Below are 47,051 nucleotides of genomic sequence, written 5' to 3' on the forward strand. Positions count from 1 at the left end.
GGTGCTCTTTGCCGTCAATGCCTACAGACAATTATCGAGAAAAGTTTATCTGCAGTAACTCGTTGCCCGACCTGCCGCTCACCGAAAGTACTCAAGCATCCTGAGTTATTTGAGCTTTCTCTCGCCCATGTGGATTGCGATGCTTTTTATGCGGCGGTTGAAAAACGAGATAACCCGGACCTCAATGCGCATCCCCTAATTATTGCCTATGATGGTGCCCGCAGTGTTGTATCAACCTGTTGTTATATCGCCCGCATGTCTGGTGTCCGGTCTGCCATGCCGCTATTCAAAGCAAAGAAATTGTGCCCAACTGCAAATATTGTTGCGCCACAAATGCAAAAATATGCGGCAGCGAGCAAGGAGATTCATGCATTATTCCAACGGCTAACCCCGGATATCGAGCCCCTTTCGCTGGATGAAGCCTTTTTGGACCTCTCCGGCACAGAAAGCCTGCATCATCGCTCAGCTGCCCAATCCATGGCGTGGCTAGCCCGGGAAATCGAAAAAACGATCGGCATCACTGTTTCCGTTGGTCTCAGTTACAATAAATACCTCGCCAAACTGGCTTCTGATCTCGACAAACCAAACGGATTTGCGGTAATTGGTCGACAGGAAGCGCTTGAATTCTTGAGCAGCCGTCCTGTCAGTGATATTTGGGGTGTCGGTAAGGCCCTCAATCGAAAGCTGGCATCTGCCGGTATAACCAGCATAGGCCAACTACAGCATCGAGAGGAAACCGACCTGGTAGTACGTTATGGCGTAATGGGCAGCCGCCTCTATCATCTTTCCCGGGGCCAAGACAGCCGGATTGTCAAGGCTGGACAGCGGGCCAAAAGTATCTCAGCCGAAACAACTTTCAGTACAGACATCTCTGATCCAGCAACGTTACTTGTACGCCTCTGGCCCTTATGTGAAAAAGTATCAAAACGCCTAAAAGCCTCAAACAAGGCAGGCAAAACCATAACGTTGAAATTAAAAACCGGAGATTTCAAGACGCTGACGCGAAGCCACACTCTTCCCCACCCGACGCAATTAGCGGAAACCTTGTACCGTGAAATCAAACCGCTGCTTGAAAAATCAATTCCCGGAAGAAATTTTCGGCTTATAGGTGTTGGTATCAGCAGCTTCGGCGCAATAGATGACGCGGACAAACCGGATCTCTTGACCTCTCAAAACAATGATCGGGACAAAAAAGTTGAAGCCGCAATCGACAAAGTGCGTGCCAAATTCGGAGATACGGTTATTGGGAAAGGCCGTGGGGTAAAGTCAAAAAAGGAGTAATTTCCTCTATCTACTGGCACATTTTTCGCACGTGATCCCATGCTTCTTGACGCATTGCAGCACCCCCAGTCTCGCCTGCAGCCTTTATCAAAGCTAGACGCTCTTCTATTCCGGGGTGCGTCTCAAAAAATGCAAAACCATAGCCTTCACTTTTATTGCTTTCGTGAATCTTCTTAAGAAACCCAGTCATCGGCGAAACATCAAACCCGGACGATTGCATAAGCAAAACAGCCATTTCATCCGCTTCTGTTTCCAAATCTCGGCTATAAGTCGAACTCACAGCCATTTGACCAAGGGTTGCCAACGCAACGCCGCCAGACACATCTCCCACCATCAAGCTGAAAATTGTCGCAACGCCTGTGCTTAAAACAAAGCTTTTCATTGGATGGCGAAATTTGGCATGCGCTAATTCATGGGCCAAAACTCCGGAGAAACCGTTCGCATCATCGGCCAGATCAAGCAAACCGGAGAAAACCAAAATCTTGCCGCCAGGAAGTGCGAACGCGTTTGCCATAGGAGATTTAAGCACTGTTACTTGCAAATTTTGAACTTCTTCCCCGGAACTAGCGTTCAGCGTTTGCAGAACTTTAACAATCTCACGTTCGCCCCGTGGGTCGCGGCAAATGATAGCTTCTGCGGTGCTGTTCTGCTTACTGGCGATAGTATCAATTAAAAAGTTCTTCGTCTGTTCACCAATATCTTCGCGCAGCTGATCTGGAATAATCCAGGCAATCTGTGTGGTAAGAACGGGCAATACAACCGTAAAGATAAGAATTATCGACGCGATCGCCCCTCCGCCCCAAAAAAGATATGGTTTCCACCAGCCGGCCATCGGTGGGCGGGATTTGTGAAGTCGAGAACATCTTGCTTTTATTTCGCGGATAAAATCGAGATTAACGACAATCAAACGTGCAGCATCGTTGCCAGAGACAGATAGTCGAAGCTCTCCTGATGACGGGCCCGCGTTTTCATCGCGCAACGAAGCCAAGTTCCAATTACCTAAAGGCGCCCCTGTGTCTGAGACTATTCTCAGTGCATCATTCACAATTTCAACTGAAACCAATTGAGCTTTGGCTGTTTTGCCGTCAAAAAGGTGAGCTAGTATAGTTGTCATTTAGAAAGCACCCACATCCAATGCGTCGGCGAACCCTTCCCCGTATTTTGGAGACTTTCTAGCAGATGCTGCCGCGTGCTCAAAGGCTTCAATATTTGAAATTTCGATGGATTTGCATACGGCTTCTACCAGAGGGACAATCAAGAATAGCATTTTTATAATATCATACGCGATATATGCGATCAAGAATCCAATCATCAAGATGAAGATCCCAGCATCACTTGCGAGGATCAATAAGTAATAAATTGCAGCCGCAAATCCGAAATACCCAACGAACCCAAGCACCAGCAGTAACAAGAATATGGATAATATTGATCGTATGGTGAGGGTCGATGAAAACCGGGCCGTTGCAAAATTTGTCTTTTCAACGAGATACCTGAATTCCCATACCCGAACCGCGAATGCTAGGACACTCAATGTCAGAAAAACCACCAACCCACCGATTCCCATAATCCAACCCGCATATGGGTCACTTGAGAAGACATCTTCATTCAATATCGGTGTTGCTTCTGCAGAAAGCCCGAAGGCATCCACCGAATACAAATAAAACCCAAATATACCGAGAACGATCTGGGTGACCAGAATTGCCGGCCAGTATATTTGAAAAAGCCCTTTTGCCGTTCCTTGATAGGTAAACCAGGTATCACCGAATTGTGTGTTATTCAGTTGATAATTCAATCTGAATGCCTGCTGCCAGGGATATGCCCATCCGAGTGTTACCACCGTTGCGATGGTCCAAAGCAGGACATAGGACGCATACTTAAAACCACTACCGGTCAGGAAAAATCGAATGCCGCGCCATGACGTTCGGGACAGCCGGTAACGCCATAAGCGATATCGCGCAAACTGCCAAAAAAAGTACAAAAAGACGAAGTTCATAACTTGCCCTACCACAAGAGGATCGGGACCAGCTACTGCCAGTAAGTCTGTAATCAATCCTGCAGCCAGCATAATTGGCATCAGAATAATCATGGCAATTAGGAAACCGATAAACAATTCCTTGGCGCGCCCAATATATTCCAGGCGGTCATTTTGAATACTCACACCGTGCCACAAGATTCGCCTGACGTGCGTCTTCGCCCAAAATCGATATATTCCTAAGGTCAATAAGCTGAATATCTTGTTCTTGATCAAGCGTATCAATAGCTGCTTGCGGGATATGGAAAAATGTATCTCTGAGTTTTCCTGCCCGCCATCACTGCGGGTGAAATCAAGCTCTGCCGTCGATGCCATATTTATGTCCGTTAATGCTGTCGATTATTCAATCAGTTTGACTGCTGGCGCAGCCATCCAATCTTATGAACATTTTTCGGGTTCTAGAAAGGAGAAGTCCGACATTTTTCCACTCAAGGAAAAATCCTGATATTTCAAGCGAAGATCTGTTGCGACACCATTTTCGAACATTTTCATACCGACTTCATAATCCGGTTCATTCATTTGTTCCCGTAAATCAAAAAACGACAATTGCAACGGCCAATATGTTTGATCTTTCAATTCCGTAAGAACTTCAGAAGGGTTAGTAAATGATTTGCGTTTTCCGATAACAGCCAAAGTATCAGAAAGACCTTCAGCGCCATTACCATCAAAAACTTTGGCCGATAAAAGATTTTGGCCCGATAAGGCCGCTTCGATAATTGTCCGGGTATGTTCCGCCGGGAATACAACGGTCACCGGTAGTTCCATGTCGTCTTGCTCGGGGTCAGAAAACGTTACTGAAGCTTTGCCCTGATGTCGCTGAGCTACGCCACTATATTTATCAATTTGCTGTCCGTTCAGCCGGTTGGACATATCAAATCTCATGATATTGCCCTCCTTATCTTCCCAAGTAGAAAGATTATAATCGGAAACAATCGTACCGCCTTCTATATTGACCATTTCAAGCACCATACGCTGATTCATAATCATGCCTTCACATTGCTGCTCAAGTCTTAAGACTATGCGACCTCGTACAGCTTCAATAACGCTATTGGCTGATAATTCTTCTAATTTCAAATCATAAACCGCTTGATGCGAGGCCAACTGTAAAGGTGCTGCTGTAAGTGGTGCTATCCACGCAAGTAAATTTGCAATGCCAGCCAGCAGGAGAATTTTTGGTTTTGTTATTTTGATCATGGCGCCAATCTCATAAAACTATGACGAACTATTCCCCATAAAAGCTCTACAACCTTCAGTACTAACTTCCCGGCGGAATATCTGTGAAGATATAATGGCAGAAATAAAGTTAAAACAAAGTGCCCCGGTACGTTTATTCCCTATTTTCGGCAAATAATTCCTCTTCAGTTTTGGAAGAGCATTAGGCATATCAACCGGCCGAACCATTAATACATTGTATATAAACGGGTTTTAGAGATTTCCAAAAAAAATCGAAATCATGGCATAAAAATTGCTTGAGTAAGCGTAACAACAGTAAAAATTGATCTTTCGGTGCGGGAATAAAAACGCCCCGCCTGTAGGATGAGGAGAAATAAATGTCTGCAAATATGTCTGCTTTACCTGCTTCAAGTCCTGGCCTAACGTTTGGTGTCGAACAAGATGTATCTTTTCACCTGGAAGACTTGGCCACAAAAATAAAGAATACGCCGCAAAATAATTCCAATCCACAGTATTGGCAGACGATCAACCGGGTCATAGCGTACGCGGCAAGTGCAGAACAACATATCTCAGAGCAACAAGCTCGCATTCGCGAATTGGAAGAACTTTCCTCGACTGACGAACTAACCGGTCTACCTAATCGTCGGGGTCTGCACGAGTTTATGGGCCGCATGCTCTCAATTTCCCGGCGGCACGACGAACAAGGCGTTCTTGCATTCCTCGATTTGGACGACTTCAAGACCATAAATGATCACTATGGTCATGATACCGGAGACCGACTTTTGAATGTGTTTGCCAAGGCCCTGAAATCTAGTTTGCGTGATTCTGATTTCGTCGCCCGCATTGGCGGCGATGAATTCGTCTTTGTCCTCGTGCGCAGTTCTGAGCAGGACGGGATTAGTCGGGCACGAGCCATTCAGCAGCAAATTGGATCCAGCTTCATAACAGCACAGGGCAAAGAACTTACATTAAAGGCAAGTCTGGGCATCACTGCTTTTAATGGCGAATCTACCCTCGCCCAGCTTTTAAGATCTGCAGATCTAGACATGTATAAAGATAAACGCGCCCGCAAAATTTAGCCTAACTGAAGCGTTGGCCGTCGGAGTAAAACTTGCCCAATTACCCGAGTAAAAACAACTCAATCGGTTCGCGCACACCACGAAGCGCGTGGAAACCACAGGACTTAAACTCCTGCTTGCACCCCACTGCAGCTTTCACAAATTCACCAGAAGCCAAAAAGTCAGTCTCCAGCGTGTCACAAAGGACCTCGATACGGCTGACCTCATTTACCGCTGGTCCAATTACCGTAAAATCTAGCCGGGTTTCTGACCCGACATTTCCATACATGACATCGCCAATATGAACGGCGATATCGAGCGCCATGGTCGGCTCGCCATTGGCCTCCCGCTCGCCATTCAAAACCCGAACGCCTTCTTTCATTTGATTAACCGCCTGCAAAGCCGTATCACATATGGCGGGAACATTCTGATCTGTTAGCGAAAATGTCGCCAAGATCCCATCCCCCATAAATTTAAGAATTTCACCGCCTGCCTTCTCAATAGGACTGGCCATATGATCAAGGTAGAGGTCAAGCATTTCCACCAATTCAGTTTGCGGCATGGTGTCCGAGAGTTTGGTAAAACCCTTTAAATCCGCATATATCAACACCGCATTAATGCTCTCCACCGAGCCACGGTGTACCTGTCCAGACAACACCTTCCGCGCGGTATCTTTGCCAATGTAGGTTTCCAATACCGATCTTGCAGTTCGAAAAGAAGCGATGCTCCGCACCGCCAGCGCAAACAAGGGAACAGCCCGGTGTAAGATCGAGTACTCTTCTTCGGTAAACCCTCCCGGACGATCGGATGCCCAGCTGGTGATCAAGCCGGCGTTATCCCGTTGGTCATCGAAATCCCAGCCGAAATCAAATACCTGGCAGAACCAATCAGTCATGCCTTCATCTCGAAATTCCACAAGCACCGGAAAATCCAGTTCAGTTTCTGATTCAAGTTTTCTGTGCAGGAAATTGATATTGTTGGATAACATAAAGAAAAATGGACTCGAAAACCAACCCTCGCCTGGAACATCTGTATGTAAAACATTGGTGTTCAAAACCAATCCCTCGCCGCGGCGCCAAGTGTACATGAAGGCGCTCACTTGCGGATGAATGGCACTCAGCGCGATATTACCACGTTTGAGCTTAATCCCCAGTTCGGACAACCGCTCACAAAACTCAGTAAATAAATCCCGCACAACATTGCCCGTCATGCCTTTGTCAATCAACCAGGCAAACAACTCTTCCTGAGGATTTTGTGCTGGAAAATGTGCGCATTCGACGTAAGGATTTTTGATGTTAACACCCATTGAATCACTTGATTGAAGAGGACCACCCACTTCTATATAAGTCGATAATACTCGCTGTTAAGAATAAAATAAAAAAAATCTGACGACGGTATCTATTGAGGCCCAAATGGGCATGTTCACCATCGGATTTGGAGGCTGGTTCTTGACGTTATCTCATGATAGAGATTGGTGACGCACATAACAAGAGGCAGTTACACCCATGGCAGATAAGATCAAAAAATACTGGCAGCATTACATTAATGGAAACTGGGTGGATGGATTGGATGGAGATCGGATCTCCATCGAGAACCCGGCCACGGCAACAGAGATTGCTGAAGTAACCCGCGCCAAAGCAAATGACATAGATCTGGCTGTCAGTGCGGCTCGGGCATGCTTCGAAAGCCGAGAACTTTATAATATGCGGCCAACCAACCGTGGCCTTTTAATGTTTGAAATTGCCCGCCACCTGACGGAAATGGCAGATGATATTGCTCTGACCGAATGCCTCGACAACGGCAAGACAGTCGCGGGCGGCAAAAATGAGGCCATGGCGGCTGCGCGCTATTTCACGTATTACGGCGGCTTGGCAGACAAACTTGAAGGTAGAATGATTCCGTTAGGGGCCGATTATCTGGATTACACAATTCCCAGTCCGTACGGCGTCTCCGCTCAAATTGTACCCTGGAATTTTCCCTTACAAATCGCGGCACGTTCCGTTGCTTGTGCATTGGCAACAGCCAATACAGTGGTTTTGAAATCTCCAGAACTTTCCCCTCTCTCCACCTTTTTCATCGCCGAGGCTTGTCATCGTGCAGGCGTCCCAGCGGGGGCCATAAATATCCTTTGTGGATATGGTCATGATTGTGGGGCGGAGTTGGTGTCCCATTCGGATATTGATCATATTGTTTTCACTGGATCCGTCGCGACGGGCCAATCCATTTTGCGTGCGGCAGCCGACCGGGTTATTCCCTGCATCATGGAACTGGGAGGGAAATCCGCCGGTATTCTATTCGAGGATGCCGATGTAGATCAGGCGGTAAAGTCTACTGCCAGCGGAATCTTTTCTCATGCAGGACAAGTTTGCTCTGCCCAATCGCGTCTAATTATTCCGACAAAAATGCAGGACGAAGTTATTGAAAAGCTGGTGGCAAAAGCTAATAGTCTTTCCATTGGCCCCGGCATAGATGGACATGATCTAACGCCTGTTATTTCCGGACAACAAGCGGAAAAAATAGAAGGCATGTGCCTGGCTGCCGCTCAGGCGGGTGCAGAAGCTGTTGCTGGCGGTCAACGACGCGATGATATGGCTGGTCATTTTATCGAACCAACGGTATTCGCCAATGTATCTCCTGACATGACAATCGCCCGAGAGGAAGTATTCGGACCCGTTTTGACTATTCTAACCTACGACGATGCGGATGAGGCCATTGCGCTAGCGAATGGGACGGATTATGGTCTTTGCGCTGGCGTTTATACCAGGGATTTAAATACGGCGCATTGGGCTGCAGATCGACTCTCCGCTGGTCAGGTTTTTGTGAATGAATGGTTTGCCGGCGGCATCGAAACACCGTTTGGTGGAACAAAAAGGTCCGGCTATGGCCGAGAAAAAGGTCAAGAAGCCCTACAGAATTATGTACAGACTAAAAATGTTGGCATTCGCGTAACAGCGGGTGGCGGCGGCCGTCCCGGCGGTTAAGTCATTCTAATAAATAAGATAGGATAGAAATATGTCAGGTAGAATTGATGCTCGACTCGCTGAAATTGGCGTCGAAATTCCAGTCGCGGCCACACCCGCCGCAAATTACGTTCCGTATGTGGTTAGTGGCAATTTGGTCTTCGTTTCTGGTCAGGTTCCGTTCGTAAATGGTGAGTTGCAGTATCAAGGCAAAGTCGGTGCTGATTTTGATACAGACACGGCTATCAAATGCGCCCGAGTATGCGCCTTGAATATTCTGGCACAAGTCAAGGCAGCCTGCGGCGGAGACCTCGATCGTGTCGTGAAATGTGTCAAGCTTGGCGGTTTTGTAAATTGTATCGATGGATATGGCGAACAACCAAAAGTCATTAACGGTGCCTCTGACCTGATGGTAGAGATTTTTGATGACAAAGGACGCCATGCCCGTTTTGCCGTCGGTACGAATGCTCTGCCCATGAATGTAGCCGTTGAAATTGACGCGGTTTTCGAAATTTCCTAACCAGAATGTTTTTATAGAATTCTGTCTCGGTTCACGCCACTATGCTTTCAGGGGAAATTTCGGAACCGAGACGTCGTTTCTTTGGGACGATGTGACAAAAAAATAGAGTATTGAATGTCTGACGCCCTCACGATCAAAACCCTGAAATCAATTTCTGAAGTAACTGAAGATGACTGGAATGGCTGTCTGGAGACGGATCACCCATTCGTCACGCACCAATTTCTCAAGGCACTTGAAAACAGCGGTTCCGTTACGGCTGAAACGGGATGGATGCCGTATCATCTGATACTGGAGCAAGACAAGAAAGTTGTTGGCGTCGCCCCTATGTATGTCAAAGGGCATAGCCAGGGCGAATATGTATTTGATTACAGTTGGGCACATGCGTATGAGCGTGCGGGCGGAAAATACTATCCAAAATTGCAATTATCCGTCCCCTTCTCTCCCGTTACCGGTCCCCGCTTACTTGTGCCCCCCGGTCCCGATCAACAGACACGTCAACGCGCACTTTTACAAGGAGCGCAACAGGTTGCCAGTGAATTAGGCTTATCTTCTGTTCATTTGACTTTTCTCACCGAAATCGAAAAATCTTTGATGGAAGAGGCCGGTTTCCTTATTCGCGCAGGTGAGCAATTTCATTGGGTTAATAACGAGTATCCAGATTTCGACGCCTTTCTAGCCCAGCTATCCTCGCGAAAACGGAAGGCAATTAAAAAGGAACGTATCGGCGCAACAGAAACAGGTCTTGAATTTGAAACAGTAAGTGGCGCGGAAATTAGCGAGGTTCATTGGGACGCCTTCTTTAACTTTTACATTGATACGGGCAGCCGGAAATGGGGCACCCCCTATCTTAATCGCGCCTTTTTCAGCTTGCTCAGCGCATCACTTGGTGATGCAATTGTCCTATTCATGGTCAAGCGTGACGGGCATTATATAGCCGGAGCTCTCAATCTGAAAAGCAGTGATTGCCTGTATGGGCGATATTGGGGATGCGTTGAAGATCATCGGTTTTTGCATTTTGAGACCTGTTACTACCGGGCAATCGAGTATGCCATTGATCACGGCATTAAACGCGTAGAAGCCGGTGCACAAGGACCGCATAAACTTGCCCGAGGATATCTGCCAACAAAGACCCATTCCGCGCATTGGTTGCGAGACCCAGGATTTCATGACGCGGTGGCCGATTTCTTGGTCGCCGAAACGCGTGAAATCGATGCGGAGTTGAATTACCTATCTGAGCATTCCCCTTTCCGTCAGCAAAAATAAGATCAATTGCGACCAATTTTTGAGCACTCATAGGGAAATCCGAGGTTGAATTATTCTCAATTTTGGTGTATAACATTATTGACGTTTACGTAAACGTAAAGGCAAGCCGTAAAAGATGCTGCCGCCCAAAAAAGATGAAGGGATGACGATGACCGACCATATTACCCATGATCCGATTTACAATACGGCCCACCGCGATGATTTCCCCGGTATGATGAATGTTGATCGATACAGCGCCCGTACAGATGCGTTCGATGCGATCATTTCAGCCACCCATGATCATTTCTGGGATCCGATGGATACAGCCTATCTGGATTTCTCCAGCCCGTTTGATCTGAAAAACGAATATTTGATGCCTCGGGAAACTTTCCCGGAACTGCAAAGTGCCGTTGCTGATAAGTTGAACGAGGGTCAGCAGATCCATCTTGCTAACGAAAGTACAAGATGGAGCCTTTCCGGCATTTTGCACGGTGAGCAAGGTGCCCTGAGCCTGAGCGCTGGCTTATGCCATATTCTCGTTGATCCAGGTGCACAAGAATATGCCTCTAACCAGACTCGCGAAGAAGCTCGACATGTCACAGCCTTTAGTCGTTACATACATACTCGCTGGGGAAAGCCCTACCCTGTAGGCGAAGCGCTCGGCGGGTTGCTGACAGAGCTTGTCGGCGCTGAAGAAGTCTATAAAAAGCTTGTCGGCATGCAAATGCTGGTCGAAGGTTTGGCCATGGGTGCTTTCGCGAATTTTCACGCGAAGACCAGTGACCCACTCCTCAAACGTTTGACGCAATTGGTTATGACGGATGAAGCGTTTCACCATAAGTTCGGTAAAATCTGGGCCGACAAAACCATTCCCAAATTAGGAACGGAAGAACATAATCGCGTTGAAGACTGGGCAGCGCAATGCTTCGAAACCGTATTATTCAATCTGATTAATATTCGGCAGAAGCAGGTAATCTATGAGCAGTTTGGCCTAGAGTGGGAGTGGGTGCGCGATGCGTGTCGCGAAGTCTTTACCGACAAGGATCGCCGGGATACGCTCAAAGAATCGACTAATATCTTTCGTGTCCTTATCAAGACACTGGTGAATTCTGGTATTATTACGGAGCGCACTCGGCCCATTTACTCTCACTGGGTAGATATGGATCAAATGGAAGGCGAGAATGAAGACATGATCGGCTATGCCATCGCCGACGAAGGGATCGAATATCTCAAAACTATTAATCGGGGCCGCAAAGTAATCGGCCAAAAATAGATACCTCCCTGCCCGTGTTTTAGATTATAATTTTTTTGGATCTGAAGCTCGGGCCTAGGGGCCTCTCCAATAGCAATAATAATTAACCGCCCTTGACGGCGACTATGAGGACACGATGAATATCGCGACAGACATCAGCAAAACCGCGGACCAAGCTATCGAACATTTCGATGTGTTGATTGTTGGAGCAGGCATATCTGGTATTGATGCCGCGTATCATCTTCAAAAAGATTGCCCGGGAAAATCCTTCACACTTGTGGACAGTCAGGAGACCTTTGGCGGCACCTGGAGTACCCACAAGTATCCGGGAATTCGCTCAGATAGCGACCTTTTCACTTTCGGTTATAAATGGAAACCGTGGATTGGTGCGCCCATAGCAACAGCGGAAGAGATTCTAAAATACCTCGATGAATGCCTGGATGAGAATGACATACGCCGCCATATCCAGTTTCAGCGCGAAGTAAAAACAGCAAGCTGGTCTAGCGAAAATAAATGCTGGACGGTTGAGTTGTTCTGCAAAGATACCGGCGATGTGCAGCATTTAACCTGTAATTTCCTATGGATGTGTCAGGGATATTATCGCCACTCAGAGGGATATACTCCAAATTTTCCGGGAATGGATCGTTTTAAAGGCGACATTATTCACCCTCAAACATGGCCTGAAGGACTTAATTACAAAGACAAGAAAGTTGTTGTTATTGGCTCAGGCGCTACGGCGGCAACTTTGATACCAGCCATGGCGAAGGACTGCGCACATATTACGATGCTGCAACGCTCGCCTACCTACTTCTTTGCGGCGCCTAACCGGAATGATGTCGCCGATATGCTGAGGGAATTGGAGGTGCCCGATGAATGGACACATGAAATCGCCCGACGCAAAGTCCTTTCCGATCAGAAATTGATTACCCATCGCTCGTTTAATGATTCAGATGCCCTAAGAAACGAACTGATCACGGGCGCCAAGCAGTATTTGGGTGAAGATTTCGATGTCGAAGCCCATTTTACACCGAGCTACCGCCCTTGGCGACAGCGGTTGGCATTTGTACCGGACGGTGATTTATTCCGAGCCATAAAATCTGGTGATGCCTCTGTTGTGACCGATCAAATCGACACCTTCACAGAAAAGGGAATTTTGCTGAAATCCGGCGACGAACTGGAAGCTGATATCATTATTACTGCGACCGGATTTAACATGAATGCGCTGGGAGATGTGGCTTTTTCCGTCGATGGAGAAGATTTCGATTTCTCGAAAAGCTGGGCGCATCGCGGCATCCTGTTTTCAGATATTCCCAATATGGCCTGGGTCTTCGGCTATTTGCGGACAAGTTGGACCATGCGCTCTAACTTGGTTGCTGATTTTGTTGCGCGCCTATTGAACCATATGGACGAAAAAGGGGTCACAATGGTCACGCCCCGTCTCCGCAAGGAAGATGAGGATATGCCTGAGTTACCACTTGTTGATCCAGAAAACTTCAATGCCGGCTACCTGATGCGCCATATGCATATCATGCCAAAACAAGGCGACCGGCAACCATGGATCTTCAGTCAAGACTATTATTCTGAAAAAGATGAAATTCCAACTGCTGATTTAGAAGACGGAACCCTCGAATACAAATAACGCGCCGTCCATTCTGACAAAGACAAGGGCTTTTAATCAACTGCTATATTGTGGTCCGGGTGGCGTGCGAGCAATTTTTCAACGAAGCCGTGATTAACATCCCGGTGTTCGGCTTCGTCGGCCCGGATAACGAGAATGACATCGCGCAACCGCGCATCTTGAGGTAACTGCCAGTAATCAATGGCAATTTGCGGCGCCGGTACATTTTCCTGCCGACCCGCATCAATTTCCGCCAAGTACTGCGTATAGCTTGTGACTGCTTCTTCCTCAAAATAGCCGACAACTCGATGCGCTGTTGCCGGGCTCAACAGATACAAGAAGAAATAAAAATTATAAAAGATGATTTGCGTCAGAACGATAACGAGACGTTCTGTCCGGCTCGGTTGAGCGATCTCAACAAATGTCATCAAATGCATGCGTTCATTTTCCGCTTCATCCAAAAGAATCTTGATCCAACCCTGATCATCGCGGATATGGCGCAAAGCTGATAAATGCTGCCAAAGCCCACCAACCATCCCCGGTACTGCCGCGACAGTTTCCAGAACGACGGCTCGATGACCGTATCTTTTTGCAAAAAACCTGTCCGCAAAAAACCGAAGCATTTTCACAAAACCTAAAGCGACCCGATCCCGAAAAGTGATAGGGTCGACATGACGGTTTATGACTGGTGTTGCGTGAGCCTTATCTGGCCGATTTATAGTCTCAGATAACATTTTAACCTCGATAGAATTCAACTTTGAAGGTGACCGGTTGTGTCACTTGCACATGATGGCGGACAGTCGGTTCGATGATGGCGTGATTTCCCGGTTGGAGAGATGTTGCAACTGGCACCGGCGCTTCTAGAACGAAATTTAACCCGCCCGTCAACACACATAATTTTCCCCATACACCCGGTTTAGTCTCGTGTGCGGCCTGCAGCGAATTTGGCACTGTCTTTTCCGTAAAAACTGGTGTTTCACTGTATTTCGTGAGATGTTGAAAAGGGTCTGCCATTATCCTGCTTCCTTCTCTATGCCGGGATACCCAAACATGGAAAGTTGCAGGCTTTCCGCGATACGTTCCGCGCGCTCCATAAAATAAGGAACGACTTCGGGCGTCGGCGCTGTTTCTTCGAGTGTATGGCGAAACAATGCAAGCCATATCTGGAAGTGATTCTGTGTGACATTATTCGACAGTTTGTTATGGACAACCACCGGCTTCCCATTATAGCGACCACTATTCATTGCGACCGAAGACCAAAAATCTTTCATCTTCGCCAGATGAGGCGTCCAGTTATTGCCAATTTTCGCAGCAAAAATAGGGCCGATATGCTCATCTGCACGAACGGCCGTATAAAAGGTTTCAACGAGTTCTGATATGTAGGCATCATCAATGCCCATTTGTGCCGCCGCCTCTTGAATTTCGCGCCGACGTTCCTCCGCACTTCGAACAACAAAGGTCATTGCGCAGCCTCCGATTTAAGTAGTTTCCAAAGTTGTGAGTTGTCCGCAACAAGATTTTCAACCGTGTATTGATCAAGAACGTCGAGAAAAGCTTCGACGGCCTGACGCAAGACGGATGTCAATCTACAAGCCGCGGTTATGCGACATGTTCCGTCGCGCCCCGCGAAGCATTCAACAAGCGCAAAGTCTCCTTCAATATGACGAACAATCGTGCCGACATTGATGCGCCCGGCGGGATACCCCAATCGTAAACCACCGGCTCTTCCACGAACTGTGTCGATATAACCCAAGCGCCCCAGCGTTTGAGCAATTTTCATCAAGTGATTTTTGGAAATTCCGTAATGCTCAGAAACTTCCGCAATGGTTACGAGCGTTCCCGGATTAACCGCAAGATGCATTAAGAGCCGCAAGGCATAGTCTGTTTGAGTATTCAGGCGCATGGCTTTTCCTTTAAAGATGCATATTATATACATCTTTAAATTCAGCGTTTCAAGGTTCTATTTTGAGAAATTTAGGTTAATCGTCGTTAGGCCCAACCCAGCCATACGGATTATAGGCAATTTCCCAAAGATGACCGTCAGGATCGGCAAAATAGCCATGATAACCACCCCAGTGGGCTTTTTGCGGGGATTTTATTTCTGTTGCTCCGGCCGCCAAAGCTTCCGCCATCATCACGTCGACCTCCCCTTCTGTTGGTACATTATGACAGAAGTTGAAACCGCTATAACCGCTCCCCTCAGGCGACAAGGTTGCATCCTCTGCCAATGCCGCGCGACCGCAAAGTCCCAACCATGTCCCATTCAAATCAAAAAAAGCGACAGTAGGTGGCGAGTCAATCATCGGCAATCCCAATCCGCCTCGATAGAAATTGATGGATCTCTCCAGATCTTCGACGGCAAGCGATACCATGCTTATTCTCGGTTTCATATTTTCCTCTTCCGCAATTCGTTCATGATATGTTCTATATCATGAATAGAAATATAAGGCGAGAGATTGAGTGGGCTGCTGTCCGTCTGGCAACAGCCCCGCAAAGTTTTAACTAGACCGCGCGGATCGTATATCCGAGCCTCGGAAAATGCACACAAACTTGTCCGACTTGCGGATCATCCCGGAGCAAAGATATCCTTTCCAAGGTCAATTTCTGAAGATCTCCAGTCACAGCCGATCCTCCGCCGACCGGCTCGACGCTTACCTTCATGCCAAGCGACAAGCCCAGAGGATCGTTGGGATCGATAAAAGAAGGGGTTTGTGGTGTCGATCCCTTGGCGATATGGAGAGCCTCTTCGTCGCTCATTTCCTCATTCGGGCCATGGCCGATATATCTAATCCGTTGTTCCCATTGCACCAAATGTTCGAATTGTCCCAGAAACACGTCCCCTTCTGCCATGCGATCTCGCAGAAACCAAACAAGATAATAAGCAAGTGCATCCGCCAATCCAGGCGTTGATCCAGACAGGTAGCTATTTGTTTTCAAATTGGTATTAATCCAGTCGAATTGGATGCGAACATTGGCTAAACAATCAAGGTATTTTTCGCGAATATCTTCAAGTGAAAAATCTGGCCCAAAATACAGGGGACCGCGATCGGCCAGAAATTCTGGAGGCATATTGGGGCTCATTTCCACCAGAGCAACGGTTACAACATCTTGAAACAACGGCCCGTCGGTCCACTTACTTAACCCCCAGGACATTCCTTCGTCTTGGTTAGGAAATAAACTTGGTTCGGGAAAACGGATCTCCAGTTCGCGAAGGATACAGCTGGTATCACAATAGATATCAGCCCCGACCTGCATCACCGGCGTCAGGCGGTAACCACCGGTCAAGGGCATAAGGTTTGGTTTGGGTGGCAACCTTGGAATAATCACGGACTGCCAGCTTAACCCCTTGAAGCCCAAGACAACTCGTATTTTTTCCGTAACCGGAGATTGCGGATAGTGATGAAGGATAATTTGATCGTTGCTCACTTGGCTACTCCCATAAAACCTGCGCAGCTCTTATGGACCATCAATTTTCGGGTGTGTCTAGGCATATTGTTTAAATTTCAGCTAGCTGAATGAGTGCATCTCCTGCGTAGATAGAGTTACCGCATCAAGATTGACGCCAATGATGACTTCACTCATAGTTCTGCAATGCTGGCGAAAAAACTTTCATACTCCAAACATTTACCCCTTTGGGTGTTATGTGGCGCCATGCTTGGAATTGTTACGGGCATCATGTTTGGAGAACAGGCATCGGTTCTCAAGCCAGTTGGTTCAACATATGTAAAACTGATGCAGATTGTTGTTTTCCCGTATATTATTTGCTCTTTGTTGCATGCGTTAGGAAGCCTTGCGCCAACGACGGCCTTACGATTATTTCGCTGTAGTTGGTTCATTTATCTTTCTTTGTGGGCTGTCACCCTCCTCACAATTTTTATCCTTTCTTTGGCCATTACACAGGCGCCGACACCCAGTTATCTGAATGCAACAATCGTCCAGAATAAGGATGCGCTTCTCGATTTGCTCATCCCGGTCAATCCCTTTTTCGATTTAGTAAACAACAATATACCTGCCATCGTTATTTTCTCGATCATTTACGGCATCGCCATCCAGCGTATCGAAAAAAAGGAAACCTTTTTGGATGTTCTCAATCTGATCAAAAAAGCCAGCATAACCATTTGGGAATGGGTTGTAACACTTGCTCCTTTCGCTGTATTTGCTCTTTTTGCAGATTCCTTCGGAACTCTCAATCTGGAGACGTTAACCAGTCTTTCAACCTATCTTCTCACAGTGTTGGCGGGCACGCTTATTCTCGCCTTCTGGGTTTTACCGGCGATAATTTCAGCAATGTGCCCTGCAAAAACCCAGGATATTTTATCTGACCTTAGAAGTGCGTTTGTTATTGCCGTCGTGACATCATTGTCCGTCGCCGCATTACCGTTCATTCAAAAAGCCGCCGAAAAATTGGCGGACCAAGTAAAAATTGAAGATGAAAACAGATCTGAAATTATCAGCACGACATTGGCGGTGAGTTATCCACTCGCGCAGCTTGGTAATTTTTTTATCTGGCTTTTCGTACTTTTTGCCGCCTTTTATTATCGGGCACCAATTTCGCTGGACGATCAATTTGTCCTGCCTTTTGTCACCGTACTTTCAAGCTTCGGATCCCCGAGCACGTCGATTGACGCGGTCTCTTTTCTGGCGGACTGGCTAACTTTTCCAACAGAAGCCAGCGCGCTTTATGTTGAAATGATGACCATCACTCGATACGGACAGGTTCTGGCCTCCGTGATGGGATTTACGTTTATTACGTTCCTTGTGACTTTGCGTTATTACGGGAAATTGAAATTCAATATCAAACAAGGGGCCGTGGCCCTATTTGTCAGCGTCAGCATCTTAGCTCTGGTGACATACGGTATTCGCGCATTCGAAAACCGGTATGACAGCTTGAAGCGGCCGACTTATCTCACTTTCGAATTATCAAAGGCGGTAACAAATGGCATCAGGGCTTCGATTGAAGAACCAAGCGGATCAGAGAGCAAAGACGAAAAGCCATATAGCAAAACCCTAGACAGAATACAAAAGTCAGGCGAAATTAGGGTTGGTTTCAATTCTGACATTATTCCGTTCAGTTACCGCAATAGTCAGAATAAACTTGTGGGCTTCGATATTGCCTATGCCTACCAGCTCGCCCGCGATTTGGGTGTGAAGCTAACGTTTGTGCCTTTTTCCTGGGGTAATCTTGAGGGCGATTTAAAACGCCACCGGTTCGATATCGCCGCTTCGGGTATTTACGTGACCAATAATCGGCTCCGTAATCTGGATTTTTCACAACCCTACTATCAAAGTGCGGTCGCACTTATCGTAAAGGCGGAGAACGCCGAGGAATTTCTTGATCGAGCCGAGATTGAAAAACGAGGTAAATTGATCATTGGTATATTTGATGATCCGGTCTTAAAGGAAATGGCAGTCCGACTATTTCCAAAAGCTACAATAAAAGTTCTGCCCAATTACAGCGAATTACCTAATCATCCGGAAATTGACGCGGCGATTTGGACACTTGAACAAGCGCGTGCCTGGTCCGCACAAAATGACGATTATACAGCCGTTCTCCCAAGGGATTTAGGCGGTAAGATTCCAATTGCTTATCTTCTCCCACCGGATTCCGGGGAATTTCGTAACTACTTGGACTATTGGCTTCGTCTTCAAAGTTTGAGTGATTTTGGGAAACGCATGCATCATAAATGGATAGAGGGTAAACCGGCGCAAGAAAAATCTCCACGCCCAGGTTTGTTCCGAAAATATTTTAGTTCTAAAGACTAGCGCCTTACTTTTAAACATCAGAACCATGAATTTTTTTGTGCAAATTTCGGTCAACCGCATTGTATACCACGCGGCTATGCCACCTTCCGTGGCATCTTCGAATTTAGGGAAATTCGGATCGGGCTTCTGATCTGCTTTCCAGAAATTGGGTAGCGAAATTTATCTTGCTATGCGTTTGGAAACGTCGAACACCGACAAGCAATCTGCGTTGCAAAAGCTCTGAAATGCGATCGCCGATATTGAAGGGTCGCCTTCTACGCGTATACAATAAAAAAACCCTCCCTGCACAACGGCGAGAGAGGGTTTAATATGTGTCTCTAAAGGTGACTATTTATCGGCCGTCGCAACGTCCTTCCTCGGGCCCTTTTTCTTCTTGCGCTTGTCCGCTTCGTCTTTTCGATTGAGGTCTTCAGTGCTTTCAATCTTGAAGGTCAGCTCACCAGCTTTAATGCCGACGGTTACATGGCCGCCTTTTGCAAGTTTGCCAAACAGCAACTCTTCTGAAAGAGGTTTTTTGATCTTTTCCTGAATAACCCGTCCCAGCGGCCGTGCACCGTTATTGACATCATAACCTTCCTTCGCCAACCAGCTTGCCGCCGTATCAGAAAGAGAGATAGTCACGTTGCGGTCTTCAAGCTGCGTTTCCAATTGCAGGACAAATTTCTCGACAACCCGCGAGACAACTTCCGGCGGCAGAGGTGCAAACGGAATAATTGAATCCAATCGGTTCCGGAATTCAGGTGTAAATAATCGTTTGATGGCTTCTTCATCCTCACCGATCCGAACATCACTGCCAAATCCAATGGCTTGCTTAGCCATTTCCTGTGCTCCGGCATTGGTTGTCATGATTAACACCACATTGCGGAAATCCACCTGTTTACCGTTGTTATCCGTAAGCTTGCCATGATCCATAACTTGCAACAAGATATTGAACAGATCCGGATGTGCCTTTTCAATTTCATCGAGCAGCAAAACAGAATGCGGTTGCTGGTCGATGGCATCTGTGAGTAACCCTCCCTGATCAAACCCAACATAGCCCGGAGGTGCACCAATCAGGCGACTGACCGTATGACGTTCCATATATTCGGACATGTCAAAGCGCACGAGATTGAGTCCCATGATGGACGCCAACTGCCGGGCAACTTCAGTTTTACCAACGCCTGTTGGTCCGGAGAACAAGTAAGAGCCAATAGGTTTCTCAGGTTCCCGAAGACCCGCACGGGCCAGCTTGATCGATCCAGATAACGCTTCAATAGCCTTATCTTGTCCAAAGACAACCCGCTCAAGATCGACATGCAACTTTCGCAGGCTCTCTGTATCTTCCTTGGAAACTGATTTCGGTGGTATGCGCGCGATCTTCGCGACAACGGCCTCCACGTCTTTGACACCAATTGTCTTTTTCCGTTTGCCTTCCGGCTTCAACATCTGGGCTGCGCCGACTTCGTCAATAACGTCGATCGCCTTATCAGGAAGTTTCCTGTCATTGATATAGCGTGCGGAAAGTTCTACGGCTGTCCGGATTGCTTCGGCCGTATAGCGGATGCTGTGAAACTCCTCGAAATACGGTTTGAGGCCTTTCAAGATCTTGATACTGTCTTCAACACTGGGTTCGCGCACGTCAATTTTTTGGAACCGGCGCAACAGCGCCCGATCTTTTTCGAAATGACTGCGGAATTCCTTGTAAGTAGTAGATCCAATGCAGCGAATATCTCCACTGGCAAGCGCGGGTTTCAGCAGATTAGAGGCATCCATGGCCCCACCGCTGGTCGCACCGGCGCCAACTATGGTATGGATTTCGTCGATAAACAACACAGCGTCATCAAGGCCTTGTAACTCGGTAATGACCGCTTTGAGGCGCTCTTCAAAATCGCCGCGATACCGCGTCCCTGCAAGCAGTGAGCCCATATCCAGCGAATAGATTACCGCTGGTAAAAGCACGCTGGGAACATCGCCATGAACAATTCTCCGTGCCAGACCCTCAGCAATCGCCGTTTTACCGACACCTGGATCTCCCACATAAAGCGGGTTGTTTTTAGAACGTCGACATAAAATCTGGATAGTCCGCTCGACTTCATCGGCCCGTCCAATCAACGGATCAATTTTACCTTCTGCTGCTTTTTCATTGAGATTGACGCAATAGGCATCAAGGGCTTCCAGTACCTCGGGTTTTTCTTCTTCATCGCCAGGCACTTCCTGTTCGGCATTAAACTCACCGTCGGTCCCACGAATAACCCGTGACGTTTCCTTACCCGGCGATTTCGCGACGCCGTGGCTGATATAGCTGATCGCATCGAGACGCGTCATTTCCTGCTTCTGCAGAAAATACGCGGCATGGCTTTCACGTTCCGAAAAGATTGCGACCAAAACATTGGCGCCTGTTACTTCTTCACGACCAGAGCTTTCGACATTAATCAATGCCCTTTGAACGACCCGCTGGAAACTCAAGGTCGGCCGCGCCTCAACGAAGCCGTCCATCACCAGATCATCAAGTTCATCGGTAATGAAAGTATCAAGGTCCGAGCGCAGTTGGTCCAAATCGACGTTACAGGCACGCATGACCGCAGCAGCATCCTGATCTTCAGTCAGGGAATGCAACAAATGCTCAAGCATTGCGAACTCATGACGGCGAGCTGTCGCAAGGGCCATGGCACGGTGTAATGTTTCTTCAAGCGAGTTAGAAAATCCGGGCACTATTCTTTCTCCATTGTACATTGCAAGGGATGCTGGTTCTCACGAGCGTGATCTATAACTTGGGATACTTTTGATTCTGCGACCTCGTAAGGAAACACGCCGCAGTTTCCGACACCTTTCTGATGAACATGTAACATGACCTGAACGGCCGCCTGCTCATCCATATTGAAGAATTTTTGCAAAACGTAAACTACAAATTCCATGGGTGTGTAGTCGTCATTTAGCAAAACGACACGCCATAAGGATGGCTTTTTCGTTTGGGGTTTCGTTTTTGTAACGACCCCAATCCCCGTACCACCTTTGTCGCCATCTTTTTTGTCGTCGTTACTCATCAAAATCTTCAACGAACCAAAAACTCCTATCCTGCATCACCAAAAATTGGTGGGTCAAAATTCGCACCCTAGTTACTTAAGTATATACCTTATCAGGAATTTCAAAAAAAATTCTTACTGAGATGCAAAATTTCTACAATTTTATCATTTTGTTGACGCAGAACACAAAAAAGGCCCGGACCTAAGTCCGAGCCTTCTTGGGAAGCTTTACTGAGTTGCGCGTATTAGGCCTGTTTAGAAAACACGTCCAAGTTCGCAGCATATTGAGCGCCAAATGGCTCAACCATTGATTTTGTTGCTTCCACTATCATTGCATTCAATTTGCTGATTTCTGTGACATATGTCTGAACAGAAGTCCGTGCAAATTCAGATTGGATTTCAACAACTTTAGTAACATCTTCAGTCTCAGCAATTGTGCGCGTTACGTTGAAGACTTCCTGTAAGCGGTCTGTGCCAAAGTCGAGCAGAGCTGCACTGAGTTTTTCGCTTTTCTCAACAGCAGAGTTGCCAGCTTTTACGAATGCTTCAGAATTGTCTTTGTCGTAGAACTGAGAACCTTCGAAAGTTTTAACAGCTTTTTCAAAACCAGACTTGCTTTCAGCAAGTGCTTTTTCGTAATTGGCTTTAAAAGTTTCTGTGTTTGACTTGAATGCTTTTTCAGCTGTCTCTGCACCAGTAACAAAGGCATCTTGAAGAGTCTTACGGCCAGTTGCCACCATATCTTCAATTTCTTTTGTTACTTCAGTTGGATCAATTGTCGTTTTAGTAGTCGTTTTCTTCGTAGTCATTGAATTAACCTTTCAGATTAACGTCCCAAATAATTTTTGCTGCACTGCAACAATGTGAACCTTATATAATATTAGAGAAGTCAATGTCAATGATTTATTGTGCAGTGCACAAAAATAATTATTTTTACATAAGCCGTTATTCTGAATGATACTTTTCTATTATCCATAGAAATTTTTGAAAATTAATATTGCCTTGCAACAAAAAACTCACACCCTAATCACCCCATAGGATATCTACAAATTCAGTCCGTTGTCCCCTATTTGCATAGTGAAATACGTGCTGCCACCCCGCCCGCGTCCGCTGTAGTAGCGCGAGTTTCGGCTATATTGAATAGGCACATAAGGCTCCAAAAAGGCAATTCCCGTCTCATCGCCTTTCGACAGTACCTCACTAAACGGCAACTTAGCTATATCTGCATTCCTATCCGTCCAAGCATAATATTTAAAGACGCCATCTCGACAAACCATAGCGATCCAGTAAAACTCATCGGAATGCAGAACCTGTCCTTTGATCGCCGGCTTCTCAAACCCTTCTGCGATCAGCGCCTGCTCGATTGCAACAAGGTCCTTCAAGCTTATATTTTTTTTACTGGTATGCGTGCCAGCAATATCCAGGCCGGCAGAGCTTATGGACCAGTCCGTACTAATCCCGCCTTTGAAAACACGCGTAATCTGTTCAGCTTCTTTGGCGCCGGGCCATTGCGAAATATTATAGGTCCTGACTTGTTCGTCATAAAGACCGTTGTAAATTATCCGATAGCGCGAGACCGTTCCAGGTTCACAAGTTTTGCGAATATCGTCCCCATTAGCATATGAAAACCATTCAAATGGACGGACCAAAGGGTTACTCGTTCCGCCACCAGACGTACAAGATGCCAACAGCACTGCCAAAATTCCAAAAGTAAAGAGACGGTTTAGGATACTCATTTTAGGAACCTCAAGTATGGGGTTATTAAAGTTACCAGATATTAACTATCTTTTTTTATAATTGAAAATGATGAAAGTGACGAGCGGAAACAAGGAAAGCACAGATTGTTTACCTGGGAATTAATTGTAATTAATCGGAATTTTGATAGACATGATTCGCAGTATTTTCTACACTCGGCGCCGTTAAGTGATATCGGCGTGTAACCGTAACAGTAATTTTTGACGAACCGGATTCATTTTGAGCATCTTTAAAAAACATATTACCGGCCAATTATTTAGAGGGCGTTGTTATAGCGGTATCCGCAATCGAGTTTTTGATGCTCGGTTTATGGTTCCGTTTTTTCTCTTCGTTCTGGCCTTTATGCTCAGCTTTCAGCCGACCACAAGTTATGCGCGATATGCGGCCCTTGTCATGGACAGCCGCACCGGCGAGATCTTGTATTCCCGAAATGCCGATACAAAATTGTATCCCGCGTCACTAACGAAAATTATGACACTTTATATGACATTTGATGCTTTGAACCGGGGCCGTTTGCGGCTCGACCAAAGGCTCAGTGTATCAGCACGAGCAGCGGGCCAGGCACCAACAAAGCTTAGACTAAAAAAAGGCGGAACAATAACTGTCCGGGACGCAGTTTTTGCCCTGATTACCAAATCAGCAAATGACGCGGCAACAGTTCTAGCTGAAGGCATGGCCAAAACAGAGCAAGCCTTTGCTTTAAAAATGACGGCGACAGCCAAACGCCTTGGCATGCGACGAACGAGTTTTCGAAATGCCAGCGGCCTGCCAAATCGCCGGCAAAAGAGCACGGCCCGCGATATGGCGCTTCTCGGTGCGGCACTTATCCATGAATTTCCGCAATATTATCATTTCATGGCGATGGAAAAATTCAATTACAAAGGCCGAAATTACAAGAACCATAATAACCTACTCAAAAAATACAAAGGGGCAGACGGCATCAAAACTGGGTATATCCGGGCCTCTGGGTTCAATCTCGTTGCCTCCGCCAAACGCGGCAACCACCGGCTTGTCGGCGTGATTTTTGGAGGCCGTACCGCCAAGAGCCGCGATAAGCATATGGCCACCTTGTTAGATCGCAGCTTCGCAATGATTGAAAAAGCCAGCCCTTCCAGCGTCCCGTTGCCGGCATATAAACCTGCACTGATCGCCTTGGGCTCGCCGCATTCAAATCCGCAATCGAAATCAAAACCGAAGGCTAAACCTATCCAGGTCGCGGAAGTCATCACATCGGCACCTGAACCAGCTTTGGTGAAAAAACCGGCAAAAGTGAGTGGCATCAAAGTTGTCAAAGGCGGCAGTGCTTCCTCGAAGTCGGTCACAACGATTACGGCCGCCACCGACGAACTAACGATTATTGAAGAGAAATGGGCGATCCAGATCGGCGCCTATAGCCGCGTTACAACAGCCCGCGACCAACTTTCGAAAGCAGCCGCCCAAGCCAATGGACATTTGGATGGCCGCCGGGTCAATATTGAGAGAGCCATTTCAAATGGGAAGCCCTTCTACCGGGCTCAGATGATCGGCTTCAATGAAATAGAGGCTCGAGCCGCCTGTGATAGCCTATCTGAACGGCGCTTTTCCTGTTTTGTTGTCTCTCCGAGCCTCGAACTACCGGCTTACATCGCTGAGAAAAGCCAGTCTTAATCTGCAATTCTTAAAGCAAATCAACCGGCATTTTTAAATACGATACACCGTTCTCTTCGGCTTGCGGAAATTTACCCGCGAGCATATTCACTTGAACGGAGGGAATAATCAAAGCCGGCATTTCCAGATTTGCATCCCGTCCCTCTCGCAGGGCAACGAATTCCTCTTCACTCACGCCGTCATGTAAATGAATATTATCTTTACGTTGTTCCGCCACGGACGTTTCCCAGGCATAAGCCCGCCCGCCAGGCGCATAGTCGTGGCACATGAATAATCTGGTTTCCGGTGGCAACGACAATATCCGCTGAATCGAATGATATAAAACGCGGGCATCTCCCCCCGGAAAATCACATCGTGCGGAGCCATAGTCAGGCATAAACATTGTATCGCCAACAAAGACGGCATTCCCGATCTTATAGACAATGCAAGCTGGCGTATGTCCCGGTGTCGCGAGAATTTCCAAGGTCAGGCCACCCACCGGAATTTTTTCATCGTCCTGAAACAGCCGTTGAAATTGTGATCCATCGGTATCCATCTCGGGGCCAAAATTAAAAATCTTTTTAAACTCGGATTGCACGACACCGACGGCCTGCCCTATTCCGATCACACCTCCCAGCTTCTGCTGCAGATATGGCGCCGCGGTCAAATGATCCGCATGCACATGGGTTTCCAAAATCCAGTCGACAGTGAGTCCTGCCTCATTGACGAATTTAATAATGTCATCTGCCGCTGTGGTCGCCGTGCGGCCAGATTTAATATCGAAATCGAGGACGCTGTCGATGATAACGGCCCGTTTGCTGACGGGATCAAAAGCCACATAGCTGACAGTAAATGTGGGCTCATGGAAAAAGGCCTTCACCTCGGGGTTCATTCTTGTCTCCTTGCACTGACTTCTTCTCGTTCAGAATATCTAAGCATGATTATTTGTTCTTGACTATATCTCTATATATACATAGATACAGATATATGAAGGTAAAAGAATTTGCAATACGGGATATGAAAACTGCTGCAGCAAATGCCTGCGCTCTGATGAAATCCCTCTCCAGCGAGACACGCCTCTTATTGTTGTGCCAGATGAATGAAACGGAATGCTCCGTTAACGAACTGGCCGGGGCACTGGAAATGCGACCGTCTTCCGTTTCCCAGCAACTGTCCCTTCTGCGCAAAGATGGCTTGGTCAAAACCCGGCGCGACGGTCGAACTGTTTACTACTCCTTGAAAGGAGAAGAAGCGACAATGATCATTTCGGTTCTTTACGCCTTATATTGCGTGGATTTCAAATAAATGGACAATTTCACGCCTTATGCTTCATTGGCCGGCGGCCTCCTCATCGGCATTTCCGCCACGCTTCTGTTAATGGCTGGCCGGATGGCCGGGATCAGCGGAATTTTGGCGGGACTGATCCCTTTCGACAGCAAAGACAACCTTTGGCGGATCCTGTTTATTGTCGGTTTGATTATTGGGGCCGGCCTCTATCCCGCTTTGGGCGGCGATATGTCGGCGATGAATATCAATCCCTATGAGTTGAGCGAAACGACCCATACTGCGCTCCTGATTATTGCGGGACTGCTGGTCGGTATCGGAACCTATGTCGGGGCTGGTTGCACCAGCGGCCATGGTATTTGCGGTATTGGACGGTTATCTGTCCGCTCAATCATCGCAACCGTCACTTTTGTCGTCGTCGCGGCCCTTACCGTATTTATTATGCGCTTGATTGTGGGAGGATAGGATGCTCAGCGTAATTAGCCTTTTTAGTGGCGTCTTGTTCGGATTTGGCCTGGCCCTATCCGGCATGGTCAATCCCAGTAAGATTATCGGGTTTCTTGATATCTCTGGAAACTGGGATCCCAGCCTGATCTTTGTCATGGCAGGTGGTGTGCTGGTGACAATCATCAGTTTCCGCTTTCTGCTCAACCGTCCGACGCCAATTTTTGGCGGCAAACTTGTCCTGCCGACAAAGCAGGATATAGATACCCCGCTTCTCGCAGGCGCCGGCATATTCGGCATCGGTTGGGCTCTTGGTGGCTTTTGTCCAGGCCCGGCCCTTAGCGCTCTCGCTTACGGTAACGAGAAAGTTTTTATTTTTGTTGGCGCCATGATTGTTGGCATCGCGGTTGCCAAGATCGGTTTGCGATCTTTAAGACTCGCATAATCATTATCGCCCTCTCTTTCATTTCCATAATTTAGAGATCTGCGTTCTTTTCCATTTTACCTTAACGGCTTTCATGGCTAGTCTGGGCGCTTGAATTGAAGCAATAAAAAATGGAAAAATCATGAGTTCATCGAATAAAGTTGCCATTGTCACAGGGTCAGCCACCGGCGCTGGCGCGGGTATTGCCGTCGGCCTCGCTGAAAAAGGCTACAACGTAACCGTCAATTATACACGAAGCCTGAAAGAAGCAGAAGAAACGGTTGCTCTTTGCGAAAGCCATGGCGTCGAGACCTTCTTGTGTCAGGCCGATGTCTCCAAAGATGAAGATTGCCGTCGCATGGCCACGGAAACCATGGAGAAATGGGGTCGCCTCGATGGATTGGTCAATAATGCGGGTCGGACAAAGTTCGTTGCTCACGATGATCTGGACGGCCTTTCCGCTGAAGATTTTCAGGATATTTACGCAGTAAATACCATTGGCCCGTATCAAATGTCACGTGCCGTTGCACCTTATATGAAGCAAACCGGCAGCGGCTCCATCGTGATGATTTCCTCGGTCGCCGGAACCCACGGCATCGGATCCTGTATTGCCTACGTCGCGTCAAAGGGTGCCTTGAACTCCATGACCAAAGCATTGGCAAGAACATTGGGGCCCGAAATTCGGGTCAACTCAATTTGCCCTGGATTTATCGAAACCCGCTGGTTGCTGCAAGGGTATGGCGAAGACAAATATGAAGCGTACAAACAGAGCCTGGTAAAAAAAGTCCCGCTTGGCAAAGTCTGTACACCTGAAGACATCGCCGAAACCGCGGCCTGGTTCATCGACGGTGCCAGCATGATCACCGGCGAAATCATCATCCTTGATGGCGGTATGCATCTGGTCGGTTAAGCCTGTATCCTTTTGAAAATGCAAACCGCAAAAATTAAACGTGCCCTTGGTTATCCCTATGATAGGCCCGCTACCTCGTATCTGTTTTCAGGAGGGGTCGCCAAGGAATTACCGGACGATATCAATTTGGCAGGTCGTCACCCGGTCCTCGCTTGTGGATCCAACGGGGCACCAGAACAACTTCGTCGAAAATACGGCGCCGGCAGTGACATCAATATTCCCGTCACTGCCGCGAAAATGCGGGACATTGCGTGCACCTATTCTGCGCATTTTTCGTCTTATGGGTCCCTTGCCGCCGCGCTTTGTAGCGTTCCGGGAATTGTGAGCTATGTACATATAACCTGGCTTACAGAAACCGAACTGCTGCGGATGCATGAGACTGAAGCAATCGGTATGAATTATCATTTCGCGCATCTCAAAGGGACTGATCTCGAATGCCAAGTAACCGGTTCGATCGATCGTCTTCATGCTTATATAAGTCTGCGCGGCAGCCTTTTGTTACACGGTAGCCCTGTTTTATTGGAAGGAATACCGACCGAAAATACGCAGCTGTTAAAACTTGATCAAAATACCATGCAGGAAGAGATCCGGCGCCGGCTTGCTCCTGAGATCAATCTCCAAGATTTCATTATGCAGAATATTGATGATGCCTCAACTCGCATGAAACGAACGGGCTTGATTAGTCAAAATACGGAACCCTTCATTCATTCCGGTATTACTGTGCTTTTTCCCTGCGCACCGCAGCTGGATTGAAAGATCGAGCATGAATAGAACCGTTATAGCTCTTTTTATCGGCGCCCTCGGCGGGGGCATATTTTTCGCGGCCAACCTCCCTCTTGCCTGGATGCTGGGATCCATGACCTTCGCGACCATTGCCGCACTCCGCGGCGTTGATGTTAAAGTCAACGATCCATTGCGCAAGGTCATGACAGCCGTTTTAGGTGTGATGTTAGGCAGTGGCTTTACAACCGAGACGCTGGACGCTCTGGCACAGTGGAGCGGCGGCCTGTTACTATTGTTTGCCAGTGTTATTCTCACCATGACCGTGGTGTATTTATTTTACCGAAAATTCGGAAAATTTGATCCGGTAACGGCTTACTTTGCGGCCGCCCCCGGTGGCTTCAACGTCATGTATGAAATGGGGGAGGCCAAAGGCGGAAATGGCCCGGTAATCGCTCTTATTCACGCCTCCCGAATTTTGATCCTCGTCATGACAGTGCCGTTGTACTTTCGCTATGGTATCGGCTTTACAAATACCGAAAACGTCATCCCGTTGTTAGGATCAGTCAAGGATCTGGTCGGCGATGGCTTGTTGATTGTCGCCGCTCTCCTTGGGTATGGTATAGGACGGATTTGCCGCCTGCCTGCCTATCACCTGATGGGACCGTTGCTCGTGACGGCGGCGTTTCAAATTCTCGGTGTAACCGATGTGGCACCCCCAATGATACTGGTTTATATGGCACAACTGGTCATTGGTACTGCCATCGGTGCCCGGTTTCTCGGCACCAATTTTACTGAGATCCGCCATGTCCTTGGCCTGAGCTTTGTCTCGACCATGATCATGATTTTAATTGCGTCAGTTTTCGCTCTGATATTCGCAGAAACTATTGGGGTCAGTGTCGCCGGCGTAATCCTCGCACTAAGTCCGGGTGGGTTGGCCGAAATGTCTCTGGTCGCCCTCGCCATGGGGATCGACGTGGCCTTTGTCTCCATCATGCATGCTATCCGAATTTCGCTGATTATCGCCCTTGTACCAATAGCATTTTCAACCTTCGACCGGATCATTTTGCGCAAGAAGAGAAACTAGCCCCTTACGCCGTCGCCCGCCGCTCAACTCGTGGGTAAACAAGTGCCAAAGTAACACCGCGTGCGGCCATAAACAGCATCAACGCAGCCCAAAGACCGTTCGCTCCCCAAATATTATCAAAAACCTGCATACCAATCATATAAAGAACAAAAGAGATGATCATTCCGTTTCGCATTTCCTTGGATTGCACAGCGCCAATAAAAATGCCATCGAGTTGATAAGACCAAATGGAAATGAGTGGCGCGACCATCATCCAAGGCAAAAAATTGTTAGCCTGTTCACGAACTTCGGGAATGCTGGTCAGAAGATTGATCAATGACGGACCAAACAAGGCGTAAATAAGGGTGTATATTGTCGCAACGATCAGCGCCCAGAAACTACTGACCAATACAATTTCACGCAGCAGTTCCGGTTTCTTCGCGCCCAAGGCAGAGCCCACCATCCCTTCTGTTGCAAAGGCAAATCCATCCAGGCCATAAGCCATAATATGCATAAAGTTCATCAACACGGCGACGGCCGCCAAGGTGGTATCACCTTTTGATGCGGCTTGTGCTGTGAAGTAAGCGAAAGCAAAGATAAGCAAAATTGAGCGAATGAAAATGTCGAAATTGACCCTCAGCAATTGCGTAAGCTTGCTGCCCGCGAACAGGCTTGAGCGGTACCATATGCCGCCGAGCTTGAGCAAATGCCGCCGCACGAGGTAACCCCCGAACAGGCAGGCACTAACTTCTGAAATAAGGGTCGCGGTCGCGACACCAGCCACATCCCAGCCCAGACCCAGGACAAAAAACAGATCCAGCACGATATTCATCCCGTTCATGAAAATCTGGATCATCAAAGCTGCCCGCGTGTTTTTAGTGCCGATAAAAAATCCCATTAGTGCATAATTGGCAAGGACGGCAGGCGCCCCCCAAACCCGGATGGAAAAATAGTCGGAGGCACCCTTCTCCACGGCCGCTGAGCTATCAATCAAATTCAGGGCGGACCAAAGAACAACACTCTGAAGCGCGAGTACAAAGACAGAAATTATCAGGGATAACAGGAGTGCCCGTCCCATAACGGCCCGTATTTCATCAGGATCTTTCTGGCCAGCAGCCTGGGCGACAAAACCAGTGGTTCCCATGCGCAGAAAGCCAAATCCCCAATATAGGAAACTAAACATCATGGCACCAATCGCGACGGCCCCTATATAATGTGCGTCCGGAAGATGCCCGACAACAGCCGTATCAACGGCCCCCAATAAAGGAACCGATGAATTCGACAAGATTATGGGCCAGGCAAGGCGCCAGACTTCCCCGTGGCTAGGGCGTGAGAAAAAATACTTAAGAGACATCAATATCCGAAATAATCTCTGATTTTATAACCGATCATCGCCGGCGGCAGAAACCAGGGTGTGCCATTGTAATAGATACGATCTTCAAACGGTAAATCATCAAACGCAGTTTCCCCATCCGGATGATCCAGTATCTGCAGAGCGGCTTTGTGCCCCAAATAACCGGACATGGCAACGCCTGATCCGCAATATCCCATCGCGAAGTAAATGCCGTCATGCTGACCGATAGTTGGCAACGCATTAAAACCATACGCCACCTTTCCAGACCAGACATGTGAGACAGCGGATGTCTTAAGTTGCGGGAAAATGGACGTAAGACGCCGTTTTAGTGCCTTAGCCTGCTGTAAGGGAGAGGCCTGAAAAACCGTCGGGCGGCCGCCCAACAGGATACGCTTTCCATCGGGGGATGGTCGATAGTAACTCAACATTTTGCGAGTATCCGTGATCATGCGTTTCGTCGGAAACAGGCTCGTCACCAGATTTTCTGAGAGTTCCTCAGTCGCGATCATCGTGCTGCCAATGGCTATGACACGTCGCTGGACAAAGGGAAAAAGCGCGCCACTATAACCGTTCGTTGCGATCAAAAGCTGCCGGCTCTTAATTTCTGGTCCGGATGTTTTGAGAGTAAATCCGTCGCTCGTGCGCGAAATTTTCTCTGCGCGCACCGGTACCATTAGCGTTGCGCCAGCGCGGATCGCAGCGTTCGCCAAACCGCTTGCGTACTTCGCCGGATGCAATCCGCCGGTATGGTGTTGACGAAGACCGCCCTTATAAATCGCACTATCCACATCCTCAGCGTAGTCAGCAGGACCAACCATCTCTTCCGGTACATTTAGGTGTTTCTGACGGGCTTCGAAATCCTGCGTCATTGACGCTAAATGTGATCGTTGGACCGCCGGATAAAACCGGCCGTTCATGGTCAGATCGCACTCGATATCTTCTTCAGAAATACGTTGTTTGATAAACGCCACTGAGGCCAGAGCTTCTTTATAAACGGCAATTCCTTTTTCCTGACCATACATGCCAATGAGGCCATTTAACCCGGGCTTCAACAGATTTCCAATCATGCCGCCGTTCCGGCTGCTGGCACCAAAGCCCGGTTTCTCGGATTCCAATATGACGACAGAGTGACCGGCCTTTGCCAACGTCAACGCAGCGGACAATCCCGTGTAGCCACCGCCAATAACCGCAACATCATACCGTGTGCCCGGATTTGAAAAGGGTATATTTTCAGGGGCCGCCGCTTCCCACCAAAATGGGATCCCTTTCAATCCCTCAAAATGATCGTCCGAAGCCATTGAAATATCCTTTAGTTGAATTCTTTAGTACATTTTTTTATTCTGGTCAGACCGCTTCATTGAGAGCAAGCTCTATCCGCTCTTATTTGCAAGTTTTACATGGCAACCCTATGTAAAGAAAGTAGCATTCAGACATTGGGATTACTGGGGAAGATTCACAACGTGGCAAAAAATGTAGAGAAAGCCGACGAAAAATCAGACAACGACGATATTGCCGAATTCCTCGCTAAAGTCGCGGGAACGCCAGTCAGGACAACTCCGGGCAAAAGCGGTCGGTTGATTTTCGCCATTGACGCAACTGCCAGCCGCCAACCTACATGGGATCATGCCAGTCACCTGCAACGAGAAATGTTCGACGAAGCCGCTTCGGCCGGCGGGCTGGAACTGCAAATCGCTTTTTTCAGAGGATTTGGAGAGTTTAAAGCGACTGCCTGGACCCATGACAGTCGCGCGTTGGCGAAACCGATGTCAAAAGTCTTTTGCCTGGGCGGTCATACGCAAATCGAAAAGGTTTTGAAACATACGCTAAAACAAACCAAAAAAAACCCGGTAAATGCTGTTGTTTATATTGGTGACTGCATGGAAGAAGATGCCGATCGCCTCTGCCATCTATCCGGTCAGCTCGGCATGCTTAAAGTACCACTATTCGTCTTTCAGGAAGGGTATGACAGACTGGCTGAACAATGTTTCAGACAAATGGCAAAGCTTTCAGGAGGAGCTTATTGCCGCTTTGATTCCGCCAGCGCTGCGGCGCTCAGAGATTTGTTACGCGCAGTCGCCGCCTATGCCGCCGGCGGACGAAAAGCGTTAAGTGATTTCAGTCAAAAAACTGGTGGCGAGACCCTATTGTTGTTGAAACAAATAAAGTAAACTACTGAAATGTTAGCTTATTTTATTATTGGACTGTCAGTATTTGTAGCCCTGCTTATTGGCGGGAACAGTATGGCCAATGCCGATCCAAAAAAACTGGTAAAAGCCTTACGGATCGCAGCGACGGTCATTTGCGCTTTGTTAGCCGGCTTCTTTATTCTAACGGGACGTTTTGCCTATGCCCCGCCCTTTATTATCGCCGCTTTGTTTTTTCTCCGAAATAAGCCCTTTTTCGGTGGCGGCAACGCCCCGTCTGCTGGCCAGCAATCCGATGTGGAAACAAGTTGGATAAAAGCCACTTTGAATCACGACAGCGGCGAGATGGATGGCCAAATTTTAAAAGGCAAGTTTGAATCGCATATGTTATCAACCCTCACACTTAATCAACTTATGGAATTTCAAGAAGAAGCCCTCGAAGATCCACAAACAATTGCCATTCTGAATAGCTTTCTGGATCGCTATCATGCGCAGGCCGAAGAGGCAGATGCGACAGGCGGAGAGCAGACAAAAGAGCAAAAAACCAGGGCACAATCAAGCTCTGGGCCAATGACTAGGCGTGAGGCCTTGGATATTCTTGAGTTGACCGATGAGGCGACTTTAGTTCAAATAAAGAAAGCTCATCGCCAATTGATGAAAAAATTTCATCCGGACCATGACGGGTCTGAATATATGGCGGCGAAGATTAATGAAGCAAAAGATGTCTTGATTAAGACAAATTAAAGCAGTTCCCTGTATTTTACGGCCAATATATCACAATTTTTCTTCTAATTGAGAAAGCTGCACAATCAATGTCAAAAATAGTGCGAAAAGCCGTTTTCCCTGTTGGTGGTTTGGGGACAAGGTTCCTACCCGCAACAAAGGCTATGCCAAAAGAAATGTTACCTGTCGTTGACAAGCCCCTCATTCAATATGCAGTTGAGGAAGCGAGAGATGCCGGGATCGAAGAATTTATTTTCGTCACTGGTCGCGGAAAAACAATAATTGAGGATCATTTCGATCGATCTCACGAATTGGAAGCCGTGCTTACAGAGAGATGTAAACATGATCTTCTGGCAGAATTGCTTGATGGCATCCCCGTAGCTGGGAGTGTCGCGTATGTAAGGCAACAAGAACCACTAGGTCTTGGCCATGCGGTTTGGTGTGCAAAACGTTTGATTGGCGACGAACCATTCGCAGTGATTCTGGCAGACGACCTCATTCTTTCAAAAACCTCTTGTCTCGCTCAAATGACGGAGGCGCGCGAAAAAGCAGGGGGTGGGAATATGCTGGCCGTCATGGATGTCCCCCATGAACATACATCACGATACGGTATTGTTAGTCCGGGCAATGTAAATGGTTCTCTAGTTGACGTGTTAGGCCTCGTTGAAAAGCCTGATCCAGAAGATGCACCTTCAGACTTGGCCGTTATTGGAAGATATATTCTGGAACCAAAAATCTTCGCCCTCTTGGAAAACCAAGCGCGAGGCGCCGGCAATGAGATCCAACTTACAGATGCCCTCGCCTCCTTGCTCGGTGGCGACGCATTTTATGGAATGAAGTTCGAGGGGAAACGCTTCGATTGCGGCGATAAGATTGGCTTTTTAGAAGCAAATATTGCCTTTGCGCTTGAACGGGCGGATATGAAATCGGCTGTCCGCGATATCGTCAATAACTTTTCGTAGAGCTCAACATTACATACTTAAATAAAAATTTGGAGAAATAGCGATGCGTATTGCCGTAGTTGGAACCGGGTATGTCGGATTAGTATCTGGCACCTGTTTTTCAGAATTTGGCCATGACGTGGTTTGTATTGATACAGATGCTCAAAAAATCGACGGATTGAAAAATGGAAAAGTTCCAATTTTTGAACCTGGATTAGAAGATCTTGTCATCAAGAATGTCAAAGCAGGTCACCTTAAGTTTGATACAAACTTGAAAGAAGCCGTTTCTAAAGCGGATGCCGTATTTATTGCCGTAGGAACACCCAGTCGCCGCGGTGATGGCCAAGCAGATTTAACTTATGTGTACGCTGCGGCAAAAGACATCGCCGAAAATTTGAGCGGTTATACAGTCGTTGTCAATAAATCAACAGTCCCTGTAGGAACAGGCGGCAAAGTCGACGAAATTATCCGTGAAACAAATCCAAATGCTCAGTTCGAGGTTGTCTCCAATCCTGAATTTTTACGAGAAGGCGCAGCGATCGAAGATTTTATGCGGCCCGATCGTGTCGTCGTTGGAGCAACAACCGAACAAGCGAAAGATGTAATGGCCGCAATTTACCGGCCGCTTTCATTGTTTCAAACGCCACTTGTTTTTACCAGCCGCGAAAGCGCTGAACTGACGAAATATGCCGGCAACGCGTTTCTCGCCATGAAAATCACTTTTATCAACGAAATAGCAGACTTATGTGAACAAGTCGGCGCGAATGTTCACGACGTGGCGAAAGGAATTGGTCTTGATGGCCGCATCGGCGGAAAATTCTTGCATCCCGGACCCGGTTTCGGTGGTTCCTGTTTTCCCAAAGATACACGTGCTCTTTTTGAAACTTCGGCTGCGGCTGGGGCGCCTCTCAGAATTGTCGAAACGGTCATCAATATCAATGAGAAACGTAAGAAAGATATGGCTGAGCGCGTGATCAAGACATGTGGCGGATCCGTCTCCGGTTTAACGATCGCAGTTCTCGGTTTGACGTTCAAGCCCAATACCGATGACATGAGAGAAAGCCCAAGCCTTGATATTATTCCGGAATTAATCTCAGCGGGTGCCACCGTAAAAGCTTATGATCCAGAGGGCATGGTTGAAGCAAAAGAACATTTACCTGGCGTGGAATTTTGTGAAAATTCATACACGACATTGGAAAGCGCCGATGCACTCGTTATTATTACCGAGTGGAACGAATTTCGGGCCCTCAACATGGACAAAGTAAAGTCCTTGATGAAAACGCCTGTCATGATTGACCTTCGAAATATCTATGATCCGACGGAAATGAAAGGGCACGGCTTTACCTACGAAAGTATTGGCCGCCCCTCGAAGTAAATTGAGTTAAACTGTGAAAGCAAAGAGAAGATGACTGCACATAACTTTAATCCCAGCATTCTACGGGAATATGACATACGTGGCATTGTCGGCGAAACGCTCTTCGAAGAAGACGCCACTGCTATCGGTCGAGCTTTCGGTACATTTTTGACACAAATTGGGCGAACCAATATAGCCGTTGGCTATGATGGCCGATCAACCTCCCCGCCCATGAAAACAGCATTGATCAAAGGTCTGATCTCAACGGGAATTGACGTTTTTGATATCGGTATGGGCCCTACACCGATGTTGTATTATGCAACATATGAGCTCGATGCTGGTGGCGGAATCATGATTACGGGTTCACATAATCCGCCGAGCCACAATGGGTTCAAGATGATGCTGGATGGCAAATCATTTTACGGCGCGCAGATACAGGAGCTCGGTGCCCTCTGCGCTAAGGGAGAATTTGCGACAGGATCTGGTTCATCAATCGATAGCCCGTTGATGTCCCGTTATGTCCAGCGCCTCCTGCAAGATTTCAAACCGGGACGAGATCTTTCCGTCGTCTGGGATTGCGGCAACGGTGCCACCGGTGAAGTTCTTCGAAAGGTCGTTTCGGAATTGCCCGGCCGGCATCTACTCCTGTATGAAGAAATTGATGGCACTTTTCCCAATCACCATCCCGACCCGACAGTCGAAGAAAACCTGCAAGACCTGATTCGCACCGTCAAAGGTGTTGACGCCGATCTGGGGATTGCCTTTGACGGCGATGGTGATCGTATCGGTGTTGTTGATGGTTTGGGGCGCATATTATGGGGAGATCAACTGCTCGCCGTCCTCGCCAAGGAAGTTCTGGCCACCAGGCCGGGGGCCGCAATCATCGCTGACGTGAAGGCAAGCCAGATTCTGTTCGACGCCGTTGAAAAATTGGGCGGCACGCCCATAATGTGGAAAACTGGGCACTCCTTGATTAAATCGAAGATGCAGGAAGTAAAAGCACCGCTCGCAGGAGAGATGAGCGGACATATTTTCTATAACGATCATTATTACGGGTTTGACGATGCTCTGTATGTGGCGTTGCGACTATTGAACATTATTGGAGAAACAGAGACATCACTCGAAAAAATGCGCGACCAGCTTCCCGAAATGATCAATACCCCTGAGCTCAGATTTGACTGCCCTGATGACGAAAAGTTTGATGTGGTTACACGAGTACAAGCGGATCTTAAAGCAGTTGACGCCAATTTTTCTGACATTGATGGCGTCCGCGTCAACACAGAAGATGGATGGTGGCTCCTGCGGGCGTCAAACACACAAGCAGTCCTTGTGGCGCGGTGTGAAGCCTCTGATGAAGCCGGTTTGGCCCGCCTGAAAGTGCAGTTACAAGCATGTCTGAAAAAAGCTAACGTCGCAGCCCCGGACTTCTAGTTCCGGGCAGCTTTTCCATTATTTACACTAGCGCATACGACGTGGCGGTCGAGAGGACGGCCGCTGAGAGGGCGCTTTGCCAGGCAATGTTGTCGGTCGATTGGGCGGCTTTGCTCCGGGTGGCGGTCTAGGGCGATCCGGACGATCAGGTCGGTTTACGTCCACATTATAATCATAATGCGTGTCATAAATACCGTATCTGAATCCATAGTCATAGGGATATCCACCGCCGTAATAGACACCTCCGGAGGTACAAGCAGGCAGGATTAGAACCACGAATCCGAGAAGTAAGCGTCTCATTGAGGCCCTCCTTCCGCCTTAATAGAATTCAAAACACCAATGAGCGCTTTTTCGTGGCGATCATAAGCCTCCGGCTCCCCGATAAAAGCCGCGAAAGCTACACGATTTTCACTTATTTGAATGGCAACCACGGCAAAATCGAATTCTCGATCATTGCGCATGCCGGTTCCACTCGCAATCTGACCTTTGCGACCGTTAATCACCCGATCATCACGATACGTGATCTGGACATCTGAAAGTAATCTTGGGGCGACGTTTTGAATATATTCTTTAGCATCTGATAATTGAACGACACCTGTTGGCGCCCAAAGAGCCGTCCATATAGCCAGTTTTTCCTCTTGCGGAAGCAGTGAGACAATCCGGGCAGCGGGATCTTTATCGTCGTTCAGAACGGACGGGTCTACTTCGAACCCAGGTCGGATTTCCCAGTCGTCGGGCACCTGAAACCGAAACAGATTTTGTCCCTGAGTTTCATAGATGACTGTAACATCTGCGAATACAGGATTGGCAGTAACCATACCGCTCGCCATTGCAAGCATGACAATGCACCGCATAATAATTTTAGGCGACATGGTCCTCCCCCACATACTTTAAGCTTTGCAATAAAAGGCGAGCTTATTTCCTTCCAGATCGCGGCAATAGCCGAAAATCATTTTACCCTCTCCACGTGGCCCAGGCGCGCCTTCATCCTGTCCGCCCAAAGCCAGTGCTTTTGCATGCAGCTTCGCAACATTCTCTGCAGTCTCAACGGATAGAGCGACCATTGTTCCGTTGCCGGCGGTCGCCACTTCCCCATCATACGGTTTAATAACCGCCAGCATCGCAGTAGCCGGCGCCGTACTCCACAACCTGATATGCGCGTCGGTCATGATCCGTTTCGCCTCGATCTCGCCCAACAATTCATCATAAAATGCTGTGGATTTATCGATATCGTTGGTTCCTAGTGTCACGTAACCAATCATCTGATTTCCCTTTTTAAAGCTGCCGTTCTTCTGAGCGGCATTGATGTATCTGCAGTTATACCTCTAGCACTGATCCGCATAGAAATAAACCAACGCGTCAATTAGACATAGGATTGACATTTTGTTATCTATGTACCAATATAACAAAATGAAAAACCCAATAGAGCGCGTTCAAACGGGTATCCGTATTGAAAAAAAACTGCTGAAAGTTCTCAAAGGCCTCGCCGAGCATCTAGACATTACTGTCGGCGACCTTGTCGAAGGGATGGCGTTGCATTGCTTCGAAAACAAACCCCCCTTCACAGAGGAGACCTGCAAAAAAATTGAACAATTAAAGAACGTTTATGAGCTGACAATCGAGGCCGAAGACAGCCACAAATTAACGGAAAAAAAATCATGATGATGCCCCAAAATTATTCAGATCTGACTCGATCATTCGAAGCACATGAAATAGATAACACGGCGTTTCACCATGCAGATCATGTGCGTGTCGCTCATGATTTACTCTGCAAGTACGACTTTATCGACGCCGTTTCAATCTACGCAAAGGGCATCAGAACGCTGGCAGAAAAAGCCGGGGCGCCGCAAAAGTTCAATACCACGATCACTTACGCTTTTATGAGCCTTATTGCCGAACGAATGGCAGTATTTGAACACAATGAATTTGCCGGCTTCGTTTCCACAAACCCTGATTTACTGAGTAAAAATGCATTGGAAAAATGGTACACACCAGATCGCTTAAAATCTGATCTAGCGCGCACCATATTCCTGCTTCCAACCAAGTAAAAGACCACCCTTGCAACTCTAGTATAACGCCTTAACTGGGTGGTTCAGCGAGTGTGAAAAGAACATCCGCCCCTTCGTTTCGCAGCGGTATCAATGCTTGATATTCCGGGCTGTTATACCAGTTGCGTGCCGTCTCAACGTCAGGAAATTCAATCACAGCGAACCTGTTGTAGGGACCATTACCTGCAAGGATTTCATGAACTAACGCACGATGAGTAAAGACACCACCATGTGCCGCAACGATCGGTCCCGCAGCTTGACCATACTCAGCAAATTTATCCGAGTTTTTAACATTTACATGGACCGCGACATAAGCAACCATAACATACTCCTATTTTTATTATTACCGCCCCGAAAGATTTTTATTGAGCTGGAAGCGCGCCGCGCGTCACCGCCATATCGGTGAATTTATTTAATGCACCGGTCATCATTTTAAAGACCTTGTCACGGTCCGATATGCCATACCGTTTCGCGAGCCAGGAAGGATCTGTATAGGCAAGCTTCACCGTGCCGTCGCTGTCTTTCCAGGCAATTGCTTTCAATGGTAAATCCAAACCAATGGCCGGATTGGAGGCCATCAACGGAGTTCCCATTTTTGGATTACCAAAAATAATGAGAGAGGTTGGCGGTAGCTCCAAGCCAACACTTTCAGCCCCTTTCGCATGATCAATCCGCGCAAAAACCTTGATGCCCTTTCTTTCTAGTGCGATACCGAGGCGGTCAAGGGTCTTGGTCACGCCAAAATCACTCTGTTTGACAATCAGCCCATCCCCTTCGGCATGGGCTTGCATCGCCAGAAACGAAGCCAATACCATAGTTAGCAGGACGAACATCATGCGCGTAAAACGATCCAGCATTTTTATCTCCTTTGGAAGAAATGAGGTCGAACAAAAAAAGATCCCGCCCGACGGGTGATGGATTCTATTCTAGCCCAATAAATTTTACGGCGGCAAGATCATGCGACAATTTGCACGATAATGTGAAATGCAGACCAACGAAGGAACGCTCCCGAGAAAGCTTTTTGATTTCGCGCGTTATTGAGGTAGCGGCTTTCCGGCAGTCTCCTTAATGAAGAAGGTGACAACGAGCGAAACAGCAGCAGCTACCATAAGATAATACACAGGCGAAAAATCATCGGAAGTGCGCTCTACAAGATATGTGGCGACCAGAGGTGTTGTACCCCCAAAAATGCCGAGGCAAAGGTTATAGCCGATACCTGAGGCACTGCAGCGGACCGCAGTCGGTAGAATTTCAACCATCACCGCAGATAGCCCTGAATACCCAACGCCAAAAAGGACAGAAAAGCCTACCTGTCCCGCCAAAATCAGTGCGAAACTCTGGTGATGCATCATCCACCAAAGCGGCCAGGCAAAAATCAACGAGCCAATGGCAACAAAATACAATAAGGGTTTTCGGCCAATTCGGTCGGACAGTATCGCGCTGAACGTAATAATCGGAAGCATGATTATCAGGCTCAATGTGTTGATATCCAGAGCATCGGTTGTCGACACATGCATTTGTTCGGTTAGATAAGATATCGCGTAGACCCAAAGCAGATAAAACCCGACAGCGTTCACAAGTGACAAACAGATGATCTGCAAGATCGCCCGCCAATGATCTCGGAAGGCAACAATGAACGGGAGATTGGTCAACGGCTTGGCGTCCGAGAAATAGCTGGGTTCCGTCATATGGCGGCGGAATAGCATGGCGCAAATAGCGATAACCGATCCAAACAAAAAGGGAAGACGCCATCCCCATTCCTGGAATTCAGCAGATCCCAAAATATTGCTAAACAGAGAACATAGAGAGGATCCAAGAAGAAAGCCGAGCACGCTGCCAAACATTGGCCAACTGGTGTTAAAAGCACGTCTATCATCCGACGAATGCTCCGCAAGGAAAACGATGGAGCTAGGATACTCACCGCCAACTGATAAACCTTGAAGTATCCGGAGCAAAACAAGCAAAATGGCTGCAGAGGTTCCAATTTCACTGTGTGTCGGCAAAAGACCAATAGCGGTGGTCCCTATTCCCATCATAGCGACAGAGAATATTAACGCCGGCTTACGACCGATTTTATCGGCCATATGACCAAGTAAGATGCCGCCTAAAGGTCGAGCGATATAACCAATGGCAAAAACAGCAAAGGCCGCCAGCAGTGACGTGAAAGGATCATTATCGGGGAAAAACAGTTTGCCGATAATGGGTGCCATTGTGCCGTAAACTGCAAAATCATACCATTCGAGGGTATTGCCAATCGCGCCGGAAACAATATTGCGTCGTTTTATAGTTGAGGAAGAAATGCTGAAAAATCCAAAAAAACGTAAATAGTAATGTTTACTGCTTAACGCCATCGAGAGGCAAAATCTAGTCATACTAGAAATAAAAAGCCGAGCCTCAGAGAGGCCCGGCTCTTTTCCTCATATACACATTTGAAGCCTTACGGTACGCAACGCGCTTCAAAAAACGCTGTATATGAAACTAACTTACTTTACCTTTTTTCGGCTTCTTCATCCCCATCCAGGATTCCCCAGAGGCCATCACACAGGTGGCGCCATTTGGCTGGGTCAGCACAATTGTCCAAGTAACACCGTCGGGGCTTGAAAACAGTTCAAGCACGCTGCCATTCGCCGCGAGGCCGGCAGCAACCGGCGCTTCTTCAAATTTTCCACTCAGATGTTTCATGAGTGCGGTTCGCTCAAAACATGCGCTTTGAGCGGATGCGTCTGTCACTTGGAATGAAACCAACGTGGCTGCGAAGAATAGCAGTGCAATTCCAAAAGAAATGACAGAGCGCATGCCGGCGTTACGAAGTGCCGAATGGGTAGTATATTCAACAAAGTTTAACATACGCTCCTCCTTTTCCGCGAAACCATTCCAGATCCTATCCTGATGGAGACTCACTGAAACTATCGCTACATTTACTAATATAAAGAGGAAAGGTTAACAATCGATATACGGCATTTATCTAAAATATTATTTAGTTAAAAATTGGAATCAATTATGAAGAAAAATTCTAAAAAAATACCAGAAATCAGCCGTTTGTAACTATATGTAAGTTGATTTATCACGTCTTCTCAATCCATTGTGATTTGCTTTTCCACGCATATATATTTGAGAAAACGGCCAATTTCAGAGAAATTAATACAGGATCTGGGAGGCGTATTGCCACAACAATCCGGTTCCGATTGATCCGACAAAACCGAGCATAAGGTAAATTCCGAATACTTCCCGTTTTACCAGACCGAAAACCGCAACCGCCGCCGGAATGGAAGACACCGCACCGGCCGTCATAAAGGCCATGGCCGCGCCTTGCGACATGCCCAGCTCCAGCAAGCCGCTGACGAGCGGTATGGCGGCATACCCATTCAAATAACTGGGAATACCAATCAGTACCGCCAGAGGAATGGCAAAGAGATTCTCCTGCCCGACCAGATCCTCCACGAACGTGGTGGGGATATAGGTCACCATTATGGCTTCAAGAAGAAAGGCAAGAACGAGCCACCGACCAATCAACCAGCCGTTGGAAAGACCGGATTCAGTGAAGACAGTGCGCCGGTTTTCATCAGACCATATTTTCCAATGGACTTGCACGGGTCCTTTCAAGTCCAAGGTCGGGCGGCACCCTCCGGGCATATCGGCTCGCAGGGGATTCTGAATTGCACCCCGCTTCTGCAACAGGTAAATGGAAAAGCCGGCGAAAAGTCCCAAAGCGATAGCGATAATTGTTTTCCCGCTCGCGAAGCCAACGCCGATGCCGACGGATGTCAGAACAAATATTTCCGGATCCATTATCGGCGAGGCAATCCAGAAAGCCATAACTGGGGCCAACGGAACTCCCGCGACGAGTAGCGACGCAACGAGGGGGATAACACCACAAGAGCAAAAAGGCGACAATGCGCCAACCAGAGAGGCCGCAAATATGGCCGTCACCGGTGATCCCGAAAAGGCCTTGGCAATATAGCCGTCTGCTCCTGAAGCCTGGAAATAAGCCGCGAGTCCGACGGCTATCAAGAAAAACGGTGCCATTGAGAGGAGTGCATCGCCGAGGAAAGCCAAACTATCCGGCACATTCACCGGATCAATGATCAGCTGCAACAGGATCACCGCGAAACAGGCAAGAATAACTTTATCCGTCAATAAGATCCAAAGACGGGACCGAGTTTGTGACAATGCAGGTAGAAGCTCATTAAGAGACATATCGATATTTCCAGTATATTCGAATTATATTAGAATAATACCTACATTGAGAAATTATTCAAGTTTATACTTCGATATTTATCGAAATAATAAATTTATATTTGTAAACAATGAATTATGAGCTAAAATTTCCGGTCTATGGCGTGAGATCGACACCAGCGCAGCATTTATCCGTGAGCAGTGTCACCAGGCCATTCATCTTGTCGAAATTCATGAAGCATCTTAAAATTCGGCTTTGTCGCTCTTGAGTAATCAAGCCGCCGGCCACCAAATGCGAGATATGATGGGACAAGGTTGATCCCGGAATGCCCAACAAGGATTGTATTTCACCAACGGCCAACCCCTCCTCCCCTGCTTGCACCAGATACTGCACAATGCGAAGACGAATTGGGTGACCAAGCTTGCTCAAGGCAAGCGCAGCTTCCTCTGTTTGTAGAATTTCAGGGTGTAGATTTTCTACTGGCTTGGAATTCACAGGTTTTCAACTTTTTCTTCGAGTCCCGGCAGCCGTAGCGATTTTATCAAATGCCGCAATTCATGACGCGCGGCCACATGGCTCATGGACATTCTGATGCCGACGCCTTTTTTATTCAGGTCGAGCATGGTCAGGCCCTTCAAGAAAAGTTCCCGGAAAATGACCCGTTCCCCAAAGCCCGCCGCAGAGCGGAAAGAAATCCGCGATGCCAATTTAGATAGAATTTTTTCGATATGCCGTTTGTTGTGGGCATCTGTGTGAGACAGGCGATTGCGCATAACGACCCAGTCAATCTTGTGGTTGTCGATAAGGGCCCGCCGCTTCCGCTGTTCCCAAACCATTTCGCTGTACCAGCTCGGGCGTTGGACTTCCATCGTCGTCTCGTCAATTTTTGCCAGCAAATCCAGATCAATAAAACTGTCGTTCATGGGCGTCAGAAGCGTATCTGCGAAGGAGTGTCCGAGCTTCGAGATAAAGCTGTCGGCACCCGGACAATCTATAACGACGAAGTTATTTTCATAGACGAGTTCTTGCAAAGCCGCGACAAAACGCGACCGCTCATCGCTTTGAGCCTCATCCATATTCTTTTTCGGGCTTGGTTCAATGACCCTTAAAGACGGCATCGGCAGATCAAGCTGGTTCTTGGTCACGAAGCTCTGTCGGTTCTCAATATATCGGCCCAATGTCTTTTGCTTGCCATCAAGATCAACGGCGCCGACTTTAAACCCCAAAGTCAGAAGCGACACGATTACATGCATGGCAGTTGTCGATTTTCCAGAACCACCTTTTGCATTTCCGACAACGATAATATGCGCGCGCGTCGGCTGAGTATCAGCCTCTGGTGTAGATTTTTCCACAGTTACTGTCACGTTTGACACGTTCTCTTGCTCCCCGCAAACCTCACTATCTAAGATTGAGTTCTGTCGCAATGATTAGCGCACCTGATTAAGTAAACCAGCCATTGAAACATGACAAGCACCTTAATCCGATGAATTTTAAGAAGTGATTAAAAGACGAAATTACCAGAAAATTATTTGGTTATTATTGGCGTCTCAGGATGGAAAGCATAATGCGCGAAGGCAAAATCCACGCTGTATAATATGTCTTCATAACGGCCATCCTTCTTGCGCTGTACCGTAACATTTCCGATATCAACACCTTTCCCGATAACCGCTGCATCAAGGGCTGAATTCTGCCCTTTTTCCCAAGTAACAATCAATCCATCTGGCGTCTCTAGGCGTTTCACTGACCGTAAATAGTCTAGCGCCCAGGCTTGATTTTCCGCAACAACAACCCGCGACAATGGTGCGACTTCGTCGGGCACGGCACCCTCATACAAGAACGGAAAATCAAGACTATCATAGCCCTGATACGGGTTCATTCCATACCGCCGAAAACCATCATCTTCTGGAATAAGAACACTGCCTTGCGGTGCTCTTTCTTTAAATTTTGCGAAAGATTCGATTCTGACCGGGATCATTTCGAGCTCTAAACCGGTTAAATCTCCAACTATGGCACGGCCTAAAAACTGCTGCCACCAGCTTTCCGTTTGACGATCATACATTACCAGATCAGAATTTCGGAGTTTTCCCGTCGTTCCGAAATCCAGGACCATTTCGCCTTTTTCCGGATGGTCTATGCGTCGATCAAACACCAAAGATGCATTACATAAAGGACAAAAAGTCACCGAAATGGGAATGCCCGCGATTTCATCATTGACAATTTCGTGCCACATCAGCACTTGCAACGGATATGCTTTCGCTTCGCCGTCGACAATTACGCCGATCACAGGTTCCGTTGCGGTCAGATGACTGGCTTGTGCCACTGGCAAAAATTTAGGGCTGTCAATGGCGGGTATGCCATCTTTTGGAACGCCACCAGAGAGGATTTCCGTATAGTCGATTTCAGTCTTGTCGAAATTTGTATTTGGCCATTGCCCAGCCCAGAAATCAGGATCCGCCCACGCTGAGGCTGGTGCCAGCATCAAGGACACCAGTGGTAACAACAAGATGTATTTCAAAAATTTCATGTAAAAAATTTAGAGGGTTTTTGGGTTCCTGCAAAATCAAGCCTTTGTGATCCATATTAAAACTGCTATCGAAAATACATGTCATTTGATGTTGAAAATGTAATCGTCGGCGCAGGCGTTATCGGCCTGGCCATTGCCCGGTCTTTAAGTGTCCGGGGCCGTGATGTCCTTATTCTGGAGAGAGCCGCACATTTTGGTAGCGAAACTTCATCGCGGAACAGTGAG

51 protein-coding genes are annotated in these 47,051 nt (G+C 47.6%); 23 read left to right on the forward strand and 28 right to left on the reverse strand.

Annotated elements, in window-relative coordinates:
* The coding region (locus V7723_RS16005) for a DNA polymerase IV (RefSeq protein WP_335685493.1) at window positions 1-1,281 on the forward strand (1,281 nt) is incomplete at its 5' end.
* Window positions 1,282-1,291: 10 nt separating this feature from the next.
* Here the strand turns inward: V7723_RS16005 and V7723_RS16010 are convergent.
* From V7723_RS16010 to V7723_RS16020, 3 genes are all read right to left on the reverse strand, one after another.
* Window positions 1,292-2,395 (reverse strand): M48 family metallopeptidase, encoded by a 1,104-nt coding sequence (locus V7723_RS16010; RefSeq protein ID WP_335685494.1) that lies wholly within the window; start codon window positions 2,393-2,395, stop codon window positions 1,292-1,294.
* The gene (locus tag V7723_RS16015; RefSeq protein ID WP_335685495.1) at window positions 2,396-3,628 is read right to left on the reverse strand and encodes a YjgN family protein; all 1,233 of its coding nucleotides are present in this window, start codon (window positions 3,626-3,628) and stop codon (window positions 2,396-2,398) included.
* A 63-nt stretch (window positions 3,629-3,691) separates the two neighbouring features.
* The gene (locus tag V7723_RS16020) at window positions 3,692-4,507 is read right to left on the reverse strand and encodes an EipB family protein (protein WP_335685496.1); all 816 of its coding nucleotides are present in this window, start codon (window positions 4,505-4,507) and stop codon (window positions 3,692-3,694) included.
* Between the two features lie 356 nt (window positions 4,508-4,863).
* Here V7723_RS16020 and V7723_RS16025 point away from each other — a divergent pair, with 356 nt between their 5' ends.
* A complete protein-coding gene (locus V7723_RS16025; protein WP_335685497.1) occupies window positions 4,864-5,565 on the forward strand; it encodes a GGDEF domain-containing protein in 702 nt (233 codons plus the stop codon).
* A gap of 40 nt (window positions 5,566-5,605) precedes the next feature.
* Here the strand turns inward: V7723_RS16025 and V7723_RS16030 are convergent, their stop codons facing one another.
* On the reverse strand, window positions 5,606-6,850 hold the full coding sequence (locus V7723_RS16030) for an adenylate/guanylate cyclase domain-containing protein (protein WP_335685498.1): 1,245 nt from the start codon (window positions 6,848-6,850) through the stop codon (window positions 5,606-5,608).
* Between the two features lie 199 nt (window positions 6,851-7,049).
* On the opposite strand from V7723_RS16030, the gene V7723_RS16035 reads away from it, so the two are divergent.
* From V7723_RS16035 to V7723_RS16055, 5 genes are all read left to right on the forward strand, one after another.
* On the forward strand, window positions 7,050-8,525 hold the full coding sequence (locus V7723_RS16035) for an aldehyde dehydrogenase family protein (protein ID WP_335685499.1): 1,476 nt from the start codon (window positions 7,050-7,052) through the stop codon (window positions 8,523-8,525).
* 31 nt (window positions 8,526-8,556) lie between these two features.
* On the forward strand, window positions 8,557-9,024 hold the full coding sequence (locus V7723_RS16040) for a RidA family protein (RefSeq protein ID WP_335685500.1): 468 nt from the start codon (window positions 8,557-8,559) through the stop codon (window positions 9,022-9,024).
* 114 nt (window positions 9,025-9,138) lie between these two features.
* Window positions 9,139-10,287: a GNAT family N-acetyltransferase gene (locus V7723_RS16045; protein ID WP_335685501.1), complete on the forward strand. Its 1,149-nt coding sequence runs from the start codon at window positions 9,139-9,141 to the stop codon at window positions 10,285-10,287.
* Window positions 10,288-10,435: 148 nt separating this feature from the next.
* A complete protein-coding gene (locus tag V7723_RS16050; RefSeq protein WP_443024244.1) occupies window positions 10,436-11,539 on the forward strand; it encodes a ferritin-like domain-containing protein in 1,104 nt (367 codons plus the stop codon).
* A 115-nt stretch (window positions 11,540-11,654) separates the two neighbouring features.
* The gene (locus V7723_RS16055; protein WP_335685503.1) at window positions 11,655-13,157 is read left to right on the forward strand and encodes a flavin-containing monooxygenase; all 1,503 of its coding nucleotides are present in this window, start codon (window positions 11,655-11,657) and stop codon (window positions 13,155-13,157) included.
* 32 nt (window positions 13,158-13,189) lie between these two features.
* Here V7723_RS16055 and V7723_RS16060 read toward each other — a convergent pair whose 3' ends face one another.
* The 6 genes from V7723_RS16060 to V7723_RS16085 form a co-directional block, all read right to left on the reverse strand.
* A complete protein-coding gene (locus V7723_RS16060) occupies window positions 13,190-13,870 on the reverse strand; it encodes an alternative oxidase (protein WP_335685504.1) in 681 nt (226 codons plus the stop codon).
* Between the two features lies 1 nt (window position 13,871).
* Window positions 13,872-14,150 carry a DUF1971 domain-containing protein gene (locus V7723_RS16065; RefSeq protein ID WP_335685505.1) on the reverse strand — a complete coding sequence of 93 codons (279 nt, stop codon included), beginning with the start codon at window positions 14,148-14,150 and terminating at the stop codon, window positions 13,872-13,874.
* Window positions 14,150-14,599, reverse strand: a complete 450-nt coding sequence (locus tag V7723_RS16070) for a group III truncated hemoglobin (protein WP_335685506.1) — start codon at window positions 14,597-14,599, stop codon at window positions 14,150-14,152. The genes V7723_RS16065 and V7723_RS16070 overlap by 1 nt, the downstream gene beginning before the upstream one ends.
* On the reverse strand, window positions 14,596-15,039 hold the full coding sequence (locus V7723_RS16075; RefSeq protein WP_335685507.1) for an Rrf2 family transcriptional regulator: 444 nt from the start codon (window positions 15,037-15,039) through the stop codon (window positions 14,596-14,598). Before V7723_RS16075 ends, V7723_RS16070 begins: the two co-directional genes overlap by 4 nt.
* Before the next feature lie 76 nt (window positions 15,040-15,115).
* The gene (locus V7723_RS16080) at window positions 15,116-15,526 is read right to left on the reverse strand and encodes a VOC family protein (protein ID WP_335685508.1); all 411 of its coding nucleotides are present in this window, start codon (window positions 15,524-15,526) and stop codon (window positions 15,116-15,118) included.
* A 112-nt stretch (window positions 15,527-15,638) separates the two neighbouring features.
* Entirely contained in the window at window positions 15,639-16,562 is a 924-nt protein-coding gene (locus V7723_RS16085) for a glutathione S-transferase family protein (RefSeq protein WP_335685509.1), read from the reverse strand.
* A 165-nt stretch (window positions 16,563-16,727) separates the two neighbouring features.
* Between V7723_RS16085 and V7723_RS16090 the strand changes: the two genes are divergently transcribed.
* Window positions 16,728-18,899, forward strand: coding sequence for a cation:dicarboxylate symporter family transporter (locus V7723_RS16090; RefSeq protein ID WP_335685510.1), 2,172 nt, complete (start codon window positions 16,728-16,730; stop codon window positions 18,897-18,899).
* A 327-nt stretch (window positions 18,900-19,226) separates the two neighbouring features.
* Here the strand turns inward: V7723_RS16090 and clpA are convergent, their stop codons facing one another.
* The 4 genes from clpA to V7723_RS16110 all read right to left on the reverse strand — a co-directional run bounded on the left by clpA (window position 19,227) and on the right by V7723_RS16110 (window position 23,637).
* Window positions 19,227-21,590 (reverse strand): ATP-dependent Clp protease ATP-binding subunit ClpA, encoded by a 2,364-nt coding sequence (gene clpA, locus V7723_RS16095; protein ID WP_335685511.1) that lies wholly within the window; start codon window positions 21,588-21,590, stop codon window positions 19,227-19,229.
* Window positions 21,590-21,922 carry an ATP-dependent Clp protease adapter ClpS gene (clpS, locus tag V7723_RS16100; protein ID WP_335685512.1) on the reverse strand — a complete coding sequence of 111 codons (333 nt, stop codon included), beginning with the start codon at window positions 21,920-21,922 and terminating at the stop codon, window positions 21,590-21,592. The genes clpA and clpS overlap by 1 nt, the downstream gene beginning before the upstream one ends.
* Before the next feature lie 224 nt (window positions 21,923-22,146).
* Window positions 22,147-22,710, reverse strand: a complete 564-nt coding sequence (locus V7723_RS16105) for a phasin family protein (RefSeq protein WP_335685513.1) — start codon at window positions 22,708-22,710, stop codon at window positions 22,147-22,149.
* 234 nt (window positions 22,711-22,944) lie between these two features.
* Window positions 22,945-23,637 carry a hypothetical protein gene (locus V7723_RS16110; protein WP_335685514.1) on the reverse strand — a complete coding sequence of 231 codons (693 nt, stop codon included), beginning with the start codon at window positions 23,635-23,637 and terminating at the stop codon, window positions 22,945-22,947.
* Between the two features lie 238 nt (window positions 23,638-23,875).
* Between V7723_RS16110 and V7723_RS16115 the strand changes: the two genes are divergently transcribed.
* Window positions 23,876-25,303 carry a D-alanyl-D-alanine carboxypeptidase gene (locus V7723_RS16115; protein ID WP_335685515.1) on the forward strand — a complete coding sequence of 476 codons (1,428 nt, stop codon included), beginning with the start codon at window positions 23,876-23,878 and terminating at the stop codon, window positions 25,301-25,303.
* 10 nt (window positions 25,304-25,313) lie between these two features.
* Here V7723_RS16115 and V7723_RS16120 read toward each other — a convergent pair whose 3' ends face one another.
* Window positions 25,314-26,174 (reverse strand): MBL fold metallo-hydrolase, encoded by an 861-nt coding sequence (locus V7723_RS16120; protein WP_335685516.1) that lies wholly within the window; start codon window positions 26,172-26,174, stop codon window positions 25,314-25,316.
* Between the two features lie 95 nt (window positions 26,175-26,269).
* Here V7723_RS16120 and V7723_RS16125 point away from each other — a divergent pair, with 95 nt between their 5' ends.
* From V7723_RS16125 to V7723_RS16150, 6 genes are all read left to right on the forward strand, one after another.
* Window positions 26,270-26,587, forward strand: a complete 318-nt coding sequence (locus V7723_RS16125; RefSeq protein ID WP_335685517.1) for an ArsR/SmtB family transcription factor — start codon at window positions 26,270-26,272, stop codon at window positions 26,585-26,587.
* Complete coding sequence (locus V7723_RS16130; protein WP_335685518.1) at window positions 26,588-27,031, forward strand: YeeE/YedE family protein; 444 nt, start codon at window positions 26,588-26,590, stop codon at window positions 27,029-27,031.
* A gap of 1 nt (window position 27,032) precedes the next feature.
* Complete coding sequence (locus V7723_RS16135; RefSeq protein WP_335685519.1) at window positions 27,033-27,455, forward strand: DUF6691 family protein; 423 nt, start codon at window positions 27,033-27,035, stop codon at window positions 27,453-27,455.
* A gap of 121 nt (window positions 27,456-27,576) precedes the next feature.
* Complete coding sequence (locus V7723_RS16140) at window positions 27,577-28,344, forward strand: SDR family NAD(P)-dependent oxidoreductase (protein WP_335685520.1); 768 nt, start codon at window positions 27,577-27,579, stop codon at window positions 28,342-28,344.
* An 18-nt stretch (window positions 28,345-28,362) separates the two neighbouring features.
* Window positions 28,363-29,097: a hypothetical protein gene (locus V7723_RS16145; protein WP_335685521.1), complete on the forward strand. Its 735-nt coding sequence runs from the start codon at window positions 28,363-28,365 to the stop codon at window positions 29,095-29,097.
* A 10-nt stretch (window positions 29,098-29,107) separates the two neighbouring features.
* Window positions 29,108-30,151 carry an AbrB family transcriptional regulator gene (locus tag V7723_RS16150; RefSeq protein ID WP_335685522.1) on the forward strand — a complete coding sequence of 348 codons (1,044 nt, stop codon included), beginning with the start codon at window positions 29,108-29,110 and terminating at the stop codon, window positions 30,149-30,151.
* Window positions 30,152-30,155: 4 nt separating this feature from the next.
* Here V7723_RS16150 and V7723_RS16155 read toward each other — a convergent pair whose 3' ends face one another.
* Both V7723_RS16155 and V7723_RS16160 read right to left on the reverse strand, forming a co-directional pair.
* Entirely contained in the window at window positions 30,156-31,484 is a 1,329-nt protein-coding gene (locus V7723_RS16155) for an MATE family efflux transporter (RefSeq protein WP_335685523.1), read from the reverse strand.
* Window positions 31,484-32,782 (reverse strand): NAD(P)/FAD-dependent oxidoreductase, encoded by a 1,299-nt coding sequence (locus tag V7723_RS16160; protein ID WP_335685524.1) that lies wholly within the window; start codon window positions 32,780-32,782, stop codon window positions 31,484-31,486. Before V7723_RS16160 ends, V7723_RS16155 begins: the two co-directional genes overlap by 1 nt.
* Window positions 32,783-32,944: 162 nt before the next feature.
* On the opposite strand from V7723_RS16160, the gene V7723_RS16165 reads away from it, so the two are divergent.
* The 5 genes from V7723_RS16165 to pgmG all read left to right on the forward strand — a co-directional run bounded on the left by V7723_RS16165 (window position 32,945) and on the right by pgmG (window position 38,077).
* Window positions 32,945-33,652: a hypothetical protein gene (locus V7723_RS16165; protein ID WP_335685525.1), complete on the forward strand. Its 708-nt coding sequence runs from the start codon at window positions 32,945-32,947 to the stop codon at window positions 33,650-33,652.
* A 9-nt stretch (window positions 33,653-33,661) separates the two neighbouring features.
* Window positions 33,662-34,372 carry a DnaJ domain-containing protein gene (locus tag V7723_RS16170; protein WP_335685526.1) on the forward strand — a complete coding sequence of 237 codons (711 nt, stop codon included), beginning with the start codon at window positions 33,662-33,664 and terminating at the stop codon, window positions 34,370-34,372.
* 68 nt (window positions 34,373-34,440) lie between these two features.
* A complete protein-coding gene (gene galU, locus V7723_RS16175) occupies window positions 34,441-35,313 on the forward strand; it encodes a UTP--glucose-1-phosphate uridylyltransferase GalU (RefSeq protein ID WP_335685527.1) in 873 nt (290 codons plus the stop codon).
* Window positions 35,314-35,356: 43 nt separating this feature from the next.
* Window positions 35,357-36,667: a UDP-glucose dehydrogenase family protein gene (locus V7723_RS16180; RefSeq protein ID WP_335685528.1), complete on the forward strand. Its 1,311-nt coding sequence runs from the start codon at window positions 35,357-35,359 to the stop codon at window positions 36,665-36,667.
* Window positions 36,668-36,697: 30 nt separating this feature from the next.
* Window positions 36,698-38,077: a phosphoglucomutase/phosphomannomutase PgmG gene (gene pgmG, locus V7723_RS16185; protein WP_335685529.1), complete on the forward strand. Its 1,380-nt coding sequence runs from the start codon at window positions 36,698-36,700 to the stop codon at window positions 38,075-38,077.
* 27 nt (window positions 38,078-38,104) lie between these two features.
* Here the strand turns inward: pgmG and V7723_RS16190 are convergent, their stop codons facing one another.
* Genes V7723_RS16190 through V7723_RS16200 form a run of 3 tightly spaced genes read right to left on the reverse strand, consistent with a single transcriptional unit; the run spans window position 38,105 to window position 39,339 of the window.
* Window positions 38,105-38,377, reverse strand: a complete 273-nt coding sequence (locus V7723_RS16190) for a hypothetical protein (protein WP_335685530.1) — start codon at window positions 38,375-38,377, stop codon at window positions 38,105-38,107.
* Entirely contained in the window at window positions 38,374-38,949 is a 576-nt protein-coding gene (locus V7723_RS16195; protein WP_335685531.1) for a hypothetical protein, read from the reverse strand. Before V7723_RS16195 ends, V7723_RS16190 begins: the two co-directional genes overlap by 4 nt.
* 18 nt (window positions 38,950-38,967) lie before the next feature.
* Window positions 38,968-39,339 (reverse strand): VOC family protein, encoded by a 372-nt coding sequence (locus V7723_RS16200; protein WP_335685532.1) that lies wholly within the window; start codon window positions 39,337-39,339, stop codon window positions 38,968-38,970.
* Between the two features lie 148 nt (window positions 39,340-39,487).
* On the opposite strand from V7723_RS16200, the gene V7723_RS16205 reads away from it, so the two are divergent.
* Complete coding sequence (locus tag V7723_RS16205; RefSeq protein WP_335685533.1) at window positions 39,488-39,739, forward strand: hypothetical protein; 252 nt, start codon at window positions 39,488-39,490, stop codon at window positions 39,737-39,739.
* Complete coding sequence (locus tag V7723_RS16210) at window positions 39,736-40,125, forward strand: hypothetical protein (RefSeq protein WP_335685534.1); 390 nt, start codon at window positions 39,736-39,738, stop codon at window positions 40,123-40,125. The genes V7723_RS16205 and V7723_RS16210 overlap by 4 nt, the downstream gene beginning before the upstream one ends.
* A gap of 31 nt (window positions 40,126-40,156) precedes the next feature.
* Here the strand turns inward: V7723_RS16210 and V7723_RS16215 are convergent, their stop codons facing one another.
* The 8 genes from V7723_RS16215 to V7723_RS16250 form a co-directional block, all read right to left on the reverse strand.
* Window positions 40,157-40,447, reverse strand: coding sequence for a DUF1330 domain-containing protein (locus V7723_RS16215; protein ID WP_335685535.1), 291 nt, complete (start codon window positions 40,445-40,447; stop codon window positions 40,157-40,159).
* A gap of 40 nt (window positions 40,448-40,487) precedes the next feature.
* A complete protein-coding gene (locus tag V7723_RS16220) occupies window positions 40,488-40,982 on the reverse strand; it encodes a DUF302 domain-containing protein (RefSeq protein WP_335685536.1) in 495 nt (164 codons plus the stop codon).
* Window positions 40,983-41,159: 177 nt separating this feature from the next.
* On the reverse strand, window positions 41,160-42,497 hold the full coding sequence (locus V7723_RS16225) for an MFS transporter (RefSeq protein ID WP_335685537.1): 1,338 nt from the start codon (window positions 42,495-42,497) through the stop codon (window positions 41,160-41,162).
* A 106-nt stretch (window positions 42,498-42,603) separates the two neighbouring features.
* Window positions 42,604-42,972 (reverse strand): hypothetical protein, encoded by a 369-nt coding sequence (locus V7723_RS16230; RefSeq protein ID WP_335685538.1) that lies wholly within the window; start codon window positions 42,970-42,972, stop codon window positions 42,604-42,606.
* Between the two features lie 291 nt (window positions 42,973-43,263).
* On the reverse strand, window positions 43,264-44,322 hold the full coding sequence (locus V7723_RS16235) for a permease (protein WP_335685539.1): 1,059 nt from the start codon (window positions 44,320-44,322) through the stop codon (window positions 43,264-43,266).
* 136 nt (window positions 44,323-44,458) lie between these two features.
* A complete protein-coding gene (locus V7723_RS16240; RefSeq protein ID WP_335685540.1) occupies window positions 44,459-44,797 on the reverse strand; it encodes an ArsR/SmtB family transcription factor in 339 nt (112 codons plus the stop codon).
* Window positions 44,794-45,675: a division plane positioning ATPase MipZ gene (locus V7723_RS16245; RefSeq protein WP_335685541.1), complete on the reverse strand. Its 882-nt coding sequence runs from the start codon at window positions 45,673-45,675 to the stop codon at window positions 44,794-44,796. Before V7723_RS16245 ends, V7723_RS16240 begins: the two co-directional genes overlap by 4 nt.
* 152 nt (window positions 45,676-45,827) lie before the next feature.
* A complete protein-coding gene (locus V7723_RS16250; RefSeq protein ID WP_443024243.1) occupies window positions 45,828-46,826 on the reverse strand; it encodes a DUF3179 domain-containing protein in 999 nt (332 codons plus the stop codon).
* A gap of 78 nt (window positions 46,827-46,904) precedes the next feature.
* Between V7723_RS16250 and V7723_RS19840 the strand changes: the two genes are divergently transcribed.
* On the forward strand, window positions 46,905-47,051 hold a 147-nt coding region (locus V7723_RS19840; RefSeq protein ID WP_443024245.1), incomplete at its 3' end, for an FAD-dependent oxidoreductase.

Source organism: Sneathiella sp. (assembly GCF_036960985.1).
In the GTDB taxonomy this organism is placed as follows: Bacteria; Pseudomonadota; Alphaproteobacteria; order Sneathiellales; family Sneathiellaceae; genus Sneathiella.

Bases quoted from the DNA above. Each gene is read 5' to 3' on its own strand.
- V7723_RS16010 (WP_335685494.1), bottom strand. From the start codon at position 2,395: ATGACAACTATACTAGCTCACCTTTTTGACGGCAAAACAGCCAAAGCT.
- V7723_RS16015 (WP_335685495.1), bottom strand. From the start codon at position 3,628: ATGGCATCGACGGCAGAGCTTGATTTCACCCGCAGTGATGGCGGGCAG.
- V7723_RS16020 (WP_335685496.1), bottom strand. From the start codon at position 4,507: ATGATCAAAATAACAAAACCAAAAATTCTCCTGCTGGCTGGCATTGCA.
- V7723_RS16025 (WP_335685497.1), top strand. From the start codon at position 4,864: ATGTCTGCAAATATGTCTGCTTTACCTGCTTCAAGTCCTGGCCTAACG.
- V7723_RS16030 (WP_335685498.1), bottom strand. From the start codon at position 6,850: ATGGGTGTTAACATCAAAAATCCTTACGTCGAATGCGCACATTTTCCA.
- V7723_RS16035 (WP_335685499.1), top strand. From the start codon at position 7,050: ATGGCAGATAAGATCAAAAAATACTGGCAGCATTACATTAATGGAAAC.
- V7723_RS16040 (WP_335685500.1), top strand. From the start codon at position 8,557: ATGTCAGGTAGAATTGATGCTCGACTCGCTGAAATTGGCGTCGAAATT.
- V7723_RS16045 (WP_335685501.1), top strand. From the start codon at position 9,139: ATGTCTGACGCCCTCACGATCAAAACCCTGAAATCAATTTCTGAAGTA.
- V7723_RS16050 (WP_443024244.1), top strand. From the start codon at position 10,436: ATGACCGACCATATTACCCATGATCCGATTTACAATACGGCCCACCGC.
- V7723_RS16055 (WP_335685503.1), top strand. From the start codon at position 11,655: ATGAATATCGCGACAGACATCAGCAAAACCGCGGACCAAGCTATCGAA.
- V7723_RS16060 (WP_335685504.1), bottom strand. From the start codon at position 13,870: ATGTTATCTGAGACTATAAATCGGCCAGATAAGGCTCACGCAACACCA.
- V7723_RS16065 (WP_335685505.1), bottom strand. From the start codon at position 14,150: ATGGCAGACCCTTTTCAACATCTCACGAAATACAGTGAAACACCAGTT.
- V7723_RS16070 (WP_335685506.1), bottom strand. From the start codon at position 14,599: ATGACCTTTGTTGTTCGAAGTGCGGAGGAACGTCGGCGCGAAATTCAA.
- V7723_RS16075 (WP_335685507.1), bottom strand. From the start codon at position 15,039: ATGCGCCTGAATACTCAAACAGACTATGCCTTGCGGCTCTTAATGCAT.
- V7723_RS16080 (WP_335685508.1), bottom strand. From the start codon at position 15,526: ATGAAACCGAGAATAAGCATGGTATCGCTTGCCGTCGAAGATCTGGAG.
- V7723_RS16090 (WP_335685510.1), top strand. From the start codon at position 16,728: ATGCTGGCGAAAAAACTTTCATACTCCAAACATTTACCCCTTTGGGTG.
- clpS (WP_335685512.1), bottom strand. From the start codon at position 21,922: ATGAGTAACGACGACAAAAAAGATGGCGACAAAGGTGGTACGGGGATT.
- V7723_RS16105 (WP_335685513.1), bottom strand. From the start codon at position 22,710: ATGACTACGAAGAAAACGACTACTAAAACGACAATTGATCCAACTGAA.
- V7723_RS16110 (WP_335685514.1), bottom strand. From the start codon at position 23,637: ATGAGTATCCTAAACCGTCTCTTTACTTTTGGAATTTTGGCAGTGCTG.
- V7723_RS16120 (WP_335685516.1), bottom strand. From the start codon at position 26,174: ATGAACCCCGAGGTGAAGGCCTTTTTCCATGAGCCCACATTTACTGTC.
- V7723_RS16125 (WP_335685517.1), top strand. From the start codon at position 26,270: ATGAAGGTAAAAGAATTTGCAATACGGGATATGAAAACTGCTGCAGCA.
- V7723_RS16130 (WP_335685518.1), top strand. From the start codon at position 26,588: ATGGACAATTTCACGCCTTATGCTTCATTGGCCGGCGGCCTCCTCATC.
- V7723_RS16135 (WP_335685519.1), top strand. From the start codon at position 27,033: ATGCTCAGCGTAATTAGCCTTTTTAGTGGCGTCTTGTTCGGATTTGGC.
- V7723_RS16140 (WP_335685520.1), top strand. From the start codon at position 27,577: ATGAGTTCATCGAATAAAGTTGCCATTGTCACAGGGTCAGCCACCGGC.
- V7723_RS16145 (WP_335685521.1), top strand. From the start codon at position 28,363: ATGCAAACCGCAAAAATTAAACGTGCCCTTGGTTATCCCTATGATAGG.
- V7723_RS16150 (WP_335685522.1), top strand. From the start codon at position 29,108: ATGAATAGAACCGTTATAGCTCTTTTTATCGGCGCCCTCGGCGGGGGC.
- V7723_RS16155 (WP_335685523.1), bottom strand. From the start codon at position 31,484: ATGTCTCTTAAGTATTTTTTCTCACGCCCTAGCCACGGGGAAGTCTGG.
- V7723_RS16160 (WP_335685524.1), bottom strand. From the start codon at position 32,782: ATGGCTTCGGACGATCATTTTGAGGGATTGAAAGGGATCCCATTTTGG.
- V7723_RS16170 (WP_335685526.1), top strand. From the start codon at position 33,662: ATGTTAGCTTATTTTATTATTGGACTGTCAGTATTTGTAGCCCTGCTT.
- galU (WP_335685527.1), top strand. From the start codon at position 34,441: ATGTCAAAAATAGTGCGAAAAGCCGTTTTCCCTGTTGGTGGTTTGGGG.
- V7723_RS16180 (WP_335685528.1), top strand. From the start codon at position 35,357: ATGCGTATTGCCGTAGTTGGAACCGGGTATGTCGGATTAGTATCTGGC.
- pgmG (WP_335685529.1), top strand. From the start codon at position 36,698: ATGACTGCACATAACTTTAATCCCAGCATTCTACGGGAATATGACATA.
- V7723_RS16190 (WP_335685530.1), bottom strand. From the start codon at position 38,377: ATGAGACGCTTACTTCTCGGATTCGTGGTTCTAATCCTGCCTGCTTGT.
- V7723_RS16195 (WP_335685531.1), bottom strand. From the start codon at position 38,949: ATGTCGCCTAAAATTATTATGCGGTGCATTGTCATGCTTGCAATGGCG.
- V7723_RS16200 (WP_335685532.1), bottom strand. From the start codon at position 39,339: ATGATTGGTTACGTGACACTAGGAACCAACGATATCGATAAATCCACA.
- V7723_RS16205 (WP_335685533.1), top strand. From the start codon at position 39,488: ATGAAAAACCCAATAGAGCGCGTTCAAACGGGTATCCGTATTGAAAAA.
- V7723_RS16210 (WP_335685534.1), top strand. From the start codon at position 39,736: ATGATGATGCCCCAAAATTATTCAGATCTGACTCGATCATTCGAAGCA.
- V7723_RS16215 (WP_335685535.1), bottom strand. From the start codon at position 40,447: ATGGTTGCTTATGTCGCGGTCCATGTAAATGTTAAAAACTCGGATAAA.
- V7723_RS16220 (WP_335685536.1), bottom strand. From the start codon at position 40,982: ATGCTGGATCGTTTTACGCGCATGATGTTCGTCCTGCTAACTATGGTA.
- V7723_RS16225 (WP_335685537.1), bottom strand. From the start codon at position 42,497: ATGACTAGATTTTGCCTCTCGATGGCGTTAAGCAGTAAACATTACTAT.
- V7723_RS16230 (WP_335685538.1), bottom strand. From the start codon at position 42,972: ATGTTAAACTTTGTTGAATATACTACCCATTCGGCACTTCGTAACGCC.
- V7723_RS16235 (WP_335685539.1), bottom strand. From the start codon at position 44,322: ATGTCTCTTAATGAGCTTCTACCTGCATTGTCACAAACTCGGTCCCGT.
- V7723_RS16250 (WP_443024243.1), bottom strand. From the start codon at position 46,826: ATGAAATTTTTGAAATACATCTTGTTGTTACCACTGGTGTCCTTGATG.